Source organism: Burkholderia pseudomultivorans (assembly GCF_001718415.1).
GTDB lineage: Bacteria > Pseudomonadota > Gammaproteobacteria > Burkholderiales > Burkholderiaceae > Burkholderia > Burkholderia pseudomultivorans_A.
In genome coordinates, this window is record NZ_CP013379.1 from 57,672 (window position 1) to 111,152 (window position 53,481).

The window sequence follows — 53,481 nt, forward strand, 5'->3', positions numbered from 1 at the left end:
GGTCGCCGTAAAGGTCGAAAGTGAGGAAGGATCGCCCGAATGCGAGACGGCCGTTCGTTATGCATTCCGCTGCGAAGCGGAGGCTCCGACTCGGTGGGACGACGAGGCGCGTCGTGAACTAGCCGCTGCGGGCTTTCCGGTGTCGGCTACCGAAGAACGCGACGAGCTGGCGAAGGCAGGCACCGTGCGGCAAAAGATCAACGCCGCGCTCTGGAAGGACCTCGATGAATTGATCATGCAGTGCGATGCAGATTCACCCGTTGGCGAGTCCTGCGTCCGCATGCTCAACCTATTCGAGCGGATCCTCGCGTGCGAAGAACTCGAGCCGGATCTTCGGGAAAGCTTTGCGCGAGAAGCCGTACGCCAGTGCAACGTCTGGTACTTCGGTTGAGCGCGATGCAAACGATCGAAATGTTCCCGCTGGCGGAAGTGCGCCCGAGCCTCGATCAGCGCGTCGGACTCGCGCTCCGGGCTCTGTTGGCGCTCTTCGCCGCGAATCGAATGGTGATCTGCCAATTCAGCGCGGGCAAGGATAGCGGGGTCGTGACGAGTCTCGGGCTCGAGGCTGCTCGCCAATATGCGGTCGCCGGCGGGCGGCCGCTTGTCTGCGTCATCACGGCCGACACCTTGGTCGAATCGCCGGAGATGGTCGAGCATGCACAGCGCGAGCTCGACAAGATGGTGACGTTTGGTCAGGAGCACAGTTTCGAAGTTCGCATCCTGGTTGTCGCGCCGTCGCTCGCGACGTCGTGGCAGCTCGCAGTGCTGACCGGCCGTGCCTTGCCCAGCTATGCCGGCACGAACTCGGATTGCTCGGTGTCGTTAAAAATTGAGCCGAGCCGAGTCGGTCGCAACCAGCTGTATCGCGAGGCACGAAAGGCCGGCTATGCAGAGCCAGTCGTCCTGCTCGGCACGCGCTTCGACGAAAGCGAGCGGCGCAAAGCGAAGATGACCGCGCGGGGCGATCGCGCGGATACGCCGGTCCGCAATAGCGACGGCGAGCTGACGCTCTGCCCGATCGCCGACTGGTCGACCGAGGACGTCTGGGAGTTTATCGGCGAAGTTTCGTCCGGGCTGCGGCGCAGCTACACGGATTTCGAAGAAACGAAGCGGATCTACGCGCATGCTGGTAACAGCAGCTGCGCGATCGTGTCGGACCTCACGTTCGAGGAGGCGTCCGCCGGCAAGCGCGTGCGCCGCGGACATTGCGATGCACGCACCGGCTGCTGGACCTGCCAACAAGCCGATGATCGGTCGCTCGCGGAGATGATCCGCTTCGACGAAGATCGGTATGCCTATGCGCGTGGCCTGCAGCAGCTGAATCGCTTCATCCGCGCGATCCGCTACGACTGGTCACGTCGCAACTGGGTGGGTCGCACGATTCGGGAAGGGTACATCTGCCTCGAGCCCGATACGTTCGGAGCCGCGACCGTGCGCGAGCTAGTCCGGTACATGCTGACAATCGATCGAGACGAGAGAATCCGTGCGAAGCGCGCCGGAACGCACCCGAAGTTCCAGACGTTGCCGCTGCCGATGATGATCGCCGTTGACGCGATGCAGTCCCTGCAGGGGCTCGCGGCGCCCTTCGCGATCTGGGCAGATTACCGCGACATCTGTGAGCGTGGCGTGAGCTACTCGGTGCCGGAAATCGCGCCGGCCGCGCCGGCACCGTTGCCCGAGCCGCTGTTCCTGAAGGTTGGTACCGAATGGGACGATACGGCGGATCAATGGACAGGGTTTCGAGATCCGCTGTTCGAGGCATTGACCGAGCGCTCGCCCTGCGCGCCGACAGTCATGGATCTCGGCAACGGCAAGAGCACATGGGAGGTTCGAACTGGCGCACGCTTCGACGTCGATGTCGAGTCGGCCGAGATGATCCTGGAGTTCGAGGCTGATCGGCTGGCCGAAATGCACGATCGCGGCTTTCATCCCGGCGGAATCACGGCCGGTTATCGGTGGTATCTGAGTTACGGGGCGCTGACGCTCTCCCACAAGCAGCAGCTGAAGCACGATGAGGTGGCGCGACGCACCGACTTCAAGGACCGGCTCGGCCTAAATCTCGGGCACGACGTCGCGCAGCTTGTCCAGCAAGGGGTGCGTTTTGGTGACCTGCCTGACAACGCGAGGTATGCCTGGGCGCACAAGGCAACGACGGCCGGCGCGCAGACCACCTTCGAGTTTGCCCTCGATGCATGATGGAGGCCCGGGCTACGTGGCTGGTTGGCGGAGGGACCGGTCGCCCTGGCGCTGGCCGAAGCCGCCAAGCCCTGGCGTGCGCGGCATCGACGCGGCCGGGAGAAATCGAACGGCTGTCGGGGGCCGGATTTTCGCTGAAGGTTCTGCGTCGAAGCATAAATAAAGATGGGACCGCATGTTCGCGGTCCCATCTTTACAGGAGACGACAATGATCCATCCAGTGATCTACATCGACCACGACAACGCGGAGTTCTTCAGCAACGAACACGCGCTCCTGGTCTGGTGGACGCCACGGCGCATGTGCGTGGTGCTGCGGTAAGTGAAGGGGCTAAAGCCCCTGTTCTTACGGTCCCGAGCAACCGGATCGTGCCGGGCCGCGACGGCTCGCGCATCAAACCGACATGATCGATTTGCCACGCGAGCCGCTCTTTCCGCGGCCCGGATACACCACCACGCTCTAGGAGCTGCGCTGCGTCCCGCAGCTTGCCCCGGCGCTTGCCACCCCATGTCCACCTGAGTCGCTACGCGCCTCAGATAGCGCGCTCGCCGCGCGCGGCGTTCCGCCTCATCGACATGCCGCTGCTCCCGACGTCCCTGTCCCCTGAGCTCGTCGTCCTATTTCCGCGACCGTAGCGCCGGCCTTTGCCGCGTCAAGGCGCGCGGGGCCGTGTCGTGCGCTGCGCTCCCTCCCGCCCCACCCCGCGCGTGATTCCTTGACCCGGCGCCGGCCGGCGCTCGTCCGTTCGCGGGACGACGAACTAAGGGGACCGGCGGCAGCTGCGAAGCGCAGCACGCCGACTCGACAGAACCCAATACGTCGGGACTCCGAATCTTGGGTCCCGGTCAGCAAAAACCAACCAGGAGCATGTATGCAACACCTCACGGCAACCTATTCCCCCGACGATAATAAGCTGCGTCTGTACAGCACCGCGCGCCTCGACGAGGCGCTGTATCGACGTGTTCACGATGCGGGCTTCCGGTTCGCGCCGAAACAGGATCTGTTCGTCGCGCCGAGCTGGACGCCCGCCCGCGAGGATCTTCTCCTCGAGCTGTGCGGCGAGATCGATGACGAGGACACGTCGCTCGTCGAACGCGCGGAAGAGCGTGCAGACCGGTTCGACGGATATAGCGAACGGCGTGCGGCCGACGCGAAAGCCGCACATGCCGTGTTCACCTCGATCACCGAACGTATCCCGTTAGGTCAGCCGATCCTGGTCGGTCACCACAGCGAAGCCCGCGCACGACGCGATGTCGAGCGTATCGATAACGCCATGCGCAAAGCGGTCTCGATGTGGGACACGCACGAATATTGGGAGCGTCGCGCGGCCGGTGCACTCCGGCACGCGAAATACAAGGAGCGTGCGGACGTCCGCCATCGTCGGATCAAGCGCATCGAGGCCGATCGCCGAAAATGCGTGCGCAGTCTCGAGCTCCTGAAGGCTGCAGCCGACGCGCTGCGATCGCCAACGCTGACCGTGGAGCATGCCCTCACGGTGGCTTCGGCGTCGGGTCTGCACGGTCTTTGGAGCGCACTGAACGCGTGTCCCGATAGCTTCCGCGCGACCTGTGACCAGTATCTCGAACGGGAAGGCCGCAATCGTGCACATTGGGAACGCTGGATCGCGCATTACGATTGCCGCCTGAACTACGAGCGCGCAATGCTCGCGGAGCAAGGCGGCATCAAGGCCGATGCGTTCGACATCGTGCCAGGTGGCCAAGTGCTCGTCCGCGGCGAGTGGCTGGTCGTGAAACGCGTGAATCGTTCAGCTGGTGCGATCTGCAGCGTCACGACACAGGCGCGCTTTGTACCGGTCCGCGGTATCGAGGAAATCGAAGACTACCGCGCGCCGTCTGTCGAGGTGGCGGCCAAGGTCAAGGCTGCAAGCAAGCTGCCGCCCCTTTGCAACTACCCTGGTACAGGCTTTCGCGAGATGACCAAGGCCGAATGGGACGCCACCCATCGCGACTATAAGGGGTCGCGCGAGCTCGGCGCCGGCGCCGTTCGACCGGGCGGGTATCGGCCGGACATCGAGGGCGCGGCAGACGTCTCCAGCTCGGCCGGCCGGCACCGCGTGCGTTCGGTGGTCCACCGCGGTGTACTGGTGGCGGTCTACCTGACAGACGTTAAGCGGGTCGACCCACCGGCAATCCCGCCCTCTGGAAGCGAAGTTGAGTTTGCCGCACCGGATCTCACGGCAGCCCAACCCTCCTGACGGCGTGATATCGGCGCCCCGGCCATGCCGGGGCTTTTCCTTGGGCATCGGCGATGACCACAGCCGGTGGCACATTCGCTCCCACGCGCGTGCCGCGCACTCCAGATCGGCCGGCCCATAAACCGCGGGCCGCCCTCATGACCAACTGCACACTGAACCGCCCTCTTGAGGTCTCGGCCAGTGGATCTAACCCGGCCGGAAAGAGGTAAAGCGCCCCGGGTTCTAAAAGGATGTCGCTACCCGTCGCAAACGATCGCCGCGCTGGTTTCGCCGGCCAGAGCGGGCCCGCACACTATGGCGCGCGCCCACTCCTTCAAGGGCTTTCGCGGCATAAACGGTGCCCTCCTACGGACTGCCTCCCCGTTATTCCACGGTCCCTTGACCGGCAACCCCTGCGCGGCGCTCGCAAGCGCCGGGTAGCGACATTTCGGAGCCGCATACGGCAACGCGCTATCCGCCCCCCAACTGTGGAGCGCATACATGAGCTTTCTCTATAACGGCGATTGCCTGGAAGTGTTGCCGTCCATTCCGGACGGCGTGGTCGACTTCGTCCTGACCGATCCGCCCTATCTCGTCAACTATCAGGATCGCACCGGGCGCTCGATCGCGAACGATGTCAAATCCGACTGGCTGGCGCCGGCATTCGCGGAGGTGTACCGCGTCATGAAGTCGAACACGCTTTGCGTGAGCTTCTACGGCTGGACGAAGACGGACCTCTTTTTCGACGCGTGGAAGCGCGCCGGCCTGCGGGTCGTCGGCCACATCGTTTTCGCGAAGTCCTACGCGTCGAAATCGCGCTTCGTCGCGTACCGCCACGAATCCGCGTACGTGCTCGCGAAGGGCCAGCCGGCTGTGCCGGCTACGCCGCTGCCCGACGTGATGCGCTGGGAGTATTCCGGGAATCGGCACCATCCCACGCAAAAACCGGTTCCGTGCCTCAAGCGCCTCATTGAAAGCTACACGGCCCCTGGCGACGTCGTTCTTGATCCATTCGCTGGGTCGGGCTCGACATGCGTTGCCGCGCGCGAGGTCGATCGCTACTACATCGGCATCGAGCTTGACCCGACCTATTACGCCGCAGCTTGTGAACGGCTCGAAATCGACCGATTCCGCGTCGCAGCCTGACGACGATTTGCGGCGCCTGGCGCCGCCCTACACCATCACGAACGGATCACATCATGGAACACTACATTATCGCTGCGCTGCTCGACGAGATTACCCACAAGATCCTCGGTACTGACGCTAGCGCCGATCCCGAAAGCGGCCTCTTGGCTGCAGACCACGTTGTCACGATCGACAAGAAGCGCCTGGTCGAAGCGCTTCAGGAGGCGGTCGACCTCGGACGCTGGCCGATTGCTTCAAGCAAGGTTGCCGAAATCATCGCCAACGAACGGCTCAGTGCGGACGTTTCGGAACGAGACGACACTCCCACGGTTGCGGTGGTCTCGGTGATGAACGTTATCGCCGCGGTGACAGACGCGTACAACGCCGGCCGTGCCCTTCAATCGGAGAAATGAGGTAGCGACGTGAAGGGTCCGCGATACTACTCCGCGGGCCCTTCTTCCCAGATATTGCCCAGTCCGGCCCGGGCGCACAGGAGCGCCCAGGCCGAATAGGGAATTGAGTGCTCGCCGCTGAGCCAGCGTCCCACGCTACGACCGGTCTCTTCGATACCGAGGAAAATGCTGGCGTTTCGCCGCGTGAATCCACAACGATCGAGTACCTGGCGGATTTCACTAGCCGTCGGTTCCATCCACAGTCGCGCCGGTTGCAAACATTCGGGCCGCACAGTGGCCCGCAGATCTTGCGTCATTTTTCAGTCCATCCCATATCCAGCCCCCACGGCTTCGCCGCGGGGGAAACACGCGGCCTTACGGCCGCTTGACTACCCCTTGTCGAACATCGACGGCCGAACCGGATCGTCCCACCGCGTTGCGGCGGGCCGGCGCTCTCCCTTGCGCCCGCCTACGCGGGCGCGGGGGACCCGTGCGCCTCGATCCGGGCGCGCAGCGCGCGCGACACCTGGTCGAGCGACAAAACCCTGGCTTGCAGGAGGGAGGGTTTCCCCTCGCCCATGGCAAGCACAGGGTCGATCGCGGGTTGCCCCGCCGCACTTGTCGCGCAGGTTTGGTCAGGCAACGAGCACAGCCATTGCCTCGCGAGCCTTCGCCGTCATCTCGTGATCGCTAATCGTATCGCGACCTTCGTACACCATCAGCCCGTACGGCTCGGCTAGGGCACGCGCCGGAGCACACAGCGCCGCATCGTCGCCCGATTCGAGCCGGTTCCGCCAGATGTTGATCGCGGTCTCTATTTCGCCAATCGAATAGATCATTGTGCCTTAGCCCGGCGTTTCCGCCGGGCCGCCTCATTTTGTTAGAACGGAATTTCTGCCGAAATCATCTCGTCGCGGGCCACCTCCCCACCGCCAAGAATCGCCCGAGCCTCATCATGGAGGCACGCGAAGCCATGCAGGGCGGTAAACAGTTCCGACTCCCCCATTTCCTCCAGCGCGGCAAGCGTGACCAACACGCCAAACGCATCGGCGCTCATTCGATGACCGCCGACTTCGATTTGCTCGTCATTCAGCAGCAGCGGAGCGACATAGAAGCCCTTGGACTCCAGACCATAAAAGCGCCAACCAGACGTCGTGTAGGCCGGAAAAAGGATTTTCGCCCAACGCACGACAGCCAATTGCGCACATGCCGCGCGACGCTTCAGAAAATGCGGGAAGAAGGCCGCGCGCTGATGATCGGGCCACTCGTAACGCTTCACTTCCAGTTCAACTTGATTCACGGTTTTTCTCCGGTTATCGCCCACGGCGGAATCGCTAGGGCATGTTTGTATTATAGGACGTTTCGTCCTTATCAATCAATAATTTTATATACCCGATTAAATTCTAGGGGAATTGTTTTAATTGCACCGATATAGGACGATTCGTCCTATAATACACCTATGCCTCGGCGGTGTGCTGAAGGCGATAACCGGAGAAAAACCGTGAACCATGTAGCAGATGCAATCCTCGCCAACCCCGTCCCGTACACCCTCGGGAAGATCAACTATCTACCGCTCGGCCAGTTGTGCGTCTCGCCCCACAACGTGCGGAAAAAGCCCGCCAAGATCGTTCCGGCCCTTGCGGCCGACATCAGGGTGAACGGCGTGTTGCAAAACCTCGTCGGCCATCCGATCGGTGAAGATGAGCAGCGGAACGGCCTGCGGCCGTTCGGAATCTGTGCGGGCCAGGGCCGCTTGGGTGGGTTGGAAATCCTGAAAGCCGAGGGCGAGTGGTCGGACACGGATCTTGTGCCCGTGCTGATCGTCTCCGCCGGCGAAGCATTGGCAATCTCGCTTGCGGAGAACGTGCAGCGCGAGGGGATGCACATCGCCGACCAGTGCGTGGCCTTCCGCGCACTCGTCGCGGAAGGCCGATCCGTTGCGGACATTGCTGCACGGTTTTCTGTGTCAGACGCGGCTGTCCGTCGCGCATTAAAGCTGGCGAACATTTCTCCGAAGCTGCTTGAAGTGTTTCGTGATGACGGGATGGATTACGAGCAGGCGTGCGCGCTCGCACTGTCCGACGACACCGAACAGCAAGAGCGGATTTGGTTCGAGTCGATTCAGGAATGGCAGCGCAGTCCGCGCGAGATCCGGGCAGTGATCACCAAAGCCGAAGTGAACGCGGCCACTAATGCGCTTGCACGATTCATCGGCCTCGACGCCTACGAGGCAGCAGGCGGGCACGTGCGGCGCGACCTGTTCACCGGCGACGGAAACGGCGGATATGTAGCAGACCTCGAACTGCTAAACCGCCTAGCTGTGGAAAAACTGACGGCGGCCGCCGAGGAAGTGCGCGGCGAAGGTTGGGCGTGGGTGGATGCAGCAGTGCGCCGCGAGGCGCTCTCGGCGATGCGTGTTCGGCAGCTGGACCCCGAACGCCGCGAACTGACGAAGAAGGAGAAAGCGGAGCATCGCAAGCTCGAACAGGCGCTCGATAGTGCGGAAGCTGCCCTCGATGCACACTACGACGCGGAAGATTCGGACGCTGACGGCGACGCACTCCACGAAGCCGTCGGCGACGCGCAAGCAGCGCTGGACGCGTTCGAGGAACGTTGCGAGGTATGGACCGACGAACAAAAGGCCGTTGCGGGCGCGCAGGTCTGGGTCAATGCAAATGGCGAACTTGAAATCAGGCGCGGCGTTGTCAAGCCGCAAGAAGCCGCCACCGCTGTTGCTGGTGGTCAGCACGCCGAGCAGGCCGAGCGGGCGACGAAGGCCCGGCCGGTCCACAGCGAAACGCTTTGCGTTCGGCTGACCGCTCATCGCACTGCTGCCGTGCAGGCGGAGCTTGCGAAGCGCCCTGACGTGGCGATGGCCTACCTTTTGTACACGATGATTCCGGACGTGTTCGAGGAACAGTTTGATGACCATTGGCGCGAATACCACGCGCTCGGAGCAACGTTCCGTCCGAGTCTGGACCAACTGTCCCGCGTCGCGGATGACATGGCCGACAGTGCGGCGTGGCGGATCATCGACACCGAGCGCGCGAAATGGGCGGCCATGATGCCGAACGAACTGCGCCACTTGCTGCCTTGGCTGCTGGAAGCGGGAGACGACGTTCTGTCGGGCCTGTTTGCCTTCTGCGTTGCGGCGATGGTCAACGGCATCGCGCGGGAGAACAAACCCCACGCTGTGAACACGCTGGCCGACGTGCTCGACGTGGACATGGTGCGCTACTGGAAGCCGACTCAGGCGAGTTACCTCAATCACGTATCGAAGCAGCGCATCGTTGATGTGATGGCGCAGGCAATTTCGCCGTCGGCCGCAGTACCCCTGGGTTCGATGAAGAAGGGGGACGCCGCCGCAGCGGCCGAACTACAACTGGTCGAATCGGGATGGCTTCCGGATGTACTGATGAATCGGGAATCGACTTTCCCGATCGAATACCCCACGCGCGAGGTTGAGGCAGTAGACGCAACGGACCGTCATTAACCAGACAGCGGCCCGATATACCGGGCCACCGAAGGAGCAAAGCAGGCCGACGCGGCTTAGGCCGCGTCGGCCTTTTTCTCGTCCGCCTCGCTTGGCTTGTCCTGCCCCGCCCCACGCAAAACCCAACCCGCGCGCAATGCCGGGTCGGCGTTGAGGCGGTCAAGCGCTTCGCGCAGCACACCAGCCAGCAAGTCCCGTTCCAGCGGAAAACCCACCGCTTCCACCACCGCGCCCAACTCCGCGTGCGCCTTTGCACGGGCCTTCTCTTGCTCAACTCGGCGCGCACGCAGAAGCTTTTCTGTTTCTGCCTTTGCCTCGTCTGCCTTCATGTTGATGCGTTCCATTCGCATCAACTGGTCGAACACCCGCGCGTCAGACTTGTCGAGTTCTGGGCGCTCCGCCAATTCAACGAGCAGCCTCTGTGCTTCTGTCGGAGTATTTAGCGCCTTGATGAACTGCAACCGAACCGCCAACCATTCGGGACGTGACATAGGTTCTACCTCACCCTAGAAAATCGGAATCGACTACGCAGCAGCGCCCTTTATAGTTCGAAGTGCTGCCGCCCTGAGTCCAGCCCTCCCAAGTGGAGGACTGGACCTGATGCAGCGCCGTCGAGATCACCCGCCCCCCGCCGACGCCGACGCCGCGCCATCGAACCGCTCCGTGCCACGATCCGAAAACCCCTAAAAAGCGGAAGTCTCCAGGGAGCTCGCAAAAACCCGGGTCTATAGAGCAGTACAACGCGCGCTTACGCGTTTCTATGCTAGCATAGAAACACCCCAAAAACAGCGCTCAACCCGGTTCCCGTGTCGACCTATCACCTCAGCGTCAAACCTGGCAAAGCTGCCAAGGCAGGCGAGCACGCCAAGTACATCGCGCGCGAGGATCACTACGCCTATATTTCGCGTGGCGGACGATACGAGGAGCGCGGCGATCTGAAGATGTCCGAGAGCGGAAACATGCCGGCTTGGGCCGAGCACGATCCGAGTCTCTTCTGGCAGGCGGCTGATCAGTACGAGCGGATCAACGGTCGTCCGTATCGAGAGATCGAAGTTTCCATTCCGCGCGAACTGAGCGACGAGCAACGAGTTGAGTTGATTCGAGAGTTTGTCCAGAACACACTCGGCGAGCGTCACGCCTATTCTTGGGCAATTCACAATCCCGCAGCCAGCGATGGTCTCGAGCAGCCCCACGCCCACATCATGTTTACTGAGCGGGTGAACGACGGAATTTCCCGAGATCCCGAGCAGTTCTTTCGACGCTGGAATCGCGAGAGTCCTGAGAAAGGTGGGGCTGGCAAGGACCGATATCTGAGCAGCAGGCAGTTTGTGGTCGACGTCCGCGAGGAATGGGCGGTTACCGCGAATCACTTCATGGCTCGACACGGCATTGAGGCACGTATCGACCATCGGAGTTACAAGACGCTCGGTATCGAACTTGAGCCGTCGCTAAAGGTGGGTGTCGCCCGCTACGCCGGCGAGCGCGGCGTAATGGAGAGCGTGCTCGCCGAGAATCGTGCGCGCGCTCAACGCAACGGCCAACGTCTTCTCATCAATCCATCGATCGGCGTGCACGCATTGACGGCAACCAAGTCGATTTTCTCGCGCCGCGACGTTGAGCAATTCGTCTTCCGGAACACCGACGGAGAAGAGCAATTCCGTCAGGTTTATGCCCGGATGATGAATTCGAAAGAGTTGATTGCGTTGAGCGTTCCCGGCAAAGAAGGAGACTGGTTTACTTCGGGCGAGCTTCGAGAGCTCGAGGATCGTCTCGTTGATCGCGCCGAACGCCTTTCCAATGTCCCGATGCAATCCGGGAGCATTGCGCGTCACGACGATCTGCGGATCTCGCGAAATTTCAACGCCGGCCAGGACGCGGCGTTTTCGCTTCTCGTATCAGATCGGCAGTTTGCCGTCGTCAACGGCGCGGCCGGAACGGGGAAGAGCTACGTCCTCAAGGCCGCACGAGAAGCGCTGGAATCTGACGGCTTCCGCGTCCTTGGCGCGGCTCTCCAAGGGAAAACCGCCGACGACATGGAGCGCGATGCTGGCATTCAAAGTCGGACGCTGCACAGCCTGCTCGGCTCTCTGGATCGCGGGAGCTTAAAACTCGACGAGCGAACGGTTGTCTTCGTCGATGAGGCCGGGATGGTCGGTTCTCGGCAAATGGAAAAGCTGCTCGGTCATATTGAAAGAGGCAATGCGCGCATTCGAATGGTCGGTGACGCATATCAGCTGCACGCAGTCGATGCCGGCGACGCGTTCCGCGCCGTCAGCAAGAAAGCCGAATCTGTCGGTGCACTGTCGAGCCTGACCGAGATCAAGCGCCAGAAGGAAGAGTGGCAACGGCAAGCATCGGAGGCGCTGTCTCGGCATGAAATCCCGGCCGCAGTGTCTGCGTATGCGGAACGTGGATCGGTCCAACTGTTCGAATCGCTCGCTGCTGCACGCGACATGCTCGTCGCACAATTTATGGCCGACCGGGACGCCCACCGAGGCGAATCGCAGATCTTGTTGACGCACACGAATGCTCAACGTGATGGGCTCAACGCCGCGATCCGTTCGACCCTACGCATGCGCGGCGAACTCGGCGGCGATCACGCGGTTCAGTTGGTCGAGCGCGTCGACGGCAGCGAACAGACCGACAACCAGCACTCGCGTACCATGATGCTTGCGGCAGGCGAGCGGATTATGTTCCTCCGCAACGACTACGATATCGACGTAAAGAACGGCTCGCTGGGAACCATCGAACGGATCGAAGCTCGAGAGCAAAAGTCGCAACCGGGGTCGATTCTGCACGTGCGCCTCGATGATGGTCGCAGCATTGCCATCGACTCCGCGACGTATGGCGAGATCGACTACGGGTACGCGCTAACGATCCACAAGAGCCAGGGCATGACCGTCGATCGTGCGTATGTCCTGGCAACCAAGAGTCTGCATGCGGAACTCGCCTACGTTGCAATGACGCGGCACAAGACTTCGCTGATTCTCGCGTCCGGTAAAGATGAGTTCGCCGATGCCACTGCACTGAGTCGCGCGTTGTCACGCGTGGATGAAAAGTCGTTCAGCGCCTACCACGGCGTTCGACCCGAGACCGAGCTCGGCGCGGAGCGAGGCTACCGACATACTATTGCCCTTCGACGGACCGCAGCGGCCACATCGGCTCCGGTTCGCCGACATCCGGTGACGCTCGATCGCGCGGTGGACCAGTACGTCGACGCGCTGGTTAAGCGCCAGCGCGCTCACGCAGAGAATCGCCCGCTGCAGGCGAAGGAACGCGCTCAATTGAAGCGATCCGGTGCTGCTCTCGAGCACGTTGATCCGGCTATCCGCGGCCGTCTCGCCTACCTCGCAAGCCGGGACGATCGCGCCTGGAGGGCTTTGGTCGCATTGAGCGGGCAAGCTCGAGCGAAAGCGATTGTCGAGAACATGCGGCATTCGAGTGGCGGCCGCGCAGAGATAAATCGCGAGCAATTCACCAAGAAGCCATTCGCCGGCATGACCGCCGCCGAACGGGCTGCGGCCCGCGCGGAATATATGCAACGGCAACGGAAGGCGGCCGGTTTGGATGAGAGCGAGCGAGATCAGTCCAATGAAAATCGGCGGGGTGGACGAGGCGTGCTCGATTAAAAGGCTGGATTTGCCAGGGCCGCCTTCACATTCAATTTCCGGTTTCGTTCTCCCGCATTGAGTTTGAAACAATACCTAAGAGTTCCAAACTTGCGAGAATGCATACCGCGCTGATAACGCGGCCTCTCGACGCTCCCGAGCGCACTATTCGCCCGCGAATACCACGCCCGGCAGGGCCGCATCGCTCTACGCAAGAAAACAGTGGCCCGCTTCGACGTCGGCCAGGTCGAACGCAATACAGCGCGTCGCAGTGTGCGCTCTTCGCCGGCACCGACCATGTCGCCGCCAGCCGAGAACGGCGGCGGCCGCCCCCGCCTCGAGCTTGCGCTGCGTCGTGCACAAGGTGGCCAAGTCAGGCCACACCTGTCCGGCCATTGCAGTTGTGTGCCTGCGTCACGGCCCACGAGCAACACCTCGAAACGGGCCAGCGAGTTCAGCACGCACCATCCCACCGGCTACAACGTGTTCAGCCTCTGCCGGCAGTCCGCCGCGCCGTACGGTCCGACCGACCTTGGGACCGACGAGATCGAGCCGCAACGGCCTCGATAAGTGCACTACTGGCCCGCCCATCCTCGGGTTTCCCCCTCTTCTGTAGACTCATTGGCGCTCGAGCTCAGTTTGCGTAGTAGGCGTTGGCGCGCACACGCGCGCGTTGAGAGAGCGACCGGCGTGCCGGGCGCTCTCGATTTACGCGTACGTGGTGGTGCGTCAGCCGGAGGCTGACGCAGCGCCCGTGCTCGCCGATGTCATTGGCTGGCGCACCACCATTTCGGCAAGCGGCGGAGCCGCGTGATACCTTGCGGCGAAGCCGCGAGGCTGGATTTCACTCTTCTTGTTAGAGATGGGATCTGATTAAGACCCGACAATTAAGGACCAGGCGTCCCGACATTTAAGGGAATTTATCCACACCGCTGCAGGGCACAACGCGAATCTGATACCCCAAACCCCGAAATTCGACCTGTAAGCGACGCGCGCTCACGCCCAAAGCGGTCCGAAAATCTGTGCGCGCCCGTGCACCACCCTCGCGGCGGACACGATCAGCTAGAGATGGGAGGAATAGGAACAGCGACCGCTATGTGCGGCACGGAAGGGCTAGTTCGCGACGCGCCTGCTCGTAGCACGCCTCGCGATCCAGGTCGGGTTGGCGCGCCTTGATCTGCCCGGCCCGAAGCATGATCATCCGCTCGAAGTCTGCATCCGGGACTGCAATTCGCTCTTGCGGCGAGCGTTTGCCGCCGCCCGTCGAGGCGGCGATAGCGCACAGCTGGGTCATCTCGCGCGCGGCACGACGATCGCGCTTGCGTGCGGCAGCCGATCGACGCTGCGCACGCAGATGTGCTCGGACACGCTCATGACGAAGCCACGCGCCCATGCCAAACGCTTCGAACAGCGACGGCGGAAGGTACTTAATCGCCGCGAGGCCCTTATAGCGCTCGCCTTGATCCGTCTCTCGCCGCTCGCACTGCCGGCGCACCTTGGCCAGGCCGGCCGTCTGCAGATCACGTAGCGCCCGCTCCGCGCGCCGAATCTGCAGCCCCGCCTGAGCGGCAAAGAAGGGAAGCGTCAAGTCGACCCACCCCTGCGTCCCTGGCGCACCGACCCGCAGAGAGGCGAGATCGCAGTATTTGATCAATGCACGGAGAAGCTGGACGCACGCGACGCGTCGCTCACTGCGTTGCTGGCGACGGCTGCCGTTAGCGGCGTTCAGGGACGGCAACCATTTTGCGGGAGCGGCAATATAGCGCTGCAGCCGGGCATTCAGCGTCCGCAGTATCCGCGGTGAATTCGCTTTTAGCGGCTCTGCCAGATCCGTCGGCCATGCGCGCTCCCGACGAGCGGCGGCTTCCGTCCGAGTCGTTTCGTCAGCGCGTGCGGCGGCCGCCGGCTCAATGGCCGATTGCTTCACCTGGAACACGTCCGGGAGTCCGAGGGGAGACGTCACTGCGCGATTCCGTTATTGGGCGCAGTGTTCCAGTCCCGCTTTGCGGGTGCTTGAGAGATGTAATGTGCGTGGCCGTCGGAAACGACAAAGCGGCCGCGCATAAAGGGGCATCGCCCCGCTGCGTGCGGTTCGAGTCATCTATGCACTCTTTAAATTGAAGGAGCGGCTACAGACGACGCTTGACACGCTTTGGAGATTCGATAGAATCGGGCCATCCATTCGACCGGTTGGCTCTCTCTCTCGCAGTAGCATGTTGGGCGCCACCAAGAACAACCCTCGCTTGCCGGCGGGGGTTTTTCTTTTGTAGGTCCGTTTTAATATGGATTTGCGCTGCGCAGTCCCGATAAGAATAATAACGCGACGATAATCTTTCAGATTGTAACGACTTGTCCCTTTTATTAAAAGCAACAATATCGATCTTTCGGCATTTTTGATTCTTCACCATGCCGAATCAGCCTCGCTATCCTCGCGGCGGCTTTCGGCGACAGTCGTCACAACGCGGCCGCGTCGATCGACTGCCGGCGGAAAGATGGGCATCTCGTCGCCCGCGCGCCAGATCCAAGCCGGCATTTCGCTCGATTCGACCAATTCGTCGAGCGCTTGATCTGCTTCTTCATCGTCACCAGGAGGGCAGATGTACATGGCCGTCGGTGGCCCATCGACGTCGACCAGCACCGCGGTGGCCAACGGTTTGTCGTCTGCAAGGTTGTACCGCAACCCTTTCACGAATCGACGACCGCCCGATGTAAGCGCATCGAGCACAAGCTTGTCATAGGTGTGCTCGAAGGGGATCCAGTTCGCGGACACAACCATCACGGAAAGCGCTTCGAGCGTCGCAACGCCGGTCGGCCCCATCCAGAATGTGCCAATAAAGACCAGCCGCGTATCCTCCATGCTGTCCCAGAGGGCGAGTTCGTTCGCGAATCGCTTCTGCAGGCGCCGGTGCAAATCCTCGTTCATCATGAACGGAAACTTCGGCAGATGCTTTGCCACGATCTTGAAGCCATATCGGGACGCTGTGATCTCCTTCGCCTCGCCGATCACGATCATCATTTTCTTCGTCTTGCCCGGTGCAACAAGTTCGGCCATGTGCGCAATTCGACGCTGCGCGATCTCGGTCTCGCGATCGAGCGAGAACGTTTCGGGGATGTACAGATTTTGCTGGAGCGGCGCACGTTTCGACACCTTATCGAAGGCCGCCTGCAACAGCGCCTTCCGAACGACGTACCAGCTGCGCTTGCCGTCCATCGCTGGATGCCATCGATTCAAGCCCGCTTCATCCCACAGGTAGTGCAGCATGCCGCGCAGCGTCAACTTTGCACCGTCCGTGCGAACGGTATCCCCCAGCACACCAGACGGTTCGGGCGTCGTCCGTGTGCCAGATTTCGAAAGTGCGAAGTCAAGACGCAGTTCGGTGACGCCTTCCTCAACGTTCTCCTTAATCGCCTGCCCCTTCAGTTCGCCCAGTCCGGACAGCTCGGCGGGCGGTTCGTACGAGGCACACTCGGGCGCATGTACCGCGCCGGTGTTCGGCATCCGCTTGATCGCGAAATGGTCGCCGACGCGCGCGATGTACATCGGAACACCGGCCGACGTGCACATGCATAGCGGCCGTTCCTTCCCTCCGTGCGCGTCGCGGAGATAGTCCTGTAGATCGGGTGCATTGGCTGCAACCAACACATCGTCAAATCGATACTCGTGAGTTCCGGACATCGGTTTCTCCTAGATGTTGGTCGTAGTTGCTGGATTCAATGGTCACGGTCATGCCGCCAGGATCAGGTCCGCGTTCGCCGCCGCGTCCATGGGTATGAAATCGGGATGCCGGACAGGATAGTCGCGAGCCCCGAACTTGACCTTCGTGAGGGGCCAATCCTTCCCGTACTTGAGATAACCCTGCAAGTCGGGGAGGTTCGCCAATTGCGACGGCGTCACCAGCAGCTCATCGCGGTCGATCTTCCGCTCGCGCGTGTTGAGATTCCACCACTGCTGATTCACCCCAATCGGATGGCGCTCGACGTCATGGCTGCCCAACATCGTCGCGAGACGCTTCGTCGTGAGCGCATTCGCCCCGCCCAAAGCGAGCAGACTACGGAAGCAGGCAAGGGCAGCGTCAGCGGGATCCTGCCCAAGGTTCATCTTGAGTTGCACCACGTCTTGCAGACCGCCCACAACGCAGAGCCCGTGCTTCCGACCCTTCGAGACAGCGGGCTCGAAGCTGTACAGACGGCCGATCGACGCCAGCTCGTCCATGTTTACCCACAGTCGACGAGAGAAGCTGGGCGCATCGCTCAAAATCATCGCGAATACCAGATCCAGCCAGATCGGAATCGTCGGCCCAAGTGCGGTGCGCTGATCCTCGCGCCATGTGATCCAAATGTTCCCGGCGTTCTCATCTCGCATCCATTTCCGAATCGAAAAGTCGCCATCTGGAATCCTGATCAGCGGCCGGACGTACTTATTGAGCGTGAAGATGATGCTCGCCGTCGCCCTTTCAGCGTCCTTTGCAAAGAAGCCGGCGGACCCGGTCTGTTCGTGGAATTTCGCGAGCACGTCTCGGCGCTCGCGCGTCGTGAGGTCGACCAGGACCCGCATGTCGGGCATGTCGTCGTTGTGCAGCCGCGTCATGGTGTCGGACAACAGAAAGCGGGCATAGCCTGCCCACTCCTCGGCCTGGTCACCCACCTGTGGCGGAATCGCAGAATGCGAAACGCGGTCGAAGTCAAAGTCGTGCCCCGCTTCATTGAACAGCGACCAGCCCACGCACCGACGGTCGTATGGGTTGATGATGATGTCGCCGGGGAGAAAAAAGCGCGAGCACAGACTCCCGTTTGGGTCGACTGTGACCATGCGATCGCCACGGTCCAGCGCACTTGCGATCAAGCCCTGAATTGCTTGGCTCTTGCCGGTCCCCGGCGCGCCGACGATCATGATGTTCTGCGTCTCGAGATCAGTCGGCATCTCAACGCCGCAGACCTTGACGGGCGGCCGTGGCTCGTCCCCGCGCTTCCTCGCTACTCTCTGGTACCGCTTGTTGTGCGCGCGGATCTTCGCGTCCAGCTGATGCCGGTTCAGCATGCGCGTTCCACGAATGAACTTCGCATATCGCGCGCCTTCGAACCCGTCGAAGAGATGTTCGCGGCAGACATGCCAGGTGTAGGCAGCCAAGCACGTACCAGGTAACGCACCCCAGAGCGTCAGGGGCTCATGGAACGCGGCTTGGATTGCCCTCACCGTACCCGCAGGGAACGGGAGCGGCACATGGCCGCTCAACGCCAAGGTTGCACACGCGCCAGCCGCGACAGACGCGACGGCGCATATAGATTGCGTTTGGACGACTTCGTGCTTCTGCATGCTTACAGCCCGACGCCGTCAACCTGCTTTCCCTTGCGCTTTCCCACCTCTTTTCCCTTCTCCTTTGCGACCTCCTTACCATCTGCGGTCAGGCCTGCTTCTTGGCGAAGCCCCTGCATGTACTCGGCACGCCGCTCCGCCTTCTGTTCCGGAGACAGGTCACGGAATTTCGGGCGCCCCTTCGCGGCAGCAGCCGCATCGCTTTGAGTTTGTCTCTCGGTGACGCCGGCGCCCGCCCTTACAGTTTCACTCGACGCAGCGTCCTTCGCCGCACCACTCCTCTTCGCTGTCGAGGTGGCTTTTTCCGCTGCCTTCGCGTCGGCCTGCTGTCCGAGTTGCGCCGGCGGGTGTGTCTCGACCTCAGGGGCCGATGCCGATTTATTCCGACCGAGCGGCTTGAAGCCGGTGACGCCTCTCGAGCGCTTGGACTTCCCACCCTCCTCGTTCGCGACGCCCTTGTCGCCGCCCTGGCGGCCAGCGGCCTGCGCGTCCGCGATCGCAGCTACCGCTTTCGCATCAATTTGAGGAAGCAGCTCGAGCGCAGCTTTTCCAACTGCGGCTGATGCCACCTTCGGTGCCTTGCTGGCGACGTCTGCATTCGATCCGTCCTTGTCGAGAGACGGGCCATTTTCCCGACTCTTAAAAGCTTGCCAAAATGCACGGCGCGCTTCGTCGAGCATTGCCCTATCCGTATTGATATCGGACGAGCCGCTCGCGAACACGCCGCGCAATGCATCTAAGACTTCGGCGGTCGGCTCCCCGCTGCGTTGCGCAATTTCCGAAGCGACGACCTTTAGCCGCACGGGATCTTGCAACTCCTCGCGGGTGTATTGGGTGGTCGCGCGGAGACGGTCCCCATCCTTCAACGGTGCCTCCTTCGCACCGCGCTCCTTGCTTTCGGCAATATCGGCTGTAGGGGTCACTTCTACAACAGGCGCCCCTGAGTTCGCTACCGGAGCGATCTTTTCCTCCTGCACTCGCTGGCCCAGTTCGCCGGCGACCGGAATATTCGCCGGTACCGCTTCGCTGACAGCGAGCGTCCCAACCGACTGATGGCTGCGCTCGGCTCGGCTGGCCGCGTCCAACCCTGAATTCGTCGGTGCGGCCGATGCGGATTCAATCCCGAGTTCTCGTTCGAGCCTTGCCACCAGGGCCTTTTCTCGTTGATCAAGCAGGATCTCCTCCCGTCGCAACTCTCTTTCTCGATCGGCGATCGACCTCGCCCACCCATCAAGGTCTCGGGAATAACCTCGGCCACCGTTCGTCTCGGTGGCTACGGCGAGCATCGAGGCGATCTCCTCTCGCGAGTACGTCTTCTGCTCGCTCACCTCCTTGTGTTCCTGCAGGAGCGAGCGAGCGCGTGCTGCGTCAATCATCGCCAGCTGTTCAAGGCCTGCCAGCAAAGCCGCTCTATCCGCAATCTGACGCGCGCGTTCGTCCTGCTCAAGGTCCATGCGGCCGAGTTCCGCCTCGAGTGCCTGACGCATCTCGGGCGTGTCGATCAGATCACCCGATTGAAGTCCGAACGCTCGCTTGAGCTTGTCTGCCGCTTTTGCGTGTTCGGCCTCCTGTGCGTTGCGCTTCGCATCCGTGCGTATTGCATCAAGGACCGATTGGGGATCGGTCTTCGCCTTCTCCTCCCGGTAGGCAATGTTCTGCGCACGCTCGGCGACGACTCGTGCTCGCTCCAGGAGCGACGCCTCGCGACGCGCGAGATCCTGCTGGCGCTCCGGGTTCGCGAAGCGAAGTTTGAGTGAATCGAGAATCGACATGGCTTTTCCCCGTAGATTGACGCGACCGTGCCAGATGGCCCCAAGCTCGGCATCCGGTAGCGCGCGCCAATTATATATCCCCGTTGGGGATAGTTAAAAGAGCGGATTAGTACGTGGGCCGAAAAGGGGTGCCGGTTCTCCACCGCGATCGCCAGTGCTCAAGATATGTACCGGCGAGATCCGGTCTGTTCCAGAGGACAATCACGTTTTCGCTATTCGACTTTGCCGCAGCACGGCTGTAGTTGAACGACCCAGTCTCGAGATGCTTGCCGTCCGAGATGATCACTTTGTCGTGTTGTATCTTGTATCGACTGCTCAGTCTCACTGGAACGCCAGCGTTCGACAGTAGGTTAAGCGCAGCGGTACCCGCGTCGGTCCGGCTTTGCCCCGCGTCGACAACCAGTTGCACATCGACACCACGTTTTTTCGCCGCGATCAACGCACGCACAATATCCGGAGACGTAAAGGTAAATGCCATGACCCGGATCTCTCGCTCTGCGCGCTCGATAACATCAAGCACGAGCCGAAGCGCTCCGCCTTCCGGTGAAAAGCCGACTTGGACTGCCGGCGGCGCAGTTGCAACATCGGCGCGAACAGCCGGTGCCGACGCGACTAGCGCAATTGCTACACCGACAGACGCGGCAGACATCCGCCAACGCCGGATTTGGAAAATTGAGCTTCCGCGGGACATATCAATCACCTCGCGTGGATACGCTTTAAGAGCTTTCCCTTGACGAACACGTCGAAAGCCCACGGGCTCTGAGGTTCCTGCCAGATGACTCGGTCGTAGACGCTCAAGGATTCCATGTCACCTCGGTACCCGTTTCCCGCTGTGCCGCCGCTTCCTTGAAGGTACGTCACGAAGCTTCCAACGCGGTTGCCAACGCATGCCAAACGCACTCCGGGACTGCCGTAGCTTCCGCCGTACGATCGTTCAGGCGTTCCCTTCAAGGTGAAGTTTCGTTCGGAGTCCTGCCACATGAAGCCTCCGCCGCCATTGCCAGGCTTTCGTGTCCCTTCTACCAGCCACTCGCCCCGGCCGGCCTCTCGCGTACCGTCCGGGCATGGATCGAACGGATTCCACACCTGGGTGAGATCCATTCCACTCCCGGAGCACCCTGGCCATCCGCGCCCATGGAGGAGATCATCCATTAGCCTATCCATTGCCGGCGCGCATTCTGTCTTCTCGTCCCATGGACCATTTGGATTCAAAATACACAAGACCACCTTGCATCCATAGGAATCGTCGGCCGCCGCCTCTACCGCTGTCCCCGCAACAGTCGCGGCTATCAGCCCTTTAATTGCCAGCATTGCTGCCCTGTTCATCACTTCCCCCGTATATTCATTCACCGCTTTGTTCAGTTCGCCGCCGCTCGGGGGACACAACCCCATCCTCGTCGTCATCGCCGTAGGTCGTGAACCACGAGTCTTGCCGGGGCTCGCCCGGAGCACTACGCCCTTGCCGGTTCGGGCGCCCCGGCGCCGCAGGGGATGTATCCGCCTTGACGTCGGACACCACTCCGATCGGGTGAACATCTTTCAAGTCAGACAACGGCGTCGATGCTGCCACCTTGATCGCATACGAGCGGCCCCGGTTGAAGTCTCCGGAGTAGTAGCAAGACAAGGCCGCGCGCACGGCCGCGCCATCATCCGGATAGCGCTTCTGCGCGCGGTCGTAGCACTCCTTTAGGATGGCGGACCCGGTATTGAGATTTCGACAGGCGTCGAACATATCCTCCGCAGTGCGTCCGTAGCGTGCCAGGTTGTACTTGTTGACCTGGACCAGTCCCATGCTGTAGTTCCACCCCCCGGCCTCGAGCGCAGCGACCGTCGCCAATGCTTCGGCCTTGGTTCTTGGCTGCCGAACGAGATGGCCGCCCACAACACCGATTGCGTACGGATTTCCACCACTCTCTACGGTTCCAATTCGCCCGAGCAGTTTTGGATGGACGTCCGGTGCGCAGACTTTTGCGAGCACATTGAACGCCTTCGTCACGCTTTCGCGATCGGTGTTTGCTACTCCCATTGCGGGTGCGAGTGCGCCGGCGATTACGGCCGCACCAATGAACCACTTACCTCTTTGCAAAATAGATCTCCCGAATTCCGCGTACGCCGTCTGTGAATCGGTGCATCTGGATAACGATATCGATCAGTCCACGTGCGTAATCGATGATCTCGGCTCGGAGCATTGTCGTTCCAGCACGCATCACCATATCCGCCAGGCGCCCCCACATATGCTCCGGACTGTTCGAGTGCATTGTCGTCATCCATCCCCCGTGGCCAGTGTTCAGCATTTCCAATGCGACGAACGCCTCAGCACCACGCAACTCGCCGGGGATCACCCTGTCAGGCGTCATCCGAAGCGTCGCCTCCATGAGCTCCGAGGGGCTTACCTTGGAGACCCCCTGATTTCCGCGTGAGAAAATCAGGTTGACGACATTGCGCTGCCGTAGCTGCAGCTCGAGCGCGTCCTGGATGGTCACGATTCGCTCGTGCTCCCCGATCATTCGGCACAGCATGTTGATGAACGAGGTCTTCCCGACATTCGTCGGGGCGGTCACCAGAATGTTCTTTTTTGCCTGAATCGCGAGGCGAAGAAACTGCGGCCAGTTCTTTTCATTAAAAGCCTTCGCGAGACCAGCGTCGAGATCCTCTTCCTCCGGGAGTGGAACATTGATTCGGTCGAACGCACCAGACGCGGCCCAGTAGTCGATATCCATATCGAATGGCGATGGCTTTCGAATCGTGATCGACACCGTCCCGTGGGGCACCGCAGGCGCCTGCACGTATTGGAATCGGTAGTCGGAATGGCCGGTAAGGCCCGAAGAAATAGATGCTGAAAGCAGCGGCGCTTTTTCGCTGACGTTTTGCCGCGATTCGTACGCGACTAGCCTGGCGATGTCCTCGAGCACATCGACGGAGATCCTCCCGACGTCACATGGCTCCATATACCGAGCGCCGCGACGAAGCGCGAACACACTCGTCGGCCCATTAATGGCAATTTCAGTGATGTCCGGATCCGCAAGGAGCGGTGAGATCGCTCCAGTCCTGTTATGCCATGCCGGCAAAATTGCTGTCGACACGTCACTTCCTCCTAACGCGTTCGCCGCGCGCGACTGCGCCCGCACACATCACGATCGGTCGATCGAGGCAGGCGCGTGCCTCCCAGCACCGGCGTGCAATGTCTTTCAGGCGCGCCTCGGTTATCAATACGTCGACGCCAGTCCTGATGCCGGCCATTCTCATAAGCCGGATGTGCACGGCGTCGGCCAGCGCGTTGTTCAACTGGTCGCGCAGCTCACGTGCCGGCTCGAGCTTATTCATCCGCATCGGTGTATCGCTCCGTTCGTCGAGAGCCGCAATGCTCCGAGAAGTCGAGCACCTGTTCGACTTGGATTCGAACCCGGGTTCCCTGAGGATTGGTCACTGTCGGCGGAATATTCGCGTAGCCCCCAAGCAATTGCTGCGACGACTGCGCAAACGACTGTTGCACTCCCTGCCGATACGTCGCTACGGAATTGTTTCCGCTGTCCGACGAAACCCCGGCGGTCGCGGCTCCTGCGCCGAGAATCGACAGCACGGCGCTCATCCCAATGATCTGCCCGATGTGACGATCGACATCCCCATCGATGCCGGCAGTCCCAAGCTGATCGCTCACGGATGATCCCAGCTGGATCGTCTCGCCGTTCGGCAGCAATGCCGTCGCGGTCGGCATAAAAGTCCGTTCCTGGCCTGCTCGGACGACCGGATTGGTACGCCCGGTAATCACCGTGCCCCACGGAATTAATGGAATTCGACCTCGATGGCCGAGAGTGTCGCGCGTCACAAGAAAAGTCACAGCGCCCGGGAGATCCGACGTCGCGCGCGGTCGCAGCGACGCCTCGATAATTTGCCCCGGCATGATCTTGCACTCGGTTCTATCGAACTTCTGCGCCTTAGATACAGTGATCCCCTCCGCGCTAACGGATCGAGCAAAAGCCGCATTCGGATCATTGACGGCGCGTTCGCCTCCACTTCGTTCGCCGGGTGTGGATGGCCCGCCGGACAGCGGATCAGCGTCCCCGCTTCCGCCGCTCTCCGAGTCGAAAATATCGGATTTCAGGCGAATTTGGCGAGCTTGCTCGGCTTTGAGCCGAGCGGTCTCGGCCTCGGCCGCGGCGATAGCCCGCCGGCGGCGCTCCGCTTCCACTTCTGCGTCTGCTCGCGTATCCGCCACTACGACCGGCGAAGATGCCGCTCCGGACGAAGTGGCAGCTGCCGCCTTTTTCGACTCGCTCAGAGGCGCGGCCGGCGCCGCGCTCTCGTCGATTTTCGCGCTCGCGACCTGTTGATGCGCAGGTGCTGCGGACGACTGCGACCGCTTCCACGCAAACACCCCCATCATTCCGATTAGTAGGAGAGAGCCGGCAGTCATCGCGAATTTCGCATGGCCCTGTGATTTGTTTGCAGCCAGCGACTCGCGGCGCAACGCCGCGGCGGCACGTGCGCGCTGCTCGATAGGATCCTCCCCCGGCACGGCATCGTCCGCCGGCAGGTCCCGGGGTTCTCGATCGATGTCGGTCACAGCACACTCCCCGCCGACGCAATCCCTGCGGAGCGGGCCTTTCGCACCAGCGCCGCCCGTCGGATAACACAGAGAATTCTGGCGCCATCACGGATCGTGAAGCGATTCGCCATTTGCGGGACGACTAGATAAGGGCCCTCGCGCCGGATTTCTGGCAATACTTCCGTACCGTCCTCATCGACGACATAGACGCCTGGCTTCGACTTGTCGGCGGAGAATAGGAAGTAAGTGAATTGCCCATCGTCCGCTACACGTTGGAGCCCAAACGCTTCCTCGTTGCCGGACACGAGATAGTCCGAGTTTACAAACCGAGGTTGTTGAAAACCGCCTGTCGCCGAGACGTCGGTATCGGAGTCGTCGTCCTCCTCTGGCTTCGGGTACACGAAGCGAACTGCGTAAGTCGCCTTGCTAGGATCTTTCGTGCTAGATAGATTGAAATAGTAAACATTTCGATCAGTCGTGACCGTCATGTTTGTACGGGCATCGGCCTCCACAGGCTTAATCGCGATTTGATTCCGAAACTTGCGGGTTTGCCATGCGATCGAGTCTCCGATCGCCTTGTTGAGGATCCTCTCCCCCGGCGCGAATTGAATCGTCGTGACGTTACCAAAAACACCCACAACCTCGACGACCTGGTTCGGATCAAACTGGAGCTGCTTGATCCGCGGATCGGTAGCCAAGGAGCGCGGAAACGACGCTGCGGCCGCCGTGGTGCAAGCCAACATCAACACTGCTGCCGTCAATGCAGCCGCGCGATTCATAGAATTCTTCATGCCCTTTCCCTGGTTACTCACCCACCGGACCTCGGAAGCCCGGCTCAGTGTTGTCGGTTAACGCGGTAACTACGTAGCCGGTGCCGTTGACGTAACGGTTCTTCGGCTGCAGCCCTTGCTTAATGAAGTCGTAGGTGAACATCACATGCCAGTACACCGTCGCAGATTCAGGCTGGCCATCCACGAGAGTGCTGAACGTGGCTTCGCCGCGCTTCGCCTCGCGATCGAGAATCCGAATCCGCATATCCTTCACTCGTCGGACGGCCCCCTCTGGCAATGAGTAATACGGATTTTTCTTGTTGCCAGAGTCCATCAACTGGTTGTACGCGTCGGCGACATTTCCTACTGAATGAAGACGGACGTAGTTCATGCGCTCTTCGCGAAATGCCGGGTCTAGCGTGTACCGCTCCTGCATGTATCGCGCTGCCTCGCTTTCCACGAGCGAAGTCTGCACGCTCAGCACTTCTGGCGTCCCAATCTCAACCTTAGCCACGTGGCCGTCTCGCACCGTCACGACCAACGGCGGGTCGTAATCCCGATTTGCCCGCTCTACGATGTTGTCGATCACCGTGAGTAACATGACGGGCCACGCGACGAGCGCCATAATCCATGCTCGGTTCCGCGAGACACGAATCGACTCGTGGCTCTCGATCGGTCTCCCTTGGGAGGCCGACGCTTTCTGGTTACGTTTCAAGAAATTCATCCGATTCACCACTTCGGGTTAGCGGGAACACGTGATCCGCCGGACGACACCTGACTGCCGGCCCCTCCGGGCTGACCCGCTCCGGATTGAAGCGCCTGGGTACTCGTCGCCCCGTTCAAGCCGCCACGGTGCAGTTGTTCATTGATCTGCTGCAGTACGCGAGTCGCCTCCCCTTGGCCCTGAGCCAGCTGCGTCAACGCCTGGGACGCCGCGTCCTGAGCCTTCCCAGCGTTGCTACCGGCCTTGCCGAATCCGAGCGCCTGCCCGAGCTTCCCTGCTGCGAAAGACATCGCCGCGCCGGCGACGCCAGCTCCTGCCGCGTGGCTCGATGCCAAAGCGGAGGCCAGAGGCCAGACTCCGATTGCGACGAAGATGATCATGAACAACTCGAGCGCGATCACGATTTGGGCGTCCTCGATCTGGAGTCCCACCGTCTTCACGCTCGAGAGGCCGGCCTTTGATAGCTCGGTGGCGAAGAACACCGATACAACCAGCACAATGCCAACCAGTGCAAACTTCAACATCGCCGAAAACCACGACATCGCGCTACCGCGGGTGCTGCTGTAGAAAAGAGCCGGAGCGAAGAGCGGGAACAGCAACATCGTGATGCCGGTTCCAACATCGGAGGAAATTCCGAGCACAAGTACGATCACGGCGAGGATCGAATTTAGGACCATCATGACTGCGCCGATCGCTACGATGCCCAGTTCCATCCACGAATGCTTCATAAGATCGTCGCTCGCCTTAGCGAACACGTCGTTGGCATCGCCCATGTACTCCAGCAGCCCCTTACCGCCCATCAACGCCTTGGCGGTATCGGAGCGGAGCTCGTTAAAGATGTGATATAGCTTGCCGGCCATCCCCCCCCAATTCAGGGCCGCAAAGACGAATGTGATGAGCATCATTGCCCTGATCCATGGCCAAACATCGGCCGGCTCGCGGCCGATATACGTGCTGATCACCTTGACTCCAAGCCATCCAGTCGCCAGCGCCACCGCGGCGGGCGAAACCGCGTTGCCGAGCTTGTCATAGTTCGCCATAAGGACCTGTTCAACCAACGCGGGCGCGCGGTTGAAAATGTCCTGCATGATCTGTTCGAGAGTCACTTCAGCGCTCCATCATCAAATTTAAACGAAGGACTGCTTAGTGATAGGGTGAAATTCGCATGCACACGGCGATTTCTGGATTGCGCCGGCGTGCGCGCATCCACCGAGTAAGACGACAAGCATGACGGCAGTCAATTTCAATTTCATCATTCCTCTGACACCTCGATTACTTGGAGCGCGTGAAGAACCGCTCACGCTCGGCGCGGGACTGGTTCACATCGTTCATTTGGTTTGCGAGCAATTGCGCAGACATCGCAGCAAGCTTGGCTTGGCTCGCCTGGGCCATCCCGAGCTCAGCCGACATAGCGTTCTGCAGATCGGCCGCGTCTTTGATGTTCGCTGTCGCGTCGACCTGGTTGGCCAAGCGCTTGAAGTTATCGATGTGATACTGAGCTTCGTCGTAGAGAGACTGACTAATCACGAGACCGTTGCGAACTGCGTCGGTGGCCATCTTATAGTTGGCCGCCGTTGTCTTATCCGCGAACTGCTCGACTGGCAGTGTGTTGATAATGGACTCGTAGTTCGAGGTGAGCTTCCCCAGTTTCCCGCTCTTTTGCAAATTAACGATGTCCTGCCAGCTCCCTGGTATCGCGTCCGCCATCTCCTTGGCGGAGTCCACGATCTGCTTGCCGCGGTAGTACACTCCGGTGACCGCGAGGTACTGCTCCTTTGCCTTGTTCAGCGTCTCCATCAACGTGTCGTATTGCGCCTTCAGCTGGGCGATTGTTCCGATGTCTATAGTCGGCACGCCGTCAGCCCGTGCGCCCGGCCCGTAGAATGCAGCAGCCGCAATAACCGCAGCGGCAACCCGCTTGCTCCTGGTTGTGGTCATCTCTCGCTTCCTATATTCAAACGTTATGCGTGCGGGCGGCAGCCGCACGCGCACAAAACACCGGCACCCACTTCTCGGGGGCCTTCGTCCCCAGCTCGGTCTGCACCTGCTTCATCAGCTCGACCGCCTTGTCGTTCGACGACAGCACCGGAATTAGGTCAACCATGTCGTCCATCGCGAATGACGCGCGAACACTCGGCCCTGAGCCCGGTTTGATTAGCATCTTGTAGCTTTGCGGCGGAGAATCTCGGACGAACTCGAACTCCGACCTTGAAAAATACAAATTCTCGATATAGTCCTTTGGCGTGGCTTGATCATTTGCGAGGTAGATCGTGTACACGGCTTGCTTCATTACGGCTTCGACCGGGTAATACAGCGCTTTTGGATCCGGCGTAATGAATATCGTCACGCAGTTTCTGCGTCGGAACGTCTCACGATATGTTTCGATTTTGTGTGCCCAAAAACCGGTGCGCACGAGAATTTGAGCCTCATCCCATACGACGATGGTGGGCGTTCCGTCGAGAGTTTGTTCGAACCGATGTGTCAGGTATCCGGTGTAAATTTGAAGCTCTGGTCGAGCCTCCTTGTCCTTCATCACATGCTTCATTTCGACGCGAATATGCCGATTGGACGAGAGATCGAGAGTGTCATCCTCGTCGCCGTCGAACACGGCACCATTCTCGCCATCCTCGACCCAAATCCGTAGCGCCTCGTACAACGCAGTCCCTCGTCCGAACTGCCACATCATGTTCCGAAGCCGCCGGTCCTTGAATGGCGTCTTCTCCTCATCGAAATTGTCTTCGACGGCCTTCTGGATCTTCGCGTAATCCTCGGTCGTGACTTTGTATCCATAGCACTCCGCCATCATTCTGATCAGATCACGAAGCATCGCCCGGTTCGCCGGGCTATCGTCCATCTTGCAAGGATTCCCAAGCGACTGATTGGAGCCGAGCACGATCTCCTGTCCATTCATTGCCTCGAAGAAAACGGTGGCCGCATCGTAGCGATCGAACCACAGTACGCGTGGCGATACTTTGTCTGCCTGGCTTACCAAGACCGCGACTAGCGTTGTCTTCCCCACACCGGTTTTCGCAACAACGTTCAGATGGCCTGGCACCATGCCGGGTCGACTCTCATGGAAGTTGAAGCAATAGACCGTGCCACCTTCGGTGGGAAGAATTACCAAGCACTCGCCCCACAGTTGGCCGTCGAACCTCCCCTGCGGATATCCGTGCATCGACGCGAAGTCCGCGAACTGGATCGTCTCGATCTTCCCGACCCGCCCGTTATGTCGCTTTGTCGCGCCCGGGATTTGCGACCAGAAGGCCCGTTCCATACCGGTCGTCTCCACGATAGGAGGAACGCCCCATCCCTTGAATACTTCGCCTACGCGGCTCACTGCGTCATCAAGACTGTTCAGAGCTTCCCCTTCCGGGTCTGGCCGGGTAGCGTCTACCGGGACGTGCACCAATACGCTCATATGGTGCGTTCCGCTGACCGAGCGATTGGCCGCCTGGCGCTTCAGGACGTTCGCGATCTGTTGCGCTTGTTCGGCCGTGTCTCGTCCTTGCCCCAACCGACGCTCGTACGTTGCCGCCTGCAGGTTTGCGTCGAGCTTGTCGATCGGGAAGAACTTCTGCGTAACGATCATCTCCGCGTCTGCTCGATGAAATGCGTCGCCCATACCGGCGCGCGAGCCGGTCGGCCATTGCGACATGGCCAGCACCTGGCCGACGCGCCAGTGATTCACGCCCTTCACTTCAAGCACGCCCTTTCCGAGAACGCTGCTTCGACCGCACTGGACATAGGCTGTCGCGATAGCCTGCGCGAGGTCGTATGACCCTGCTTTGACCGGCCCGTCCTCCAGAGTCACCAGATACCGGAGAAACCTCGCGAGTTCGCAGAACTTCCCGTCCTCGGTCACGACCGATCCCAATCGGACAGGTGCATAGTGCGCAAGCGAAGTCATGAGGGATTTCACCTTGTCCTCAAGATCGCGAACTTGCCGATCTTCGCGCTCCATCCTACCGAGGCCGCCTGAAGGGTCGAACGCGCTGAAAACGCGTTCGACCAACCCCGCCGAGCCGGAGTAATGCCGATACCGGACGATCGAGATGTAGATCTCATGTCGATAGAGCGGGCCCCGTTCATATCGCTCCCTGAACCGATCGTTGAGGACGCGCGGAAACCATGCCTTATATTCACCCGCCGGCCAAACGACTTGCTTCCGGCGAATGTCGTGCACGTAAATTCCGACGTTGCTATCGGAGATCGCACGCAAAGCTTCATTGCGGCCGCGCTTGTAGTGTTGGACGCCGAACCCATCGAGCATTTCAGCCGACAGCCCGGTAAGGCGAATGATCTGGATCTTCGCTCCGTCGATGGTATTCAACGTGTGCTCGTTGTAGTACGAGTCGACACCGAAGGGGATTTCCTTGACCAACTTCAGGTCGGCCGCCTGGTCCAGATCACCCTCGGATTGGTATCGAACCGGCGACCCGTCAAAATATCTGTCGAGAGCATTAAGGGACATACGTCTTGGTTCCATTCCAGTACGCGCGTGCGCGCGATCTCACAGCAGATCCAGCACTCTCGTACCAGACCGCGAGAGCAAACTTATCGCGCGCGGTAATCAGATAGGAGGCGATCAGGAGGATCGGAATCAGCACAAGCACCCAGATGTTTCGCCAGAAAAGGAAAATCACCGCCGGGAGAACCCACGACGCCAGGAACAGCTCAGCCAGGCAGTGCCAGAGCATCCACGGCTGCACCAACCCGACTGGGATTTCGGTAACTTCCGGTTCCATGTCGACTTCCCCGATCGTTCACGCTACGTCGATTTGAACCACTGCTTGCGCATTGTTGATTGCAGTGGCCGCTTGCCCCTTGAGATAGACGACGATCGCAGGCACGCAGAAAAATACAAAGCAGACTACGACTGCGATGACGCCCGTTTTCACGTGGATCCAGCCCTTGCCGACCATAAGGATGATGATCCCAAGCACCGCCATGAAAATGAACGGGCCGCCGTCGATGAACAGCCACGTAACGAAGTCCTTGACGAGTTGCGTGAAGGTGCCATAGCCGACCGCATGCGCATATTGCGGAACCGTGAATGCTCCACCTGCGAGCAGCGCGAGGCCCAGGACCGAGAGAATTCGGCTCTTCCGGCGGACCGCGCTCGCCTGTGTCAACTGTTGCAGCTTCGACATCTCTATTTCCCCTTTCTCTATCAAATTAGTTGTACTACTCACACACGACAATGCCGCCCACTCCGGAGAGTGGGCGGTATGTCTAGATCACTGCGCTCCGGTAGTGAACGACCACGTCTTGTTTCGCGGCAATCCGTCGCGCGCCCCGCCGAACGTTACGGTGTACCGCGTGTTCGGTTGCAATGGCGCCGTCGGGATCAGAAACGCCGTTCCCGGCGGCAGCAAGTTATTGGGATCCGCGATAGCTCCGGCGGCCGACCCCGATACGGCCGATGCAGGCAGGAGCAACCGTGTCGCGACGATAGCTCCTGATGCGTCGGTCAGTTGGAACGATGTTGCGGTGAGCTTGTTGCTCTGCGCCGCGTTGACCCGCACCATGATCGGCCGACCCGGCTGAGAGAGGTCGCCCGCGGGATTCGGCGACTCCGCCGCCATACGGGTTGCAACGTTGGTTTCGCCGTCGTACGGCGCGGTCACCACAAGGTTCTCATCGACCTGCTGACCACCTTCCGACGGCGTTCCATTCAGGTCAACCGCGCTCGATGCGTTCGGCGATCGCGTAAGCCCCGTCGACGTACCCAGGTCTAGTACGCAGAAGTACGCCGGATTATTCGACTGCAGGGGTGTTGCGACACCGACCCCCACGGATTCGGTGTTGGCAGTAACGCTGACGAGGTGGTAGACCGTATTCATCAGCTGCGCCCAGCACCCGAGTGCGTTTGCCGCGTCGCCGCTCGCACCAAAATTTGCGGCGACTACTTCCGAAACGAACTGCGACGTCGGCGCGCCGGCGGCCCGAGCTCGAAGCAGCGGCCACGCTCCCGTGAAACCCGGTAACGTGTTCACTTCGTCATGGCCAAGCGCTTGCAATGCACCGCTCAGGAGGTTGGTTTGTTCGTACTTCGCGTGAGCCGTTGCAGCTGCATCGAGGGAAAGGTCTTGACGAAGAAGGCCCACACCGAGAGCTTGTCGGTAGTTGTTGATTGCTGCGTAAAGCGTCGCCGTGGCGCTTTGGTCCGGGTAAGTGGCCGCCGGCACCGAGGTCTGTGGAGGTAGTGCGCTATTGTTTGCGGGCGGATTCACGCCTCCCGCATTTCCGCCGTTGCCGGTCGAAGGATTACCACCGCTGCCACCATCGCCACCGCCACCCCCACATGCGGCGAGTGCCCCCGCGACGAGCACGCTGATCAGAGTCAGTGAAAGTTTGTTGCCCTGGCCATTCATTGTTGTTTTCTCTCCTGGTTGAAGATGCGGGTAGGTTTCTACCCGTGTGCATTATATATCCCCAATGGGGACTATCAAGAACTTTTTACGATTTTCTATTCCACTGGATGATGTCTCGAACGAAAGCCTTCCCGAGATCCGGCATCGGTCTGAAATCGGCTGAGTTCGCTGGCAATAGCCATTTGTTCAGTGATCGCAATGGCGCATGAATCCTTGCCGCTATCCCCTCTCTAGTCAGGTTCAACTCCTTCATCGCAAGCCGAAGCAACTCTTGCTGCGGCAGCTCGGCCAGTTCACGATCCATTTCAGCGGTACACATCTGGTCCAACTGCTCCTGCTCGCTGCGAATACCCTTCCCCACCTTTACCTCCCCGAATCTGTCTTTTCTCACCAGTTGTTGGTTGGGCCAAATACTCCGCCTGGTCCCCGCGCGCTATCCCAACACACATCGCCCCGGCGATTTCCGAAGATCGGACATGGCGTCCAGGTCGGATCGGCCCCTTGCCAGTTTTTCCACGTGAGAAGGATCTGTTGCCGCGCTGGCGTGTAGATACAGCTCGCGATCCAGAGATATTGATTCCAAGGACCAGTGCCAAATTGGTTCGAGTACCAACCGGGTCTGGACACGACCAACGCGCCATAAGCCGGCGCGTCTGAGACGACGTAACGATCGCTCGCCCGCACCACCGTACCGAGGTTCCCACCGTTCGCGGTCTTGAACGACGCGAGGTTCCGGTTGCCGCTCGGATCCCAAACGACACCATTGGCCGTCACCCTGTAGTCGCCATTTACCGGAGTCCACGTCGCCGTCGGAATTCTGTCAATGGTCGACCTTTTGAGGTAATTCTCCATTCGATCCATTATCGGATTGCACACCGCAAGCGCGGATTCAACCCCATCGGAACCGCCCGGTGACGTGCCGCCGGGACTGACTGGCGGCATCAAGCACTGGTAGTAACCTCTTTCGGCTCGCCAAGAACGTGGCGCCGAACATCCTGGGACATTCGGCGTTCCAACTGGCTGGGATACCAGTTGCGCTTGCGCGATTTGTGCGCCTAGAGAGGCGGCCAGGACCACGTGTCTTCCCAATCGTCGAGTTTTCATCGCCGGATCCTTACGCATCGTTTCCGAAACTGCAGCCCACACGGATATCCGCCTGCAGTCCGAGTTCGTCGTTGATGCGGGTGCGATTACCGTCCGCAAGCACGTTGAAGATCTGCAGAACCCATTGGCTGCCGTTCCAGCCCATCTGATACACAACTCCCGAGATCGGCGGGTTATGGTTTGCGAACTCAACAGCAGATGTGACCGGAGTAATTGAGTACCACGCGGTCCCGCCGGGCCCACACGCCGGCGGTGTCACGCCCCAGCCGTTGTAGTAGCCCGCGTACTGACCCGTTGTCGTAAGGTTGCCCACCAAATTGCTGATCGCCACCCATCTACCCGTCCGGTTGCATATGAACGCCTGGTTGTTGTCGCGGACCGTGATCTGATTCCACGAGCACGTTGCAGATGTGTTGAACGTCAAACGATCCGCCCACATATCGCCATTGACGTTCATACCTGCCGGCATGGCGCCACCGTTTCCCGCCGCGACCGTGCCGGCGGCGTAAACGTCGCCCGTGCGAAGTCCACCGGCCCAACCGGGCGGCAAGTCATCTGGATCCATCCCGTTTGTGGCAATCCGACCGCTGAACCTCCCGCGGGTGCCGTTCACCGTACCTGCGTTGTTGATGTCGTTCCCCCCCATGCCGAGCGCAGTCTGCATGGTGTTCAAATCTGGCCGGTTCGGAACGCTCACGCGGTACAGGTAGCCGTTACCACCTGACGCAGTGCCGCCGAACGTCAACAGTGACGCGAGGTGCCCGCTGCCCGGGTTCCGCCATCCCGCCATTGCGAGCCTCCATCCGCCATACGTGCCGACAGCGGTGTTCGGATCCATCGTCACGTCGCCCATCTGCCGCACGTATGGAACGAATCCACCTTGAGCGCCCGACTGCGCAGCTACCTGAACAAGCTGCTTCGCTTCGATCGCGTCGCCGTTTTCTGACGTCACGATCGCCTGGAGTTGGCCCGGTGCCGGCTGCCGGACCTGTAACACCCAGTTTTGCCTGAATGCATTCGTTTCGGAGACACCCGGTGCCAGATATCCTGCGTTCCGCAGCATTGCTGTTGTGATGACGAGCGGTGCCCCGGAGGTCGCCGTTTGACTTAGGGTCGCGCCGAAATCCTTCACGTACTGCTCTGCCGCCTTCACAATCTGGCGTTGCTGTCCGGCAGTTACTGCACTCTTCACATTTGCCGTACCTTGTGCCGACCATGCCAGTAAGCCGCCAACACTTATCGTCGACAGCGCGAGCGCAACGAGAAATCCGAGTATCGCTTCCATGGTTTATGGCTTAACCTCCGCCTGATACAGCAAGCTCCAGAAAGGAACGGTAGAGGGGATAGCATGTGGCGCCCCTCCAACGATTCCCGTTGCTACCCCGTTCGCGGTTGACGTCATGTACCACGCTTCGCTGGCGTCGGTTTCTTCAATCACCCGGCCGACTGCGCCCGGAACGATCGGCGCCCATGCATACACGATGCGGCTCCCCCCGGCGTTCGCGTCGATCTTGCAGGTGGCGCCCGCAGGCGGTACAACCCCGATCTGCGACTGCACCGCGATTGAGTCGCCGGTAAGCCCGGGATTCGATATTGCCGTCCGGACGCACGCATCCGCATACGCAACCACACGATCCGCTGCTACATCCGCCCGGGCTTCGGCCTGGCCAACGGGGCCGCCTCCGATAACGCTCGTCGCGATTCCCGCGGCCTGCGAAATCAGTCCGCCGAATACCATCAGAACGACGAGAGGAAGGAGTGCGTATCCCACGGTTGGCCCTTGCTCTTACTGAATAGTGACCACGATGGTCGCGCTGTCGGTACACGCCTTCGACGCGGTTACTCGGTCCGGGGGGTTAGACGCCGTGAAGGTCGTGCCGGAGACTGCGAGCGAAACGTAGTCTTTCATGCCCGACACAACAGCCGCACACTGGTCCTTCGTTTCCGACCCACCACCGCCGAACGTGACAACGCCTTGCGCTCCGTTATTTGCGCTCGCGAACGTCACGGAGTTGCCCCAGACATCGACCACCGTCGAACCATTGCGAACCATGTTGGCCGGGACCACACGCGACGAGATCAGCTCCGCCGCGTTGGCGGTCGTGAAGTTCGCGTATCCATTGCCGCTCTGTGCGAACCCTGAACGCGCGTTCGCGATCAGATGCGAGATATCGGTCACCATCTGCGACCCCTTGTTCGCGGAGAACGCCGAAACGCTCGCAACACCCACCCCTGCGAGCGCGAGCAAGCCCAGTGCGATATATGCCAATCTAGCGAGAATTGCATCCATGATTTATCCCTTTTCGTTTGAACACGCTTAAAAAGACCCAACAGCTGTCGAACTGTCGGCAGTAAGGTCGTTCACCCCAAGCTGAAGGATGAACACAACACCTATAAGGACTACAAAGAGCACTGCACCCCACATCACACTCGTCAACACAAAACGGCGCTTCATTCGCACCATTTCCTTTCCTGATACGACTTCCATTTTTTCAGCGAACTCGTCCGATTCTTCCCGCGCCTTGATCGCCTCGATCAAGTCGTACGAAGGAAAGTCGGTCTTCGCTTCTAGCATTGCGTTTGCGAGTGACTTCCCGCCGACAATTCCGTCACGAATTGGTTTTAAGCGAGACGCCAACCACGGCGAACCAAACTGCATCTGCTCTGCCAAAGCGTTCTTGTCGATGACGCCAGACTTCAGTAAGACGGAGAACGTCAAAAGCCACGCCGTCCCACTGACATAGCGGTAAGAGCTGAACGGAAAGACGTACTTGTCGGCGAAGGTCCGTCCCTTGCCCGTCCAGCGCGGAAGCGCCCAGGCGATTCCCGCAATCGAGCCGACGAACAGCGCGCTCACCACCAGCGGCACCCACCCGGTGGCGACCTTGGAGAGCCCGAGCATTACGGCGGCCCAGCCGGTCCATTTCTCAGCCGGATAGAAGGTCGCGTATTGCGGAACGACAAATCCACCGAGAACTAACAAGAATCCATAGACGGCTAGCGCGTACACGACCGGTTGCGACATGCTCGAGGCGAACTGCCAGCGAATATCGGCCAACATGTCTTCGAGCTCGAGCACCATGCGCATCGCGCTCGGCAGCGTGCCGGATCGCTCCCCTGACCCGATGATCGTGCGTTCCATAGGGCCGAGCGATGCTCCCGTCGCAACTGTTAGCGATCGCCCCCCACGCACGGCTTTCTCGATTTGGCCGACAGCGGCAGCCGCCTTTCGGTTGGGCCGCAGCGCACGCGTAACCCAGCTGCCTGCGTCGCGCTGCAGCAGGCTAGTCTGATAGTCTTTGAGAATATCAACGAGCTTCTTCTCGCCTTTTTTCCCTTTCTCACCGTCACCGAGCAGCCCCTCTGCGATGTCGTAGATTTTTCGCCGATGACGCCACGACAGCTTTGCTCTCTTCATCCTGCCACCCGTGTGGTTGCCTTCTCGACGATTTCCGCGACATTCCTATGTACATCTACGGGATCGACGATCCCGCCGATGACGAGGTTCATTGCGTTCTCGAGCATCGAAAGATCCGAGCCCGGCCGAGCGCGATGCTTCCTCGCGGCAACTGCAGACCCATGATCGCGAAGATCATCGAGCAGCTCAGGTGTGGCCACCACAATCTCCGCAACCGCCCTTCGATCGATCACGCCGCTCCCATCGCACTCGTCGCAGCCTGCGCCACGGACATTCATCTTGGACGTATCGCCCCAGCTCGGCAGTGCCTTCGCGATATGGGGAGGCAAGTCACGATCCAGATCGAGCGCCCGTCGACACGACGGGCAAAGGATCGGCACAACACGCTGCCCCATAAATCCTGCGAGTAAGCCCGGTGCGCAAGTTACTCGCCGCGGCAGCTCTTCGATGTCGAGGCCCTCCAGTCGGTCTATCAGCCCGAATGGATCGTTTTCGTGCAATGTCGAAACTACAAAGTGCCCGGTTCGTCCCGCGTGCATTGCAGCAAGCGCCTCAAGGGCGCGGCGAATCTCTCCGACCACAATCGTGTCGGGGTCCATTCGGAGCGCATGCGCGACATACTCCACAAAATCGTCGGTCGTCAGCTGCAATGCCCACGGCATCGGCAGCTCAGTCGGGTTCTCTATCGCTATATGACTCGTTGCCGGAAAGAGACGCTTCTGATGCTTCAAGAGCTCATGAATCGTTGTCGTTTTTCCGCTGTTCGTCGGTCCGAGAACCAGAAAAATCCCCATCGGCTTCCAGAGGATCTCTTCGATCAACCTGATCTGGCGCGCTGTAAACCCCATATTTGCAAACTGCGGCTCACCCTCGGGTTTGGCAGGCACTCGCAGCTTCAGGGGACGCGCTTCCGTTCTGCGTGTTCGCCGTGTCGACTCATGCTCGGAGTATTGAATGCGCGCACGGAGGAAGCCGCCAACGCCGTCTGGCCAAGCGGGGCCGCGGATGAATCGTACGCTGTCCAAACCGACGTCGCCGAACACCGCGCCGTCTATCTGCCCGCTCTGGAATTCGGTCGGCTTATAGTACGAATCAAACGAGGTCGACAATCCCGTACAGATACAACGAATCATCTCCTCACCGTTGGCGCGATCCATACTGAGGTGCGAATCGACGACGTCCATAATGTCGCCGCGATAGCGAACTTGGATCTCCGTGTGCTGCTTGCGGATAGTGATCGCGAGATCGTTGATACCCATGGCTGCGAGCGACGCAAAGAGTTGACGCGTTCGTTGCAGCGTTCTTTGATCACTCGCGACGGACCCAACCGCTTCGGCGCCATTCGCGTCGCGTAGCGCAGCGAGCCGCTCCGCGGAGACGTATTCCACGTGTGGGTCGATTCCCTCTCGCTTCAGGTCGCGAATCCACGTCAAAAGCGCGGGATTGAACTTGAGTCGCTGGTCGACGTGCAGATCGCGCGAGATCGCTCGGTGCACATCTCGCACTTGCTCCGGCGTCAAGCGGCCCGACTGCAGGAGTTCCTGGCCCACATCGCGGCTGTTTTCAGCTGCACGCGCTTCCGCATGAATCATCTGCTTCGACGGCATAAAGCCGAGAGCAACTGCCGCCTCTCCGAATGCCTTGCCCATATGCTGGGAGTACAGTACCTGCGCACGAATAGGCGTTGGTGGTTCCGGGAATCGGATCGTGTGGCTCAGGTTGTCTTCTCCGACACTTCCATATTGGAGAACACCGCGCCGTGCCCCTTGCGCGCGCAGTTCGCTTTTGCTTGCCACCGTGTCGCGATTGGGAATTGCCACCCCGGCCGCAGCTGCGGATTCGATAGCGTTGACTTTCATACGCCCGCCTTTGAAATCGGTGAGGCGGTTTCGGAGGAGCTGTACATCGTCGCTTCGACTCGCCACTGCTGCGTCTGAAAATCGAACGATGTTCCATTTACCCGCATTGCCGGCACTTCGTCGAAGTCGGCGCCGAGCAGCCACGGCGGAGCGTAGGTTTCGAGGGTTACGTTTGTGACCCCCCACATCGGCGCGGAGGTATCCAGCGCAGGTGCACCGGGAAGCTTCGGCTGTTCACCCCCGGTCAACGTCAGCTTCAGACTGTTCTTTTGTGCGAATGTCCAGATTGCCCGGCGAGCGTCCGATTGAGTCAGCGCCGTCCCCGCAACCGTTGGTGGCAACGCGAAATCGTCTAGCACCTCGGTTGATCGATCGCCTCCTGCGTCGAGCACTCCAGGCGCATCCGCGGCAAGGCCGCCTGCCCTATTCCAGCCGACGGTTACGTTGACGCGTCCTCTGTTCGAAACACATCCCCAAGTTGAGACAACCCAGCCATCTCGCTCGAAGTCCTGCGTCTCCCATTTCCGGCCACACGCCGCGATCACCGAATTCGAGCTGGACTCCGTCGCCCACGGCAATGCCATTCGCGCAGCCTTTGCGGCAGCAGCCTGCCGCTGCTGGAGCGCTCGAATGCTAGCGATTCGCTCCTGCTCGGCGAGCTCCGCTTGCCGGGCATGGAGGAATAGGCCAATGCCGCCCGCGAGAGCGACGACGGATACGCCCGCCGCGGGAATTGCCCACCGGCGCCACACGCTAGCAGTGAGATCCTGCAATGGAGGAGTCTTCCGTGCTGCGCGGACTAGATCAACGAGATCGTCGATCCCCCCCGTTACCTGGTTCCACTCGCTTTCCGATCCGAAGCCCTCGATTACCTGGTCGATCTCTTCAGGCGTACCGACTCGATCGCCATCGGGCAGGATTCCGTGTTCGTCATGAACTGCTATCAACCACTCGCGACCGTTCTCCAACGCGTAGCGTCCAACCCATGGTTGCGGATGCGCATCGGCGATGGTCGCCGCGAGCGAGCGGAATTCTGTGGCCTTGCGGCCGGGAATGGGTTCTCCCTGACCGACCTGGACGACGCCGTGCACACTTTTGCGCACGATTCCCCAAGCCCCGTCGGTGGCTGCCAGTCGACGGAGCGTACCCTGCGAGGGTAGACGCTCCTCGTACCGCCAGATCAAACCGACGACGAAGGGCTTTCGGACATCCGGAAGCGAAATTGACTCGAGCACTTTAGTACCTCACCACACGCGTTTCGGTCCGACCGGCTCGCTTCCGTGTAAGGGTGACGTCCGCACTACCGATTCGTGCGACACGCCAGCCAGCGAAGGTATCGCCGACGTGCACGTCGTCGACTCGGCCGCCGGAGGCAAGCGTGGCACTGAATTTGCCGTTGTAGGAGTCGATGCCTTTCACCTCGACGAAGCCTGCGCCGGGTTCGAGGGGAGGCAACGCTGGTACCTGGGCGTGGTGCGAAGGGCCGCCGATCCCGGGTGGCAGGCCAAGTGCGCTAACGGGGGGACTTGCCGAACCGTTTGCTTCGCGGATCGCTTTCTCCAGCTCGGCGATGCGTTTTTCCGCTTCGAGCATAGGGATCCGCTTTTGCATCAACGCCAGCCGGGCGCCATCCGAGACAGCTCCGTCCAGCGGCGGCTCATCTTTTCCGACCGGCGCTACTGACGCACTCGTCGGTGCCATTGCCGAGGCGGCAACGGCGCTTCCGGCGACTGTAGATGCCGACGCGGCGTGAGCGTGTTGGACCACGGCGAGCGCGAAGACATATCCGGCAAAGGTTCGAACGTTTCTCATTGTTGGCCTCACAGGAGTCGAGCCGAGATCACGATTGCGAGAATCGTGTCTTTCTTCTGCGCGTCCACACCTCCCCCAAGTAATGGGAACGACGGAGAGCCGACTCCATTCTTGTTGACGCTGGCGGTCTGCTGATACATTCCGGTAATCACAAGCGAGTCTCCCGGTTTCAGCGAAATCGATTGCTGGAATCGAGATTGTTGGAGCGTTCGCAGTTGAACGCCTGCCTGATCCGACTTCGCGTTCGGCGGATATGGTTCGAGTGCGGTGAGATTCGACATCGTCATGTCGAATACAACGTAGATGCGGCCATCCTTGAAGCTGGGCAAGAACGCGCCCGTGAAGCCAGGTGTCACGGTCGCAGTTTGAATGCCGCTTGTCGCCCCCACGTTCGCGGCAAGCGTGCTTTGAGTTTGATTTACGTAGTCTTGATTCGTTGACGCCTGTAAGTTCAACGTCTTGCCGTTCAGAGTTACGCCGGACCTTTGCACGACTTGGGAAACATTTCCAAGAGACGAAAGCGCCTGTATCGCCGCGCTTGAACCCGCAAGCGGACCGCTCAGGATCGTCGCACCCAGCGACATTGCTGACGCGGCGCCGGAGACCTTCGGCACCGAAGCACCGGCAAAGGTTATGCCCGTGTGTCCGCTACCGCTCTTGTAAGCCAGCGCGAGATTAGCTCCGTAGTTCTCGTTGCTCGCCAGGTGGACCTCGTACACGTGGACATCGATTGCGATCTGCTTCGCAAAGCGAGCATTGAGATCCTTAATCCAGCGCTCAAGGCGATCGCATTGCGGAGGGGTGCCGGTAACCGTGACCACACCGAGCTCACGGTCGGCGCGCACGTCAGCTCCCGGACCTGCGATCGCTTTGGCGGTTGCTTCGATGGTGTCCCACGGCTTTACGGAGGCGGTCAGCGTCATCGTTTGCCCGCTATTTGACGCTCCCGCGCTTGTCGACGGCGTCGCCATAGGGCTAGACCCACCGACACCCGACGTATCCTGCGTCGTGATCGATCCGTTCATCGTCGCGCCTTCGTTTACGCTCGAAACGTCGAAGGTCCGAGTCTCGGTGCGATAGAACGTCACAATTCCGTCGCGATAGTTGAACCACACCCCAAATGCCGTCGCGACGCGGTCTAACAGCCCTTTCAACGGCCCCGAGTAACGAAAGTCGCGTCCACTTTCCAGAGATACGGCCGCCACCGCCCCTCCCGGCTGCGCAATATTTTGAACTCCTACCGGCATGCCGGGCGGAAGCGGTGGCAGGACGCCAGTGGCTGCGGTACTCGCAGTGCCGGCTGCCGCTGCCGGCATAGGCGCCATGTTCAAAGCTGACGGGTCGACAACCGCCCGCACCCCGACTCGGCTGCTAATCCAGTCTGCAACGTCCTGTAGGGACCGGACCGTGCGGTTGAATACGACCTCGCTTTCATAGATCGCCGGCTGCGGCTTGCTGGCTCGGATCTCTTCGCCCATCAACCACGATGAGCCGTGAACCTTCACGACCGACCGTGATTCCGGCTTCGATGCCACCTGAGACTTAGCGTCGTTCGCGATCGATTCCTGCGAGCGAGTGATCTGCTGAACACCGCAACCGGAGAGGGCCGTTGAGACTACCGTCGCAGCAATCGTCACGCGCGTGAAAGAGGTAGTTGCGCCCATTATTCGTTCCCCGCTTGATGAACCACCATCGATCTGTTTCCGGTGTATAAGTCCGCACGAATGTCTGCACCGTTCGAGGCAAGAGCCTCGATTACCTGTTGGGCGGCGGAGACAAAGTCCCCGACGAAGGTCGCCGCGTTTGGCACGATCCAGTCCTGCTGTACGTCCCATACAACCGTCCATCCGGCTCGCGCTGCCCACGACTGCAACTGCGACTGGATCGGTTTGCCGGCAACGAGCGCAAACGCCTCGATGCTTTTCTCCGGCATGGCCGCAGCGATAGGCGCTCCCACCGCCGGCGTCGATGTCTGGCTCGGAGCACCGTGCGGCGCCAACGTCAGCCCGCTCTCGGCCGCGGCCGGCTTATATGGCGCGATGTGGACAACGCCGGTCGCGCCAGCAGCCTGTGTTTCCACAGCGGCAATGGCTGACGAGCAGGTAAGGACCGCGATAAAAACCGCGACGCGTTTTCTGGCTGCGCTCATTTGGTCTCCTTCTTCGGCTCGGCCCGCGGTGCATCCAGGACGATCCATGTTTTTCGCCCGGGAACCTCTGCAACGGTCAGTGGATATCCTGCGTCGGTCATTGCGTGGAGCACGGTAGACATTGCTTCCGACAAGGTGCCCGGCACATGGCTGTCGGCCGTGACCGGCACTTCGATCGGGCTCTCCCATCGAAGGGTTCCTCCCTCGGCCTCGACCCATCGTTTCAACGCAACGGCGAGCGTCCCATCCGCAGCGTTGAGCTCGAACCCCTGCTTCGTGCCGGGCGCCTGGACGTCCATAGGAGGCGCAGGATCAAGCGGTACTGCAGCTCTACGCTTTCCTCGCAGAGGCTTGAAATACGCGTCGTCGACCATGACCACCTCAGTCGCGGGGATCGATGCGTCTTGAAGCCCGATAGCGTGATAGGCGGGCGCACCGCATGCGCTCAGAGTGAGCGTCGACAGCGAAAGCAGGACCGCGCGCCCGACCATTGCACGTCCAGTCATTGCGTCACCTCACTTTGCTGGTTGCACTCGGGATAAGAAAAAGCCGCGCGCGAAGAACACGCGCGCGGCGAAGCCGCCTGAATCCGGGCACGAGTTTGGCGTTTTTCAGGCGGGACACGGCCAGGGCTGGCAGTGCCTTGAGAAAGCTGGTTGAGCTTGTCGTAGACGCGACGCGCGTAGCGCATCCGCTTGGCGGGTGTGACAGCGTTATATGCGCCTACGGCCGTCCACGTCAGACCGAGCTTCGCGATGTTTTGAGAGAGAATCCACGCGCCGATGTAGGCGGATTTGCACGCATCGAGTAAGTCGAGTCGCGTAATTCCGTAAGGTGCGAGTTTCGGCAACCACCAGGTATTGATTTGCATCAAACCCAGATCGGTCGAGCCGTTGCTGTTGACGTTCACCGCCGTCGGATTGAATCCGGACTCGACGGCGGCAATGGACCGAAGCAACAGTGGATTGACGCGATGGTACGCCGCCGCGTCATCAAGACAATCAGCGTGCGCCGGTACAACTTGTAACAATACGGACGCGACCACGACGCGTAAGGACGCGCCGCGGCGCCATTGTTGCCGTAGAATACGGGCAGCCATGGGTGAGCTCGCAAATTTCACACTGGTCAGGCCGTATCGGGTGCGCCAACACCTGATGCGGCCACTTCCCTCCCAGGTGCGCCAACACCTGTTCAGGCTTTCACTTCCATTACATTACTTTTCCTGCTTCAAAAACTCGAACCGGACGTCCGTCACACCGGGCAGCGTGTCTTTCACGAAGTCCAGAGCGATATCCGCCCTGCGAAAAAGCTTCGTTTTTGCCAGCGCGGTCTGAACGTCAAACTCCTTACCATCCGGCAAAGTCACGACCATTCGCCACCAGCGATTTCCGTCGATCGATACCTCTTTCAACGACACCACCAATGGGGACTTTTCGTAGCTCGCGAAAACCTGCCCCAGCTGCAGCAGCTCCTTTCTCGTTACCGCGGGCATATCTGACCCTTTCCTCGAAATCAAAGAAAGGACGAGTAATGCCACGTCGGTCGGCAGCCTTCCACGCTTCATCGGTTTTTTTCACGTTTGATACGATTCGTGGTCATGAATCGCATCAAACGATACGACGAATGACATCAATCGTCAACGCGAATGACTCGAATCGCAGATCTCTGCCCCGAATCGCGAAGGACTGCTTTGCTAAGGCGACGCCATTATATATCCCCATTGGGGACAATTGTGAAATTGTTACAATTTGGCGAGGTGGTGAACGGGCGCTGCAGCGCGCGCCGTTCTGTGGCCTGCGTGGAGCGGAAGGACCAGCAAAAGGCGGAAGGATCGAGATTGAGCGGTCTCCGGACGGGCGACCGCTCGTGACCACGTCTTTTTACTTATTACGACGGGGTGAAGAAAAACTTTAAAAATTCTTTCAAAGCGCGCCGATGAGCGCCTCGGACGTCCCATGAAAGTGGCGACGGGCGAGCGATGCGCGGAGGATACGCTCACGCATTTCGTGCGGGCGTGAAACGCCCGCGATCGTCCAACTCTTCGCTGCCCTGTCCGTCGTTTGAATCAGCACCGTGCCAATTCCAAACGGGCGTTGCCACCAAGCCTGATACGAGAGCACGTTCTGGATTCTCGCGAATTCCACACTGGCGGACGCACGGTTCAACACACCTCGGTGGAACGTGATCCGGGCCTGGTCGACTACCGCGCTATCGGTCTTCATGCCCAACCACACCCATCCTGCGCGAGCGAATAGGATCGCCGCAACGGCAAGCGGCAACCACCAGGGAAAATTCCAGTGATGTTGGAAGGCATATCGGACAACGAACACGAGCGCCGCGATCTCTAGCAACAAACGACCGATAGTGGGCACCATCTGCGGAGTAGCGGGGCGCAGGACTAGCTGGGCGTCGGATTCCCTGTACGTATGTGCAGGCCGCTCTTCCGCCCGTTCTGACCGAGCCGAGCGCACCATTGGATCCTGCGGCCGCGCAGGCGCGGCCATTCTTTCCCTCTGAGCCGATCGTCGCATATACCCTCTCCTCATCCGTTATTCGAAAATTACGCCGTCGTATCTGCAGCGCGTATAAACGCCCCTCGCGCCCGGCCCCAGCGTCTTCGTCCGTGCCAAGGCTGTCGCCGCGACATCCGGGGTGATATCCAGGAACACGCACAACGTGCGAATTGCTTCACTTCGGACCAGCTTCTGCAGTTGCTCAAGCGAGAACGATGTCGAAGCTTCCTGGAGCGCGATTTCCCCCCACTCTTCGCTGGCCACCATTTCCTCGCTCGAGCTGAAGGATAGGAAGCGATCGTAGCCATCGTCGTCGTCGAACGGACAGATGACATTGAAGTACAGACCCATCGCATGCCGCTTCGCGACAAGGATCTTCTCGAGACTGATTGATTTCATGTCAGCCGACCGGAGTGATGACGAACGCGACCGCGGCGGCCGGACGCAGGCGAAGCGCGACGAGATGCCGGTAAGTTTTCACTGGTTAACCTTAGTCGTATGCGTTGCGGGAGAGCGCTAGCTATCCGCTGCTAAACTGTTCAGATACACTATCGCCACCCCATCATGTTATATCCCCACAGGGGATATAACAAGTGGAAGGGAACGCGGCGTGCTCCGGAGATCTTCACAAACGCATCGAGCACCACTGCGCGATGGCTCGGGGTACGCCAGTTGAAATATCAACTTGTCCTGGTATCCAGGCCACTCAGCCAACACATGGCCACGAGAAAGAAGCAGTCAGTCGACGTATCGCAACAAGAAGAGCTCCGCCACGCAATGGAGGTGCTCGGCATGACGCGCGCAGAGTTTGCCGCGCGTATCAGCGTTCCCATCCGCACTCTCGATAAATGGCTACTCCCATCAGAATCCTCGGATTTCCGGGCGCTCCCAGCCATGGGCCGTGCGTACGTTCGAGAAATCCTCGAATGGCACCGGCAGCAACACGGTATCGAACCCGGCGAGTCCGACGGCTAGCTCGTCCGTCACCCGTGACCGATGTTCACCCTGAAGGTGACCTATAGCAACCGGTCGACTTCGATTGTCTAACGAATACGGCCTTCAGCCCAAAGTCGCGCCGATCTTCGCACGTAACCAAGCCGTATACGCCGTTCGCTCGAGCGGATTCCGGAAGGTGGCATTCGATTCCGAGTATGACGTTGCTTTTCCACCGTCCGCAATGAACTGCGTTACATAGTCACGCCGCTGCTCCGTTGAAAGCGCTTTGATCGCAGCGGAAATCGCCGCGGCCCGCTCCTCCGCAGCACTCGCACTCGCCGCATCGGAGACGGCGGATCGCGGAGCTCTTCCGACCGCAGGTACCACGTCGACCTCCAAACTACTCCCCCCCTCGAAGACGGTTCGGAGGTAGCCGCCGACGTTTCCTTTTATCTGATTCCGCCGGCGCTTATCCTCAACGTAATCGACCGCCTTCGCAGCGCGATCCGGCTCCTGCTGAATCCACAAGGTCGCGAGGCGATCTGCTATGCCGAGATCTCGAAGTCGACGGTAGGTCTCCGACGAGCGAATCGCAGCGTGTTCCGAATCATCATTTCCGTCGTACACGGACGCTTGTGGGTTTTCCTCGATCAAGAACCGAATGTCCGTCACCCGACGGTTTGCACGTCTATATTCAGGACTCACGATGATATTCGATACCGTATTGACTTCCTTGACCGCCTTCTTTATGACCTCTCCGTTGAAGTGTTTGAACTCGTCGTAGGTGCTCGCTTCCGCTCCGAGCAGCTTGCGCCAAACTTCCACCGAAATCCAACCGGTGGACCCAGTCCGCTTAAACCGCAAACAATTCTCATAAAGCGCAAGGGCATAAGCGCCATTGAACTGCTTTTGCACGTTGATGTTGATCAGCAAGTAGATGTCCGGGTTGGCAAGCTTGTTTGCCAACCAATTGCTGTACTCATAGGTGCAAACACCATTCTTGATACCGGCGTGGCTAAGCAAGGTAGACACGTCCCAATCACTCTCACCACTCGCATGCAACAAGTCAAACTCGATCGGTGTCGTCGTGATTTTCTTTAGCGCCTTCTTCAAGGCGTCCGTATTCTTGCTGTCGAATCCCAGCATCTCGCTCATGATTCGCACCGGAATGGAATGTGTCTTCTTGGTGAGCAGCTCGTCGTATGCGTTGAGCGCCAAGACATTTACCAGCTTCCGATCGAGGAGCCCGAGGTCACCTCCCACATGCACTGTGGCCACGTGTTTGCGCAGTTCAGTTGATATTGCGGTCGAGCCATTTGTCGAACTTGCCTTCGGCGATCCCATTTTTCCCCTCGCGTAATGCGATCCATTCTAGACGCGAAAGGTAATGTCTTCAAGTCAAACGACATGACCTTTTAGAGCGGTCCCCACAAACCATGACCTTACCTTGGAACGCCCCACAAACCATGACCTTCGGGCGGACGGTACTTGTCATCCGAATCACTGCGAGCGTTGCCCCATAAACCCCGACCTATGGGCGCGCCCCTCGACGCCGGCCTTCTCTCCCCCCATAAATCACGACCTATCCGCGCTGCCCCATGAACCATGACCTATCGCCGGGCCCCACAAACCATGACCTATCACCGCGCCCCCACAAACCGCGACTTGTCACTTCCCCACAAACCATGACCTAATACGCCTCGTCAGCATTGCGCCCGCCAGATTCGACCGGTGCTCGGCTCGGGCCCGTCCACAACCCCATAAACCATGACTTTTCCCGACGCTGCTTGTGACGTCCGGTCTCGCAGCACCCTCAGCTGCCCCTTTGGATGAACCTCGCCCCATAAACGCCGACCTTTGGCGAGCCGGACGGCCCCACTGAACGGGTCTTTTCCGACCGGATTTCGCCCCCACAAATCCCGACCATTCATTTTTTCTTTTATTTTCAAGGAATTAGACTAATGTAAGTCCACACTTTCGGTCGATCTGGCGCCCCACAAACCATGACGTTTCGCCGGAATTCGGAGTTCGGAAGCAGGTTTCAAACGCCCTCCCCGTAAACTCCGACCATTCGCCCCACAAACCCTGACCTGTCTCGAACACCGCAAACAAGCCCTAATAATTCAATGGGTTACGGACGCTTCTTCATCATTAGCCTCCGCCCCATGAACCATGACCTTCCCCACATACGCCGACCTTTCGAGCCGATTTGGCCCCATAGAGCCTGACCTTCCAACCCATAAACCCTGACCCAACTGCCCGGAGAAGCCCGTACGGCGGGCGACTCAGGGTGCCAAAGGTTTTAAAAGGTTGTTGTTTTTTAAAAAACAACACCACGTAACCCACCGCATTCGCAGATCTCGCGCCCGGCCGTGGACAACTTGGCTGTACACAACGCAAGGTTGTGCACAGCCCCGGATGCTTCGCACCCGGGGTACCCAAGTTGCCCACCGCCTCCCCGCGGCGCTGCCCTTCGGGCCTGCGCGCCCCTACGGGGCTTGCCCGACATAGAGATAGAAAAACTTCAACCGATCTCTCGAGTACAGGCAACGCAACCTGACAAGCTATCCATCGGATAGCTATCGGATAGCTATCCGATACCCTCAATAGTCGGTGACGCCCATCTCTCGAAGTTTCCGAATTGCGGCGATTCCGCGCTCGACGACCTCGCCGAAGGTAATTTTCGCTGCGGCTGCCTCGAATTCCAGGTCAACGATGTTCTGGGCAGTAAGCTTGAAGTTCTTTTGAATATTCCGCCCGGTCCTCCGGCGATTGTCCACAACGTGGCTTACAGGAGGAGTTGCGGAGTCGTGACCAGCCGGACGCTGTACAGCGGGTGCGGTTCGCGCCGAAGGTGAGGTTGTCGCTGGCTCAGCCTGCGCCGAGTTCATGCCACTTCTCGTTTCGGCGGCTGGGGCCCTACTCGGGAAGCCGGTCTCAGCTGCAATTCGGTCGAGTTCGTCGCGGGTCGGTCGCTTGTCTTGTCGGCTGGGCTGGCGCGGTTCGAAGCCTGCGAGGTCAAATGGGCTTTTGCGGTCCATTTATGCCACCTGTTGCGATTGCGCCATGCCTTCACGCAGTTTCGCGATAACTTCGCTCGCGAACTCTTCGGCGTTGGTGATGGCTTTGTCCAGGTTGGACACTTCTTTCGGATCCAGGTCGCCAAGGGGAACGGCGAACGAGAACATTGCTTTATATGCCTCGCGTTCGTTCAATTCGGTCGTGAAGAGGTTGATGCCGGCCGATTCGAACGAGGCAGTGAGGTGCTTCATCGTTTTTGTCCTGATGATCGGACTGGTGCGCGTCAAGAGAACACCATAGGGCACCTTCCGACGCGACATCTTTTCCTGCTGCTGGACTACTTTCAGCGCACGCGATGCTTGAGACGCGTCGAGTTGCGACCCCTGCATTGGGATGACAATCAGATCCGCCTGGCTGACGGCAAGGATGACAATCTTTGCGGCGGTACCTTCAAGATCGACGATCACGAATGGGGTCTGCGCGGCTGCCTCTTCGATCTTGTCGATGATGTTCTCTTCGTCCGCGTCGGACACTACGCGCAGGTTGTCCGGTTTAGCTCCGCCGGCCGCCCACATCGCGACGGGCTTATTCGGATCAGCATCAATGACGGTTACCTGAGTTTGGCGAGCTAGCTGGTCTGCAAGAACCAAGGCAGAGGTCGTTTTACCAACCCCCCCTTTCGGGCTAACGATCACGATAACAGGCATCTGTACACCTCCTTGTAAATTGATATCGGATAGCTATCCGATATCAAGAATTAAATGGCGACCGTTCTGGTATCGGATAGCTATCCGATACCATGCGCCCGGGTGGACGGCAGCAGATAGCGGATAGCTATCCGATAGCTTGTCGATATCCGGGATCGGATCGCACATTGCCGGATGATATCAGGTAGCTATCGGATAGCCAGCAGATATCCGATAGCTACCTGATGAATCTTGCCTCAGGGGTCAGGTATCCGATAGCTACCAGCTATCCAGTATGGCACTGCTCAACGGTCAAACAGATAGCTATCCGATACCAGTCAGGAGGAAGTAACGCGTCTATCCGTCGGCGAGCCGTACCTGCTACTCCCTCGAATCCACTACCGCAAGCCGCCCCCCGGACGGAGTCACGGATGCGTGACTATTGCGTTACTACGCGGGTACCACGGCAGTCACGCACGACTCGGTGATCAAGTTTTGATATCGGATAGCTATCCGATAGCTATCCGATATCTATTGAGAGGAGCGGACCTTTGTTTGCTGGAGAGGGCACCGATCCTTTTTCAGGTAATGGTGATCCGGCCTAACCAGCGGCGAGCCGTAGCGCTCTCGAGAAAAACGAGATTGATATGATTGGAGATGGTATCGGATAGCTATCTGATACCATATTGTCCCAGGATTAATGCGTGCCATCGCGACGTTCTCGTGACTGACAGCACTTGCGATCACGGATCCTGCCGGCAAGGCCACGGGCAACTGCGACTGTGCGCCGCATAACCATGAGGCCGCAGAAAGTCGATAGTGCCGGGGCAGGGGGGGGGCTTAACGCCCGGACAGCGGTGTTCCCGGCCCACCTATGGCGCCAAAATTACGTAATCAGACGGTGGCGGACTCCGAATTCGACCGCCTCTTCGTCTGTTTTAGCACCTACCTTCTTACGTGCGCTCTCGATGTGATATGCGACTGACGCCTCGCTGCATTGAAGGATGCGGGCCATTTCCCAATCGCTTTTGCCTTCCTTTCGGCCCTTCAGGCAGGCAACTTCCTCGGCGGTCAGATCCGCGCTGTGCCGGGAGCCGTGATGCTGCAGATGTCTGGTCAAGAGTGCCTCCATTGGTTGGGGTGCGAGCGATATGTACCGAAATGGCGCGCGGCTTGGCCGCGTTTCGTTAGATCTTATGCCTCTTCCTTGGTATGGAGGGCGCTTTCGCTCTAGAGAAGGGCGAAAATTGCATATCTGATAACTACTCTTATCAGATGGTGCACTTTTGGCTGTTAGATCGGCCGCCTTTTCCCCTATACTTGTTCCGGCCCCGCCCGGCAAGGCTGGGCGGACGCCTGCGTCGCACTGACGGAAGCGACCGACATTCGGCGCCGCACCGGGACAATGGTCGGCGCTACAGTTTTCGTAGCGCTCACTACGCCTCGCCTCGGACGAGCCTCAACCATCTTTACGGGGAACATCAGCATGACCAACACCACAAATCAAGACACGCCGTGCCTCTGCATCGGCGGCCCGCTGCACGGGCACGCATTCGCGCCAGGCTTCGCCGTCTCGGCAAGCCTGACCTATCGCACCGCCGACTTGGTTGCCAGGGACCCCTCGCACTACGTCGAATACACGCGCAAGATGCTCACGCGGACCGTCGACGGGCAGCCGCAGTCGCGGGACTTCTTCGTGCTCGCTACGCGCATGGAGGCCGGCAAGGTGCTTGTTCGGGGCCTGTCGGACGAGGCGGCGCTGGCTGCAACGCAGGCCGCTCCCGACGATTTCTGGAAGTGAGCGCCGATGCGTCGCGCCGGATGTCGTCACCCGCTGGCGGCATGAGCGACCCGCAAAGCGTCCTGCAGACGCTGCTCGACGACGATCGCGCGGTCCGCGACGCATTTACGCACGCGCTCGCGCCGGAGCTCGGCACCCTGGCCGAGGCACTCGTCGAGTGCTTTGCGCGCTGGCAGCCGATACACGATGCCGCGACTACGCTGTCGGCGCCGCGCACGGACCTGATGAACGGCCTCGTGCACGGCGCGCTCGACGACCTGATCGTGTCGGTGAAATTGCTGGTGGCGGGGAAGGCGGCGGCGTCCGGCAATCTGTTCCGGCAGGCGATCGAGGGCATCGCGATGGCGGTGCTGTGCTCGACCGGCGGGGAGCTGGTCCTCCAGGCCCGCCCGAAGCAGGGGGACGTTCGCGGCTGCTATTGGGCAAGGGTGATGGCCGGCGACGACCGCCTCGTCGAGGGGCAGCGGGCGCTCCAGCAACTGGCGCTGAACGCGGAGGTCTTACGGCTGCCAGCCGGCTGGATTCGGTGGTTGACCGAAGCGCAGAAGCTGTACAGCGGCGTGAGCCACGCCAGTCTCATGACGATATCGCTGCGGACCAATTTCCAGTCACCCGAAGCGATCTCGTTCGGCGCGCATTTCGATCCCGATAAGGTCTACTGGTATCGCGCCGGCCTGGTTCACCGTCACCTGATGGCGCGCGAGCTTGCCGCGGTGATGCCTTACCTGCTCGCCGCGATGGGGCAGGCCGAAAGTTGACGAATTTTCTTCGGCCGCGCCGTGTGATCGCCGGCAGGCGACGCCCTAACCGATCTGAGGAAAATGTATGGCGGCATCTGAAGTAGCAGTGGCGGCGTCTGAAGTCGCAAAAGTCGTGGCGCAAGCACCCACGGTGAATTGGTGGGTGGTCGTGGCGTCGAGCGCCGTAATCGGCGCGGCGGTCAACGCGACGACGTCGCTGGTAACCCAACACCTCGCGTGGAAGCGCGAGCAGGCGAAGCTCGCCGATCAGCGGGCGCATGAGGCTGCGAAGCAGGCGGAGCAGCGTGCGCCCGCCCAGCTCGAAGTCGCGCTGATGCTCGAGGATTTCATGCGGCAAGCCGTCGGCTACCTCGACGCCTGGGACGCGCGGTTCACTGACTGGCTTGTGGAGCAGCACGGTGAGGCGACGACTGAACCACGTCCTTGGAGCGCATTGACGTTTGACACGTCGCTGGTCGAGCACTGGTCCGCCGTAACGATCGACATCCAGTCACAGTGTCGCGAGTTTCCGTTGGCACTCGCGGCGAGTAGTGCATGGGTTGGGGAGGCCTACGACGAATGGGCCGACTTCCCCGATCTATGTTGGCTCGAAGGCCAACGCGCCACCCTTTACGGACTGCAAGTAGGCGAACTGGCCGCCAAGATCCGCGAGACGATCGCGGTGCCCATGTCCAACTTGACGACTGATAGTTTTGATCGACTGCAGCGCGAGTTCGATCGGATCAAGCGCCGCTACGTCGACGAACACGGAAAGCTGACGCTGATACCGGACCTGAAGGCCCGCTTGCAGCGGGAGTGCCCGCAAGTGGCGAAGTCGCTGGATCCGGTGGACGCTCCGGCTGGCAGCTGAGGCGCGGCAGGTTCCATCGTGGCCGTTGTCGAGTCCGGCGCGGCGATTGGATCGAGGGAAGGGTG

General features: G+C 60.1%; 48 protein-coding genes (1 of these 48 cut by a window edge). 10 read left to right on the forward strand and 38 right to left on the reverse strand.

Annotation, left to right across the window (positions count from 1 at the left end; genetic code table 11):
• From WS57_RS37885 to WS57_RS35005, 5 genes are all read left to right on the forward strand, one after another.
• Positions 1–391, forward strand: the 3' portion of a protein-coding gene (locus WS57_RS37885; RefSeq protein WP_063888056.1) for a hypothetical protein. 200 nt of this gene lie to the left of the window's left edge; 391 of the gene's 591 nt are visible here — the last part of the coding sequence; its start codon lies beyond the left edge, outside the window; the stop codon is at positions 389–391.
• Between the two features lie 5 nt (positions 392–396).
• Positions 397–2,196 carry a phosphoadenosine phosphosulfate reductase family protein gene (locus WS57_RS34990; protein WP_059516582.1) on the forward strand — a complete coding sequence of 600 codons (1,800 nt, stop codon included), beginning with the start codon at positions 397–399 and terminating at the stop codon, positions 2,194–2,196.
• Positions 2,197–3,065: 869 nt separating this feature from the next.
• Positions 3,066–4,409 carry a DUF3560 domain-containing protein gene (locus WS57_RS34995; protein ID WP_059516580.1) on the forward strand — a complete coding sequence of 448 codons (1,344 nt, stop codon included), beginning with the start codon at positions 3,066–3,068 and terminating at the stop codon, positions 4,407–4,409.
• Positions 4,410–4,889: 480 nt separating this feature from the next.
• The gene (locus tag WS57_RS35000) at positions 4,890–5,534 is read left to right on the forward strand and encodes a DNA methyltransferase (RefSeq protein ID WP_059516578.1); all 645 of its coding nucleotides are present in this window, start codon (positions 4,890–4,892) and stop codon (positions 5,532–5,534) included.
• Between the two features lie 53 nt (positions 5,535–5,587).
• Entirely contained in the window at positions 5,588–5,926 is a 339-nt protein-coding gene (locus WS57_RS35005) for a hypothetical protein (RefSeq protein ID WP_059516576.1), read from the forward strand.
• Positions 5,927–6,540: 614 nt separating this feature from the next.
• Here WS57_RS35005 and WS57_RS35010 read toward each other — a convergent pair.
• Complete coding sequence (locus tag WS57_RS35010; protein ID WP_059516574.1) at positions 6,541–6,744, reverse strand: DUF3717 domain-containing protein; 204 nt, start codon at positions 6,742–6,744, stop codon at positions 6,541–6,543.
• A gap of 41 nt (positions 6,745–6,785) precedes the next feature.
• Positions 6,786–7,205, reverse strand: a complete 420-nt coding sequence (locus WS57_RS35015; RefSeq protein ID WP_167361755.1) for an antirestriction protein — start codon at positions 7,203–7,205, stop codon at positions 6,786–6,788.
• A 201-nt stretch (positions 7,206–7,406) separates the two neighbouring features.
• Here WS57_RS35015 and WS57_RS35020 point away from each other — a divergent pair, with 201 nt between their 5' ends.
• Complete coding sequence (locus tag WS57_RS35020; protein ID WP_059516570.1) at positions 7,407–9,398, forward strand: ParB/RepB/Spo0J family partition protein; 1,992 nt, start codon at positions 7,407–7,409, stop codon at positions 9,396–9,398.
• Between the two features lie 56 nt (positions 9,399–9,454).
• On the opposite strand, the gene WS57_RS35025 is transcribed toward WS57_RS35020, so the two are convergent.
• Positions 9,455–9,889, reverse strand: coding sequence for a hypothetical protein (locus WS57_RS35025; protein ID WP_059603929.1), 435 nt, complete (start codon positions 9,887–9,889; stop codon positions 9,455–9,457).
• A 315-nt stretch (positions 9,890–10,204) separates the two neighbouring features.
• Between WS57_RS35025 and WS57_RS35030 the strand changes: the two genes are divergently transcribed.
• Positions 10,205–13,027, forward strand: coding sequence for an AAA family ATPase (locus WS57_RS35030; protein ID WP_059516566.1), 2,823 nt, complete (start codon positions 10,205–10,207; stop codon positions 13,025–13,027).
• Positions 13,028–14,099: 1,072 nt separating this feature from the next.
• On the opposite strand, the gene WS57_RS35035 is transcribed toward WS57_RS35030, so the two are convergent.
• The 35 genes from WS57_RS35035 to WS57_RS35195 form a co-directional block, all read right to left on the reverse strand.
• Positions 14,100–14,942, reverse strand: a complete 843-nt coding sequence (locus WS57_RS35035) for a Crp/Fnr family transcriptional regulator (protein ID WP_230945558.1) — start codon at positions 14,940–14,942, stop codon at positions 14,100–14,102.
• A 465-nt stretch (positions 14,943–15,407) separates the two neighbouring features.
• The gene (locus WS57_RS35040; RefSeq protein WP_059516561.1) at positions 15,408–16,682 is read right to left on the reverse strand and encodes a DUF1173 domain-containing protein; all 1,275 of its coding nucleotides are present in this window, start codon (positions 16,680–16,682) and stop codon (positions 15,408–15,410) included.
• A 48-nt stretch (positions 16,683–16,730) separates the two neighbouring features.
• Positions 16,731–18,134 carry a type IV secretion system DNA-binding domain-containing protein gene (locus WS57_RS35045; RefSeq protein WP_230945557.1) on the reverse strand — a complete coding sequence of 468 codons (1,404 nt, stop codon included), beginning with the start codon at positions 18,132–18,134 and terminating at the stop codon, positions 16,731–16,733.
• A 188-nt stretch (positions 18,135–18,322) separates the two neighbouring features.
• Complete coding sequence (locus WS57_RS35050; RefSeq protein ID WP_059516557.1) at positions 18,323–20,092, reverse strand: hypothetical protein; 1,770 nt, start codon at positions 20,090–20,092, stop codon at positions 18,323–18,325.
• Positions 20,093–20,198: 106 nt separating this feature from the next.
• Positions 20,199–20,741, reverse strand: a complete 543-nt coding sequence (locus tag WS57_RS36680; RefSeq protein WP_081056792.1) for a phospholipase D family protein — start codon at positions 20,739–20,741, stop codon at positions 20,199–20,201.
• A 693-nt stretch (positions 20,742–21,434) separates the two neighbouring features.
• The gene (locus WS57_RS35055; protein ID WP_230945556.1) at positions 21,435–22,118 is read right to left on the reverse strand and encodes a lytic transglycosylase domain-containing protein; all 684 of its coding nucleotides are present in this window, start codon (positions 22,116–22,118) and stop codon (positions 21,435–21,437) included.
• Between the two features lie 46 nt (positions 22,119–22,164).
• Positions 22,165–23,175: a P-type DNA transfer ATPase VirB11 gene (virB11, locus tag WS57_RS35060; protein WP_059516556.1), complete on the reverse strand. Its 1,011-nt coding sequence runs from the start codon at positions 23,173–23,175 to the stop codon at positions 22,165–22,167.
• Position 23,176: 1 nt separating this feature from the next.
• Positions 23,177–23,416, reverse strand: coding sequence for a hypothetical protein (locus tag WS57_RS35065; protein WP_059516554.1), 240 nt, complete (start codon positions 23,414–23,416; stop codon positions 23,177–23,179).
• A complete protein-coding gene (locus tag WS57_RS35070; protein WP_059603926.1) occupies positions 23,409–24,656 on the reverse strand; it encodes a TrbI/VirB10 family protein in 1,248 nt (415 codons plus the stop codon). Before WS57_RS35070 ends, WS57_RS35065 begins: the two co-directional genes overlap by 8 nt.
• Complete coding sequence (locus WS57_RS35075; protein WP_059516550.1) at positions 24,653–25,429, reverse strand: TrbG/VirB9 family P-type conjugative transfer protein; 777 nt, start codon at positions 25,427–25,429, stop codon at positions 24,653–24,655. Before WS57_RS35075 ends, WS57_RS35070 begins: the two co-directional genes overlap by 4 nt.
• Positions 25,430–25,442: 13 nt before the next feature.
• Positions 25,443–26,132 (reverse strand): type IV secretion system protein, encoded by a 690-nt coding sequence (locus WS57_RS35080; protein ID WP_059516548.1) that lies wholly within the window; start codon positions 26,130–26,132, stop codon positions 25,443–25,445.
• 5 nt (positions 26,133–26,137) lie between these two features.
• Positions 26,138–27,238: a type IV secretion system protein gene (locus WS57_RS35085; protein WP_059516546.1), complete on the reverse strand. Its 1,101-nt coding sequence runs from the start codon at positions 27,236–27,238 to the stop codon at positions 26,138–26,140.
• 166 nt (positions 27,239–27,404) lie between these two features.
• Positions 27,405–28,070, reverse strand: coding sequence for a type IV secretion system protein (locus WS57_RS35090; RefSeq protein WP_063888055.1), 666 nt, complete (start codon positions 28,068–28,070; stop codon positions 27,405–27,407).
• 16 nt (positions 28,071–28,086) lie between these two features.
• A complete protein-coding gene (locus tag WS57_RS35095; RefSeq protein WP_059516544.1) occupies positions 28,087–30,603 on the reverse strand; it encodes a hypothetical protein in 2,517 nt (838 codons plus the stop codon).
• Positions 30,593–30,877: a VirB3 family type IV secretion system protein gene (locus WS57_RS35100; protein WP_059516542.1), complete on the reverse strand. Its 285-nt coding sequence runs from the start codon at positions 30,875–30,877 to the stop codon at positions 30,593–30,595. The genes WS57_RS35095 and WS57_RS35100 overlap by 11 nt, the downstream gene beginning before the upstream one ends.
• Before the next feature lie 18 nt (positions 30,878–30,895).
• A complete protein-coding gene (locus tag WS57_RS35105) occupies positions 30,896–31,282 on the reverse strand; it encodes a hypothetical protein (RefSeq protein ID WP_059516540.1) in 387 nt (128 codons plus the stop codon).
• Between the two features lie 87 nt (positions 31,283–31,369).
• Complete coding sequence (locus tag WS57_RS36685) at positions 31,370–32,506, reverse strand: CAP domain-containing protein (RefSeq protein WP_063888054.1); 1,137 nt, start codon at positions 32,504–32,506, stop codon at positions 31,370–31,372.
• A gap of 85 nt (positions 32,507–32,591) precedes the next feature.
• The gene (locus WS57_RS35110) at positions 32,592–32,867 is read right to left on the reverse strand and encodes a transcriptional regulator (protein ID WP_230945555.1); all 276 of its coding nucleotides are present in this window, start codon (positions 32,865–32,867) and stop codon (positions 32,592–32,594) included.
• Positions 32,868–33,620: 753 nt separating this feature from the next.
• Complete coding sequence (pilV, locus tag WS57_RS35115; RefSeq protein ID WP_081056791.1) at positions 33,621–34,895, reverse strand: shufflon system plasmid conjugative transfer pilus tip adhesin PilV; 1,275 nt, start codon at positions 34,893–34,895, stop codon at positions 33,621–33,623.
• Between the two features lie 501 nt (positions 34,896–35,396).
• Positions 35,397–35,900: a type 4 pilus major pilin gene (locus WS57_RS35125; RefSeq protein WP_059516531.1), complete on the reverse strand. Its 504-nt coding sequence runs from the start codon at positions 35,898–35,900 to the stop codon at positions 35,397–35,399.
• A 27-nt stretch (positions 35,901–35,927) separates the two neighbouring features.
• The gene (locus WS57_RS35130) at positions 35,928–37,028 is read right to left on the reverse strand and encodes a type II secretion system F family protein (RefSeq protein WP_059516529.1); all 1,101 of its coding nucleotides are present in this window, start codon (positions 37,026–37,028) and stop codon (positions 35,928–35,930) included.
• A complete protein-coding gene (locus WS57_RS35135) occupies positions 37,025–38,887 on the reverse strand; it encodes an ATPase, T2SS/T4P/T4SS family (protein ID WP_081056790.1) in 1,863 nt (620 codons plus the stop codon). The genes WS57_RS35130 and WS57_RS35135 overlap by 4 nt, the downstream gene beginning before the upstream one ends.
• Positions 38,884–40,122: a type 4b pilus protein PilO2 gene (pilO2, locus tag WS57_RS35140; protein ID WP_059516525.1), complete on the reverse strand. Its 1,239-nt coding sequence runs from the start codon at positions 40,120–40,122 to the stop codon at positions 38,884–38,886. The genes WS57_RS35135 and pilO2 overlap by 4 nt, the downstream gene beginning before the upstream one ends.
• A 1-nt stretch (position 40,123) precedes the next feature.
• Entirely contained in the window at positions 40,124–40,699 is a 576-nt protein-coding gene (locus tag WS57_RS37485; RefSeq protein ID WP_155741194.1) for a hypothetical protein, read from the reverse strand.
• Between the two features lie 8 nt (positions 40,700–40,707).
• Positions 40,708–42,363 (reverse strand): type II secretion system protein GspD, encoded by a 1,656-nt coding sequence (locus WS57_RS35150; RefSeq protein ID WP_081056789.1) that lies wholly within the window; start codon positions 42,361–42,363, stop codon positions 40,708–40,710.
• The gene (locus tag WS57_RS37490) at positions 42,363–42,848 is read right to left on the reverse strand and encodes a toxin co-regulated pilus biosynthesis Q family protein (protein WP_167361756.1); all 486 of its coding nucleotides are present in this window, start codon (positions 42,846–42,848) and stop codon (positions 42,363–42,365) included. Before WS57_RS37490 ends, WS57_RS35150 begins: the two co-directional genes overlap by 1 nt.
• Positions 42,845–43,354, reverse strand: coding sequence for a TcpQ domain-containing protein (locus WS57_RS36690; protein ID WP_059603917.1), 510 nt, complete (start codon positions 43,352–43,354; stop codon positions 42,845–42,847). Before WS57_RS36690 ends, WS57_RS37490 begins: the two co-directional genes overlap by 4 nt.
• Positions 43,351–43,947, reverse strand: a complete 597-nt coding sequence (locus WS57_RS36695; protein WP_081056788.1) for a lytic transglycosylase domain-containing protein — start codon at positions 43,945–43,947, stop codon at positions 43,351–43,353. Before WS57_RS36695 ends, WS57_RS36690 begins: the two co-directional genes overlap by 4 nt.
• A gap of 114 nt (positions 43,948–44,061) precedes the next feature.
• Positions 44,062–44,412 carry a hypothetical protein gene (locus WS57_RS35165; RefSeq protein ID WP_059516520.1) on the reverse strand — a complete coding sequence of 117 codons (351 nt, stop codon included), beginning with the start codon at positions 44,410–44,412 and terminating at the stop codon, positions 44,062–44,064.
• A 358-nt stretch (positions 44,413–44,770) separates the two neighbouring features.
• On the reverse strand, positions 44,771–45,223 hold the full coding sequence (locus WS57_RS35170; protein WP_059614502.1) for a PH domain-containing protein: 453 nt from the start codon (positions 45,221–45,223) through the stop codon (positions 44,771–44,773).
• A 174-nt stretch (positions 45,224–45,397) separates the two neighbouring features.
• Positions 45,398–45,760 carry a hypothetical protein gene (locus WS57_RS35175; RefSeq protein ID WP_059516517.1) on the reverse strand — a complete coding sequence of 121 codons (363 nt, stop codon included), beginning with the start codon at positions 45,758–45,760 and terminating at the stop codon, positions 45,398–45,400.
• 660 nt (positions 45,761–46,420) lie between these two features.
• Entirely contained in the window at positions 46,421–47,641 is a 1,221-nt protein-coding gene (locus WS57_RS35185; RefSeq protein WP_059516515.1) for a replication initiation protein, read from the reverse strand.
• A 1,259-nt stretch (positions 47,642–48,900) separates the two neighbouring features.
• On the reverse strand, positions 48,901–49,188 hold the full coding sequence (locus tag WS57_RS37495; protein WP_155741192.1) for a hypothetical protein: 288 nt from the start codon (positions 49,186–49,188) through the stop codon (positions 48,901–48,903).
• A gap of 150 nt (positions 49,189–49,338) precedes the next feature.
• Positions 49,339–50,025, reverse strand: coding sequence for a ParA family protein (locus WS57_RS35190; RefSeq protein WP_059516513.1), 687 nt, complete (start codon positions 50,023–50,025; stop codon positions 49,339–49,341).
• An 865-nt stretch (positions 50,026–50,890) separates the two neighbouring features.
• Positions 50,891–51,124 carry a helix-turn-helix transcriptional regulator gene (locus tag WS57_RS35195; protein ID WP_167361757.1) on the reverse strand — a complete coding sequence of 78 codons (234 nt, stop codon included), beginning with the start codon at positions 51,122–51,124 and terminating at the stop codon, positions 50,891–50,893.
• A 366-nt stretch (positions 51,125–51,490) separates the two neighbouring features.
• Here WS57_RS35195 and WS57_RS35200 point away from each other — a divergent pair, with 366 nt between their 5' ends.
• The 3 genes from WS57_RS35200 (at position 51,491) to WS57_RS35210 (ending at position 53,416) form a co-directional block, all read left to right on the forward strand.
• A complete protein-coding gene (locus tag WS57_RS35200; protein WP_155741191.1) occupies positions 51,491–51,805 on the forward strand; it encodes a hypothetical protein in 315 nt (104 codons plus the stop codon).
• Positions 51,802–52,563: a hypothetical protein gene (locus WS57_RS35205; RefSeq protein WP_155741190.1), complete on the forward strand. Its 762-nt coding sequence runs from the start codon at positions 51,802–51,804 to the stop codon at positions 52,561–52,563. The genes WS57_RS35200 and WS57_RS35205 overlap by 4 nt, the downstream gene beginning before the upstream one ends.
• A gap of 67 nt (positions 52,564–52,630) precedes the next feature.
• On the forward strand, positions 52,631–53,416 hold the full coding sequence (locus WS57_RS35210) for a hypothetical protein (RefSeq protein ID WP_059516505.1): 786 nt from the start codon (positions 52,631–52,633) through the stop codon (positions 53,414–53,416).
• Positions 53,417–53,481 lie beyond the last annotated feature (65 nt).

Excerpts from the sequence above, each read along its gene's own strand:
- WS57_RS35185 (WP_059516515.1), bottom strand. The coding sequence starts at position 47,641 with ATGGGATCGCCGAAGGCAAGTTCGACAAATGGCTCGACCGCAATATCA.
- WS57_RS35005 (WP_059516576.1), top strand. The coding sequence starts at position 5,588 with ATGGAACACTACATTATCGCTGCGCTGCTCGACGAGATTACCCACAAG.
- WS57_RS35105 (WP_059516540.1), bottom strand. The coding sequence starts at position 31,282 with ATGTCGAAGCTGCAACAGTTGACACAGGCGAGCGCGGTCCGCCGGAAG.
- WS57_RS35135 (WP_081056790.1), bottom strand. The coding sequence starts at position 38,887 with ATGAAAGTCAACGCTATCGAATCCGCAGCTGCGGCCGGGGTGGCAATT.
- WS57_RS35055 (WP_230945556.1), bottom strand. The coding sequence starts at position 22,118 with ATGGGAGTAGCAAACACCGATCGCGAAAGCGTGACGAAGGCGTTCAAT.
- WS57_RS35130 (WP_059516529.1), bottom strand. The coding sequence starts at position 37,028 with ATGAAGAGAGCAAAGCTGTCGTGGCGTCATCGGCGAAAAATCTACGAC.
- WS57_RS35125 (WP_059516531.1), bottom strand. The coding sequence starts at position 35,900 with ATGGATGCAATTCTCGCTAGATTGGCATATATCGCACTGGGCTTGCTC.
- WS57_RS37490 (WP_167361756.1), bottom strand. The coding sequence starts at position 42,848 with ATGAGCGCAGCCAGAAAACGCGTCGCGGTTTTTATCGCGGTCCTTACC.
- WS57_RS35065 (WP_059516554.1), bottom strand. The coding sequence starts at position 23,416 with ATGAATAAGCTCGAGCCGGCACGTGAGCTGCGCGACCAGTTGAACAAC.
- WS57_RS36695 (WP_081056788.1), bottom strand. The coding sequence starts at position 43,947 with ATGGCTGCCCGTATTCTACGGCAACAATGGCGCCGCGGCGCGTCCTTA.
- WS57_RS35090 (WP_063888055.1), bottom strand. The coding sequence starts at position 28,070 with ATGACCACAACCAGGAGCAAGCGGGTTGCCGCTGCGGTTATTGCGGCT.
- WS57_RS35175 (WP_059516517.1), bottom strand. The coding sequence starts at position 45,760 with ATGAAATCAATCAGTCTCGAGAAGATCCTTGTCGCGAAGCGGCATGCG.
- WS57_RS35170 (WP_059614502.1), bottom strand. The coding sequence starts at position 45,223 with ATGGTGCCCACTATCGGTCGTTTGTTGCTAGAGATCGCGGCGCTCGTG.
- WS57_RS37485 (WP_155741194.1), bottom strand. The coding sequence starts at position 40,699 with ATGAGAAACGTTCGAACCTTTGCCGGATATGTCTTCGCGCTCGCCGTG.
- WS57_RS36680 (WP_081056792.1), bottom strand. The coding sequence starts at position 20,741 with ATGTCTGCCGCGTCTGTCGGTGTAGCAATTGCGCTAGTCGCGTCGGCA.
- WS57_RS35165 (WP_059516520.1), bottom strand. The coding sequence starts at position 44,412 with ATGAAGCGTGGAAGGCTGCCGACCGACGTGGCATTACTCGTCCTTTCT.
- WS57_RS35075 (WP_059516550.1), bottom strand. The coding sequence starts at position 25,429 with ATGAAGAATTCTATGAATCGCGCGGCTGCATTGACGGCAGCAGTGTTG.
- pilV (WP_081056791.1), bottom strand. The coding sequence starts at position 34,895 with ATGGAAGCGATACTCGGATTTCTCGTTGCGCTCGCGCTGTCGACGATA.
- WS57_RS34995 (WP_059516580.1), top strand. The coding sequence starts at position 3,066 with ATGCAACACCTCACGGCAACCTATTCCCCCGACGATAATAAGCTGCGT.
- WS57_RS34990 (WP_059516582.1), top strand. The coding sequence starts at position 397 with ATGCAAACGATCGAAATGTTCCCGCTGGCGGAAGTGCGCCCGAGCCTC.
- WS57_RS35050 (WP_059516557.1), bottom strand. The coding sequence starts at position 20,092 with ATGTCGATTCTCGATTCACTCAAACTTCGCTTCGCGAACCCGGAGCGC.
- WS57_RS36685 (WP_063888054.1), bottom strand. The coding sequence starts at position 32,506 with ATGAATGGCCAGGGCAACAAACTTTCACTGACTCTGATCAGCGTGCTC.
- WS57_RS35150 (WP_081056789.1), bottom strand. The coding sequence starts at position 42,363 with ATGGGCGCAACTACCTCTTTCACGCGCGTGACGATTGCTGCGACGGTA.
- WS57_RS35210 (WP_059516505.1), top strand. The coding sequence starts at position 52,631 with ATGGCGGCATCTGAAGTAGCAGTGGCGGCGTCTGAAGTCGCAAAAGTC.
- WS57_RS35100 (WP_059516542.1), bottom strand. The coding sequence starts at position 30,877 with ATGGAACCGGAAGTTACCGAAATCCCAGTCGGGTTGGTGCAGCCGTGG.
- WS57_RS35200 (WP_155741191.1), top strand. The coding sequence starts at position 51,491 with ATGACCAACACCACAAATCAAGACACGCCGTGCCTCTGCATCGGCGGC.
- WS57_RS35040 (WP_059516561.1), bottom strand. The coding sequence starts at position 16,682 with ATGTCCGGAACTCACGAGTATCGATTTGACGATGTGTTGGTTGCAGCC.
- WS57_RS36690 (WP_059603917.1), bottom strand. The coding sequence starts at position 43,354 with ATGACTGGACGTGCAATGGTCGGGCGCGCGGTCCTGCTTTCGCTGTCG.
- WS57_RS35190 (WP_059516513.1), bottom strand. The coding sequence starts at position 50,025 with ATGCCTGTTATCGTGATCGTTAGCCCGAAAGGGGGGGTTGGTAAAACG.
- WS57_RS37495 (WP_155741192.1), bottom strand. The coding sequence starts at position 49,188 with ATGAACTCGGCGCAGGCTGAGCCAGCGACAACCTCACCTTCGGCGCGA.
- WS57_RS35000 (WP_059516578.1), top strand. The coding sequence starts at position 4,890 with ATGAGCTTTCTCTATAACGGCGATTGCCTGGAAGTGTTGCCGTCCATT.
- WS57_RS35095 (WP_059516544.1), bottom strand. The coding sequence starts at position 30,603 with ATGTCCCTTAATGCTCTCGACAGATATTTTGACGGGTCGCCGGTTCGA.
- WS57_RS35025 (WP_059603929.1), bottom strand. The coding sequence starts at position 9,889 with ATGTCACGTCCCGAATGGTTGGCGGTTCGGTTGCAGTTCATCAAGGCG.
- WS57_RS35080 (WP_059516548.1), bottom strand. The coding sequence starts at position 26,132 with ATGAATTTCTTGAAACGTAACCAGAAAGCGTCGGCCTCCCAAGGGAGA.
- WS57_RS35010 (WP_059516574.1), bottom strand. The coding sequence starts at position 6,744 with ATGATCTATTCGATTGGCGAAATAGAGACCGCGATCAACATCTGGCGG.